We start from the raw sequence: 57,671 nt of genomic DNA, 5'->3' as shown, positions 1-57,671 counted from the left end.
TCACGTTCCGCGGCGAGCGTATCGATTCGCTGAGTTCACGTGAAATCGTCAAGCGCGGCATTGGCCGCACCTTCCAGCACGTCAAGCTGCTGCCTGGGATGACGGTGCTGGAGAACGTTGCGATCGGTGCGCATCTGCGTGGCCAGGCAGGTGTATGGCGCAGCGTTGCGCGCCTGAACAGCGCTGAAGAAGCGCGTTTGATGGCCGAGGCGGCTCGCCAGATTCGCCGAGTCGGGCTCGAGCAGCATATGTACGACGAGGCGGGCAGCCTGGCGTTGGGGCAGCAGCGGATTCTTGAAATTGCTCGGGCACTGTGCTGCGACCCGACCCTGTTGTTGCTGGACGAGCCTGCTGCCGGTCTGCGGTATCAGGAAAAACTGCAATTGGCGGACTTGCTGCGCCGCCTCAAGGCCGAAGGCATGAGTGTGTTGCTGGTCGAGCACGATATGGATTTCGTGATGAATCTCACCGATCGGCTGGTGGTAATGGAGTTCGGCACGCGGATCGCGGAAGGCTTGCCGCAGGATGTCCAGCAAGATCCGGCTGTCCTTGAGGCTTATCTGGGCGGGGTGGAGTGATGGAGAACACGATGAATGCAGCGGGTTCGATTCTTGACGTGAACGGTTTGTCGGTTCGCTATGGCAAGGTCGAAGCGCTGCACGGCGCGGCAATCAAGGTGCGGCCCGGGCAGATCGTCTCAGTGATTGGTCCGAACGGCGCGGGCAAGTCCACGTTGCTCAACGCGATCATGGGCGCCTTACCGACTACGGGCCATGCGAAAGGCTCGGTCCTTTATCAAGGTGAAGACGTCAGCGCGGTGCCGATCGAAAAGCGCGTCGCGCGCGGCATGTGCCTGGTGCCGGAAAAGCGCGAACTGTTCGCTTCGATGACTGTTGAAGACAACCTTGTCCTCGGCGCGTATCGGCGCAAGCGGGCAGGGGAGCGCAACTTTCTCGATCAACTCGAGCCGGTCTTTACGCTTTTTCCTCGCTTGAAAGAGCGCCAGAAGCAGGCGGCCGGGACTTTGTCCGGTGGCGAACGGCAGATGCTCGCAGTGGGCCGTGCGTTGATGGGCAAGCCCGATCTGTTGATGCTCGATGAGCCGAGCTTGGGTCTCGCGCCGCTGATCGTGAAGGAAATTTTTCATATCATTAGTGCGCTGCGCCAGACCGGCGTCGCGACGCTGCTGATCGAGCAGAACGCACGCGCTGCGCTGCAGATATCCGACTACGGTTACGTGCTTGAAACCGGTGAGCTGGCGCTGGAAGGGCCCGCAACTGATCTGGCGCAGAATCCGCGCGTGATCGAAACGTATCTTGGGCTGACCAAGAAAGTGGCGTAATTCTCCATTTTCGTTCAGGTCGCTGCGGTTCAGAGCGGTGTGTTTCACGTGAAACACACCGCTTTTTTCTTGTCTGGCTATTCGGCCGAAATTCGGGCCTAAACCGAACCCGTTATAATTCGCCCATACATTTTCCTTTGAAAGGCTCACGCGACGATCTGGCGTGAGATCCGCGATGCTTTTTCCCACAGAATTTGACGTAATCGTCGTTGGCGGCGGTCATGCCGGCACCGAGGCCGCTTTGGCTTCGGCACGCATGGGCAATACCACCCTCCTGCTGACGCATAACATCGAAACCCTCGGTCAGATGAGCTGCAATCCGTCCGTCGGCGGGATTGGCAAGGGCCATCTGGTGAAGGAAGTCGATGCGCTCGGCGGTGCGATGGCGGCCGCGACGGACGAGGGCGGGATCCAGTTCCGTATCCTCAATTCGTCGAAGGGGCCTGCTGTTCGCGCGACGCGCGCGCAGGCGGACCGTCTGCTGTACAAGCAGGCGATCCGGCATCGGCTGGAGAATCAGCCGAACCTGTGGCTGTTCCAGCAGGCGGTCGACGATCTGATGGTGGAAGGCGACCGGGTGGTCGGTGCCGTGACGCAGGTGGGGATTCGTTTCCGTTCGCGCGCAGTCGTGCTGACAGCGGGGACGTTCCTCGACGGCAAGATTCACGTGGGGTTGAATAACTACACCGGTGGCCGCGCCGGCGATCCGGCAGCGGTGTCGCTATCTGCCCGCCTCAAGGAATTGAAGCTACCGCAAGGCCGCCTCAAGACCGGGACGCCGCCGCGCATCGACGGTCGGACGATCGACTTTTCGAAGCTTGAAGAGCAGCCGGGCGATCTGGATCCGGTGCCGGTTTTCTCGTTTCTGGGGCGCGTCGAGCAGCATCCGCGCCAGGTGCCGTGCTGGGTTACGCATACGAATGAGCGTACGCACGACATCATCCGTGGAGGGCTGGACCGCTCGCCGATGTACACCGGCGTGATCGAAGGGGTCGGACCGCGGTATTGCCCGTCGATCGAGGACAAGATTCACCGCTTCGCGTCGAAGGAATCGCATCAGATCTTCCTCGAACCGGAAGGGCTGACAACGAACGAGTTCTATCCCAATGGGATTTCCACCAGCCTGCCGTTCGACGTGCAGCTGGAACTGGTGCGTTCGATGCGTGGTTTGGAGCACGCGCATATTCTGCGGCCGGGCTACGCGATCGAATACGACTACTTCGATCCGCGTGGGCTGAAGGCGTCGCTGGAAACCAAGGTGATCAACGGGCTGTTCTTCGCGGGCCAGATCAACGGCACAACAGGCTATGAAGAAGCTGCTGCGCAAGGTTTGCTGGCGGGGATCAACGCCGGCTTGCAGGTGCAGGGCAAGGACGCATGGTGCCCGCGCCGCGATCAGGCCTACCTGGGTGTTCTGGTCGACGATCTGGTGACGCGCGGGGTGTCCGAACCGTATCGGATGTTCACGAGCCGCGCCGAATACCGTCTGAGCCTGCGCGAAGATAACGCCGATATGCGTCTGACGGAGATCGGCCGCGAACTCGGCGTGGTCGACGACGTCCGTTGGGACGCATTCAGCCGCAAGCGCGATGCTGTTTCACGTGAAACAGAGCGCCTGCGCACGACGTGGGTCAATCCTAAGACGTTACCGGCTGAAGAAGCGACCGCATTGCTCGGCAAGCCGATCGACCACGAATACAGTTTGGCGGACCTGCTGCGCCGTCCGGGCGTGACTTACGACGGTGTCTGCGGATTGCGCGAGGGTGCATGCGCCGCGCCCGAAACGCTGGCCGAAGACGACGTTCTGCTCGCCCAGATCAAGGAGCAGATCGAGATCGGCATCAAGTATCAAGGTTATATCGACCGCCAGGCCGATGAGATCGAGCGGAATGAATCGCACGAAAGTACGCGTTTGCCGGAGGGCTTGGACTACGCCGAGGTAAGGGGGTTGTCGTTTGAAGCGCGTCAGAAGCTGACGCAATTCCGCCCCGAGACCATCGGTCAGGCGTCGCGTATCTCCGGCATTACGCCGGCCGCGATCTCCTTGCTGATGGTCCACCTGAAGCGTGGCTTGGGGCGCCGTTCGACGAAACCCGCCGAACCCGGCACCGACAGCACGCCGGTGGCGCAATGACGGTGAGTCATAAGGGAAGGGATAGCGAGGCATTGGCGCCGCTGTTAGCAAGCGGCGTTCGCGAACTCGGCCTCGATCTGAGCGACGCGCAACTCGGCAAACTGCTCGACTTTGTTGCGCTGCTGTCCAAGTGGAACGCCGTCTACAACCTGACGGCGATTCGCGATCCGCGGCAGATGCTTATCCAGCACATTCTGGATTCGCTTTCGATCGTGCCGCATCTCGCTACGCGCGGCGTTTCCTCTGTGCTGGACGTGGGTTCCGGTGGTGGTCTGCCGGGTATCGTGTTGGCTATTGTGCTGCCCGATTGGGCCGTCACCGTGAACGACATCGTTCATAAAAAGACAGCTTTTCAGGCGCAGGCTAAAGCTGAACTCGGCCTTGCGAATCTGTCGGTCGTCACGGGCCGCGTCGAGACTTTGCAGCCGGGCGCCGAAGTACCGGCAAAGTTCGACGTAATTGTGTCGCGCGCATTCGCAGAGCTCGCGGATTTCGTTACACTGGCCCGTCATCTGGTTGCGGAGCAGGGTGCGATCTGGGCGATGAAGGGAGTGCGCCCGGATGGTGAGATCGAGCGTTTGCCGGCGGGTGCCCATGTGGAGCAGATCATTCGGCTGAACGTGCCGTCGCTCGACGCGGAACGGCATTTGATCAAGGTTCTGGTGGACGCCGACAGCTGACGGCCACTGGCAGGTCCGAGGCATGCACGGCGTACTAAAAGCGTTTTCTACTTTATTCAAGCAGCTTGAAGCAGCAAAAGGGACACACCAACGATGGCAAAAATCTTCTGCGTTGCAAACCAGAAGGGCGGTGTCGGCAAGACGACGACGGCAGTCAATCTGGCCGCGAGCTTGGCAGCGCAGGGACAGCGAGTCCTTCTCATCGATCTGGACCCGCAGGGCAACGCCACGATGGGCAGCGGTGTCGACAAGGCCGCATGCGCGAACACCGTCTACGAAGTGCTCGTGGATGGTGTGTCGGTGGCAGACGCGCGAGTGCGCCCGGAAGCCGTCGGCTATGACGTGCTGCCCGCGAACCGCGAACTGGCGGGCGCCGAGGTTGAGTTGGTCAGCGTGCAGAACCGCGAGCGCCAAATGAAGATCGCCCTGGCGGCGGTCGAAAGTGAATACGAATTCGTGCTGATCGACTGCCCGCCGGCTTTGTCGCTGCTGACGCTCAACGGCTTGTGCGCCGCGCATGGCGTGGTGATCCCGATGCAGTGCGAGTACTTCGCGCTCGAGGGTCTGTCCGACCTGGTCAACACGATCAAGCAGGTGCACGCGAACCTGAATCGCGATCTGAAGGTGATCGGCCTGCTGCGCGTGATGTTCGATCCGCGCATCACATTGCAACAGCAAGTCTCGGATCAGCTGAAAGAGCACTTCGGTGACAAGGTGTTCGACGTGGTGATCCCGCGCAACGTGCGTCTTGCTGAGGCGCCTAGCTATGGGTTGCCGGGTGTCGTGTTCGATAAGGCGTCGCGCGGCGCGCAGGCGTATGTGCAGTTCGGTGCAGAGATGATTGAGCGGGTGCGCACGTTGAATGACGCGCCCCAGGCGTCCTAAGCGGATCGAGGAAGCACAATGAACGCAGTAGCAAGAAAAAAGGGATTGGGCCGCGGCCTGGAAGCATTGCTTGGTGGCAGTGCGGATATTACCGAGGCCGTGGCGATCGAGGGTGCGCCGCACGTGCTGCCGCTCAGCAAGCTGCAGGCCGGCAAGTACCAGCCGCGCACGCGCATGGACGAAGGCGCGTTGCAGGAATTGGCGGCCAGCATCCGTGCCCAGGGGCTGATGCAGCCGATCCTCGTGCGGCCGGTTTCGGCGGATAAGTACGAGATCATTGCAGGCGAGCGGCGTTTCCGCGCCGCACGCCTTGCCGGGCTCGACGAGGTACCGGTGCTGGTGAGGGACGTGCCGGACCAGGCCGCCGCGGCGATGGCGCTGATCGAAAATATCCAGCGCGAAGATCTGAATCCGCTGGAAGAGGCGCAAGGCATTCAGCGCTTGCTCGACGAGTTCAATTTCACGCACGAGCAGGCGGCTGAATCGGTGGGCCGCTCACGTAGTGCGGTATCGAATCTGCTGCGTTTGCTCAACCTGGCGGCGCCAGTGCAGACGATGTTGCTGGCCGGTGATCTCGATATGGGGCATGCACGCGCGCTACTGGCCGTCGACGCCGCGACGCAGATCACGATGGCCAACCAGGTCGTCAACAAGCGGATGTCGGTACGCGAGACCGAAAAGCTGGTGACGGCGACCACCAAGGCAGCGCCCGCAGTGAAGGCGCGGGCGAATCAGGACGGCGGCCGCGACACGCGACGACTCGAAGAGGAGTTGTCCGATCTGCTCTCCGCAACCGTGAAGATCAAGCTCGGCCGGCGCGGCCGCGGCCAGGTGCTGGTGGACTTCGGCGATCTTGACGCACTGGAAGGCATTCTTGTCCGGCTGCGCGGTAACGTTACTGTCTGATCACGGCAGGTTGAGCGTGGAGGAGTTGAACATGCTTGCGGGTGGGCTGGGTCTCACTCTTGCTCGCAAGCTGTTTGGCGTGTTTCGTGTATTTTCGGCGACGGCGACGGCGACGGCGACGGCGACGGCGACGGCGGCGCAGCGGCCGTATCTGCCGCAAGCATGGCTCGTTTGACGATCCCCCCGATTGATCGATAATCCATGTGAATTTCGGTTGGATTCCTAACTATATGTCGCGTTTAATAATAGGGATTCCGACGTATTGCTTTGCGCTGTTGCGATGGGTCGGATGCGAGGGGGCAGGGCAGGCATCGACATAAAGTGGCAGGCGCCTGACCGCACGCGGTGCCGATTGCCCGGCACGGAGCGCGACGCCCAATGTCATTTGGTCGCAATGGGCAGGGCCACGGCCCACACTCGCCGTCACGCTCCTACCCGGCGCCGTCGGTTATGTCCACCAAAGCTGGCAAAAACAGCCCTCTGTTGCATTTATGAGACGTCCGCCACAGCGTCGAAACGACGCATCCGCGCACTTCAACCTCCTCGATTCATTGCGCATGTTTTGCCGCCCCCCGACCGCCTTACATTTGCCGTGTACACGTTGCCCAAGATCACGTTCCCGCATCGTGAAGGCCGTTTTCACACTGGTTATTGAACGGCCTAAAGTCTTGAATTGCCTGCAACTATCGCTTACAATCGCCCGGATTTAATTGCACGGCAACCCCGTAAGTGCAGCGTAAGCTCGCGGGCTGGAACAAGACTTTCGGAACACTGCGATGGCGGTTAAAACGTCGAATCAAGCGCCGAAGAATGGGCGTGACGACCACCGCGCTGAACGCACCGTTTCCGATGCGTCCACCGGTCAGCACGTTACTACTGACGATGCGTGGGATGTCGAGCAACAAGATAACAATATCGTTCCGCTCACGCGGGTCGAGGCTGAAAAGCTGTTTGGCCCGAATGTGAGTCGTCCATCGCGCGTCACGCCTTTCAAGGTCGTGGTGGCGCAAATGGTTTTGTCCCTGGGTGCTACGCTGGTGTGGTGGCTGTTCTACAAGCCGCCGGGCGCTGCTGCGCTGTCCGCGTTCCTGGGGGGAGCGATTTGCTGGGTGCCGAGCGCGTTGTTCGCGGCACGTCTTAGAACGCTGAGCGGCGCCGAAACAGCGATGAGCTGGATGATCGGCGAAGCGCTCAAGATGGGGACAACGATCGCGATGTTTGTAGCCATCGCCTTCTGGTATCACGACGTACGCTGGGTGCCGCTGCTCGTGACTTACCTCATCGCGCTCAAGACTTACTGGATCGCCCTCGCGTGGCGTTAAGGTAGTAGCAGAGAGTAGCAACACAAAATTCAGGCTGGCGCGCAGCGCCGGCGTAAGGAGTGCGGATATGACACGATCCGCACCCGGCGTGTTCCCGCAATACAGAATTGTGGCGGGAACGGCCTAAGACGATTTTCGACAATTTGGGTGGCATTAACGATATGGCAGCTAGCGAAGGCACGCGCGCTCTGGATCCGTCCGAGTACATCGCGCACCACTTGCAGAACTTTTCCACCGCGCACCAGACGTCGATTTTCGACATTCACGTGTGGAATCTGGACACCCTTTTCTGGTCGATCGTTTGCGGTCTGGCCACCATCCTCATTCTGCATCTGGCAGCCCGCAAGGCAACGTCCGGTGTGCCGGGTCGTTTCCAGTGCGCGATCGAAATGCTGGTCGAGATGGTCGAAGATCAATCGAAGTCGATGATCCACGGCTCGCGCACCTTCATTGCACCGCTGGCACTGACCGTGTTCGTCTGGGTCGCGTTGATGAACTCGCTCGACTTCATCCCCGTCGACCTGCCGGGCCGCGTGATCGGCTGGCTGGGCCTCTCGGAAGTCATCCCCCATCACCGCATCGTGCCGACCGCCGACCTGAACGGCACGCTCGGCATCGCACTCGGCGTGTTCGCGCTGATGATTTACTACAACTTCAAGATCAAGGGCGCAGGCGGCTTCGTGCATGAACTGCTGTCGGCTCCGTTCGGCGCGCATCCGCTGCTGTGGATCCCGAACCTTGCATTGAACATCATCGAGTTCGTCGCAAAGACGGTTTCGCTCGGCATGCGGCTGTTCGGCAACATGTACGCGGGCGAGCTGTTGTTCCTGCTGATTGCCCTGCTCGGCAGCATGTGGGGTTTCGGCGCGGACGCGTCAGTGCTCGGCTTTATCGGCCACGTCATCGCAGGCACGGTTTGGGCGATCTTCCACATCCTGATCGTTCTGCTGCAGGCATTCATTTTCATGATGCTGACGCTGGTGTACATCGGACAGGCACACGACAGCCACTAATCGCGGCTTGTCGTACGACGAATTGTTTTTAGTTTTGTTTTATTAAATCCCAGTTCCAACCAGTTCTAAAAGACTTTTCACAAAGGAGTGATCATGCAAGCTTTCATCGCCAACATCCAGGGTCTGACCGCCATCGGTATCGGCATCATCATCGGCCTGGGTGCAATCGGCGCCTGTATCGGTATCGGCCTGATGGGCGGCAAGTACATCGAAGCATGTGCTCGTCAGCCGGAACTGATGAACCCGCTGCAAACCAAGATGTTCCTGCTGGCTGGTCTGATCGATGCGGCGTTCCTGATTGGCGTTGGTGTGGCAATGCTGTTCGCGTTCGCGAACCCGCTGCTGTCGAAGCTGGCAGGCTGAGGTTCCTCGGAAGTTTGCGCCTGAGCTATAACTGGTAAAGGCGCAGGGCGGAACGGGCACTTGGGCGCTGATCGAATACAGAATCGATGAGCGCCTTGCCGTTTCACTTTCCGAACTAGCAACGTTTAAGGAAACACCGTGAATCTCAACGCAACCCTGTTTGCGCAAATGGTCGTGTTCCTGATCCTCGCGTGGTTCACGATGAAGTTCGTGTGGCCGCCGTTGATCAACGCCCTCGACGAGCGCTCGAAGAAGATCGCTGACGGTTTGTCGGCTGCTGAAAAGGGCAAGGCGGAACTCGAAGCCGCCCACAAGCGCGTCGACCAGGAACTCGCTCAGGCACGCAATGACGGTCAGCAACGTATTGCTGACGCCGAAAAGCGCGCAGTGACAGTCGCTGACGAAATCAAGGCTCAAGCACAAGCTGAAGCCGCTCGCATCATCGCGCAAGCGAAGGCCGACGCGGACCAGCAAGTCGTGAAGGCTCGCGAAACGCTGCGCGGCGAAGTTGCTGCACTCGCCGTGAAGGGCGCTGAACAGATCCTGAAGCGCGAAGTCGACCAGGCAGCTCACGCTGACCTGCTGAATCAACTGAAAGCCGAGCTCTGATCATGGCCGAACTTGCAACCATCGCCCGTCCTTACGCAGAAGCGCTGTTTGGCGTGGCCGAAGCTGGTGACATCGCCGCCTGGTCCACGCTCGTGCAGGAGCTGGCACAGGTTGCGCGTCTGCCCGAAGTGCTGTCGATCGCCTCGAGCCCGAAAGTAAGCCGCGCCCAGGTCAGCGAATTGCTGCTGGCCGCGGTCAAGTCGCCGCTCAAGGACAACGCGCAAGCGAAGAATTTGGTGCAAATGCTGGTGGATAACCATCGCCTGCAATTGTTGCCGGAAATTGCTGTGCAGTTCGAAGAGTTGAAGAACGCCCGCGAAGGGGCGGCAGATGTGCTGATCGTCAGCGCATTCCCGCTCGAAGGCGCGCAGTTGAACGAACTCGTCGCAAGTCTCGAACGCAAATTCAAGCGCAAGCTGAAGCCGACGGTCGAAGTCGACTCGTCGCTCATCGGCGGCGTGCGCGTGACGGTCGGCGACGAAGTGCTCGATACCTCGGTCCGCGCGCGGCTTGCCAGCATGCAGACGGCTCTGACGGCCTGAAGCGCCCGAGGCGCTTTAGCGGCTGGCACGCAACAGAATTGACTATCAGGAGCGAATAATGCAACTCAATCCCTCTGAGATCAGCGAGCTGATCAAGAGCAGGATCCAGGGCCTTGAAGCGAGCGCAGACGTTCGCAACCAGGGCACCGTGATCTCCGTGACCGACGGTATCGTGCGTATCCACGGCCTGTCGGAAGTGATGCAGGGCGAAATGCTCGAATTCCCGGGCAACACCTTCGGTCTCGCACTGAACCTCGAGCGCGACTCGGTCGGCGCCGTGATTCTGGGTGAGTACGAACACATTTCGGAAGGCGACATCGTCAAGACAACGGGCCGCATTCTCGAAGTGCCGGTGGGTCCGGAACTGCTCGGACGCGTGGTCGATGCACTCGGCAACCCGATCGACGGCAAGGGCCCGATCAACGCGAAGAAAACCGACGCAATCGAAAAGATTGCTCCGGGCGTGATCTGGCGTAAGTCGGTTTCGGAACCGGTCCAAACCGGTCTGAAGTCGATCGACGCGATGGTGCCGGTTGGCCGTGGCCAGCGAGAGCTGATCATTGGCGACCGCCAGTGCGGCAAGACCGCAGTCGCAGTCGACACGATCATCAACCAGAAGGGCAAGAACCTCTTCTGTATCTACGTCGCGATCGGCCAGAAGGCTTCGTCGATCATGAACGTGGTGCGCAAGCTGGAAGAAACCGGCGCGATGGAATACACGATCGTGGTCGCCGCTTCGGCTTCGGAATCGGCGGCAATGCAATACCTCGCACCGTACGCCGGCTGCTCGATGGGCGAATACTTCCGTGACCGCGGTCAAGACGCCCTGATCGTTTATGACGATTTGACCAAGCAAGCTTGGGCATACCGTCAGATCTCGCTGCTGCTGCGCCGCCCGCCGGGCCGCGAAGCTTACCCGGGCGACGTGTTCTATCTGCACTCGCGTCTGCTGGAGCGTGCTGCTCGCGTCTCGGAAGAGTACGTCGAGAAGTTCACGAACGGCGAAGTGAAGGGCAAGAGCGGTTCGCTGACGGCACTGCCGGTCATTGAAACGCAAGCAGGCGACGTGACCGCATTCGTTCCGACGAACGTGATCTCGATTACCGACGGCCAGATCTTCCTGGAAACCGACCTCTTCAACGCAGGTATCCGCCCGGCAATTAACGCCGGTGTGTCGGTGTCGCGCGTGGGTGGTGCGGCCCAAACCAAGGTCGTGAAGAAGCTGTCGGGCGGTATCCGTACCGACCTCGCACAGTACCGTGAACTGGCTGCGTTCGCGCAGTTCGCATCGGACCTCGACGAAGCGACCCGCAAGCAACTGGAGCGCGGCCGCCGCGTGACGGAACTGCTGAAGCAGCCGCAGTATCAGCCGCTGCAAGTGTGGGAACTGGCTGTCGCGCTGTTCGCCGCGAACAACGGCTACCTCGACGATCTGGAAGTTTCGCAAGTGCTGCCGTTCGAAAAGGGCCTGCGTGACTACCTGAAGTCGAAGCACGCTGACCTGGTCAAGCGCATCGAAGATACCAAGGAACTCTCGAAGGACGACGAGGCCCTGCTGCATACGGCTCTCAAAGCCTTCAAGAAGTCCGGCGCTTATTGATCCGCGAGTGATCCGCAAGGCATAAACGGACCTTGAAGCGGCGCGGGCCGCAGGCAACTGAACCCGCGCTGCTTCGATCGCTTTGCATGGGACCCGAGTAAGCGCTGAAACGCTAACTCGGGCCGACAAGGAGCAAGCAATGGCTGGAATGAAGGAAATTCGCGGCAAGATCAAGAGCGTGCAAAACACGCGCAAGATCACGAAAGCGATGGAGATGGTGGCCGCATCGAAGATGCGCCGCGCTCAGGAGCGCATGCGCGCTGCTCGCCCGTATGCCGACAAGGTCCGCGATATCGCTGCGCACATGAGCCGTGCGAACCCGGAGTATCGTCACCCGTTCATGGTGTCGAACGAAGGCGCGAAAACGGCCGGCATCATCCTCGTCACGACCGATAAAGGTTTGTGCGGTGGTATGAACACCAACGTGCTGCGTGCGTCGGTGCAGAAGTTCAAGGAACTGGAAGCTCAGGGCAAAACGATCGAAGCAACTGCGATCGGCACCAAGGGTCTGGGTTTCCTGAACCGTCTGCGCGCCAAGGTGGTGTCGAATGTCGTGCATCTGGGCGACACGCCGCATCTGGAAAAGCTGATCGGCGCGGTGAAGGTGCAGCTCGACCTGTACTCGGAAGGCAAGGTTTCGGCGGTGTACCTCGCGTACACGCGCTTCGTCAACACGATGAAGCAGGAGCCGGTGATCGAGCAACTGCTGCCGCTGTCGGCAGACCAGTTCGAGCGCAAGGACGCAGACGGCACGACGCCGAGCACGCAGTGGGACTACATCTACGAGCCGGACGCACAGGCAGTGGTGGACGAACTGCTGGTGCGTTATGTCGAAGCGCTGGTCTATCAGGCCGTCGCGGAAAACATGGCATCGGAGCAGTCGGCACGAATGGTCGCAATGAAGGCCGCTTCGGACAACGCGAAGACGGTCATCAACGAACTGCAGCTCGTGTACAACAAGAGCCGTCAGGCCGCGATCACGAAAGAACTGTCGGAAATCGTCGGTGGCGCAGCGGCAGTCTGACCATAACGGTCAAGCACGCCGCTTTGTGTGCGCCTTCGTGGCGCACCCACCGAAACTGCGCCTTTGCGCGAGTGAAGAATTGAGTATCTAAAGGAAAAGCGATGAGTACTACTGCTTTGGTAGAAGGCAAGATCGTACAGTGCATCGGCGCGGTGATCGACGTGGAATTCCCGCGTTCGGACATGCCGAAGATTTACGACGCGCTCATTCTCGAAGGTTCGGAACTGACCCTCGAAGTCCAGCAGCAGCTGGGCGACGGCGTTGTCCGTACCATCTGTCTGGGTGCCTCGGACGGTCTGCGCCGCGGTACGACGGTGAAGAACACCGGTAAGCCGATCAGCGTGCCGGTTGGCAAGCCGACCCTCGGCCGGATCATGGACGTGCTGGGTCGCCCGATCGACGAAGCCGGCCCGATCAACTCGGACGTGGTTCGCGGTATTCACCAGAAGGCTCCGGCGTTCGACGAACTGTCGCCGTCGACGGAACTGCTCGAAACCGGCATCAAGGTTATCGACCTGATCTGCCCGTTCGCCAAGGGCGGTAAGGTTGGCCTGTTCGGTGGCGCCGGTGTGGGCAAGACCGTGAACATGATGGAACTGATCAACAACATCGCGAAGGAACACGGTGGTTACTCCGTGTTCGCCGGTGTTGGCGAGCGTACCCGCGAAGGGAACGACTTCTATCACGAAATGAAGGACTCGAACGTTCTCGACAAGGTCGCGCTGGTGTACGGCCAGATGAACGAGCCGCCGGGCAACCGTCTGCGCGTCGCGCTGACCGGTCTGACGATGGCTGAGCACTTCCGTGACGAAGGCCTCGACGTGCTGTTCTTCGTCGACAACATCTACCGTTTCACGCTGGCAGGCACGGAAGTGTCGGCACTGCTCGGCCGTATGCCGTCGGCAGTGGGCTATCAGCCGACGCTCGCTGAAGAAATGGGTAAGCTGCAAGAGCGTATTACGTCGACCAAGACTGGCTCGATCACGTCGGTGCAGGCCGTGTACGTCCCTGCGGATGACTTGACCGACCCGTCGCCGGCTACGACCTTCGGCCACCTGGACGCAACCGTCGTGTTGTCGCGTGACATCGCTTCGCTGGGTATCTATCCGGCAGTGGACCCGCTCGATTCGACCTCGCGTCAGATCGACCCGAACGTGATTGGTGAAGAGCACTACTCGATCACGCGCGGCGTGCAGCAAACGCTGCAGCGCTACAAGGAACTGCGCGACATTATCGCGATTCTGGGTATGGACGAACTGGCGCCGGAAGACAAGCTCGCCGTGGCGCGCGCTCGTAAGATCCAGCGTTTCCTGTCGCAGCCGTTCCACGTCGCTGAAGTGTTCACGGGCTCGCCGGGCAAGTACGTGCCGCTGAAAGAAACGATCCGTGGCTTCAAGATGATCGTTGAAGGCGAGTGCGACCACCTGCCGGAACAAGCGTTCTACATGGTCGGCACGATCGACGAAGCCTTCGAAAAGGCCAAGAAGATCCAGTAAAGGTCGGGTGTAACGAAGCGGGCGCCGGCCTCGCGCGAATCGATACTCAAAGCGGTATTGGAACGCAAAACCGGCGCCTCTTACTACGCTCAACCCAGCCTTGCATGGGACGAGGCGCGCTAGCGCTGCATGAGACCGAAGTAAGTGCTAAAGCGCTAACACTCGTCGACAGGAGTCGATATGGCAACCATTAAAGTAGACGTCGTCAGCGCGGAAGAGCAGATCTTCTCGGGCCAGGCGAAGTTCGTCGCGCTGCCGGGCGAAGCGGGTGAACTCGGCATTCTGCCGGGCCACACGCCGCTCATCACGCGGATTCGTCCGGGTGCGGTGCGCATCGAAATTGAAAACGGCGAAGAAGAGTTTGTGTTCGTCGCCGGCGGTATTCTCGAAGTCCAACCGGGCGCAGTGACGGTTCTGGCCGACACCGCTATCCGCGGCAAGGATCTCGACGAAGCCAAGGCCGAAGATGCACGCAAGCGCGCGGAAGAAGCGCTGCAAAACACGGGTTCGAACCTCGAATACGCCACCGCGCAAGCGGAACTGGCGTATGCGACGGCTCAACTCGCTGCGATCCAGCGTCTGCGCAAGCTGCGCGGTCAGAAATAAGCAGCACGTATCAGAGAAAAAGCAGCCCTCGCGGCTGCTTTTTTTTGACCTCTACTTGACGTTTACGGAAAGGTAAGCAAAATCATATGCTCGGATCGAGCGCTGAGCAGCTGCAACAGTAAGGCTGCCTCAGAGGGCGGGTAACACTTGATGCCGTACGGACATACGCCGGTGGCACAATCGATTTCAATCTCATTTCAATAGACTGAGCGAGCTTCCGCTCACGGAGACAACACCATGGCAACGCACATGTCAGGCGAAGGCGCACTCATCGAACCCAAAGACAATTTGTCGTACGTCCGCGGGTCAACCGAGATTCCGTTGAGTGAAGCGCCGCTCGGTCAATTTCTGCGCGACACCGCGGCGCGCTTCCCTGACCGTCCGGCCGTGGTATTCCGCGAGCAGCGTATTCGCTGGACGTGGAAGGAGTTCTCTGAAGAGGTCGACGTGTTGGCGTCCGGGCTTCTCGCACTGGGTATCGTGAAGGGCGACCGGGTGGGCATCTGGTCGCCAAACCGCGTGGAATGGCTGCTCACGCAGTTCGCCACCGCGCGCATCGGCGCGGTGCTGGTCAACATCAATCCGGCCTACCGGCTCGCGGAACTCGAGTACGCGCTGAACAAAGTCGGCTGCAAAGCGATCATTGCGGCCGAGCGTTTCAAGACGTCGATGTACCTCGAGATGCTGCAGGAGCTCGCACCGGAACTGGCGACGCAAAATCCGGGCGAACTGCGCGCCGCTCGCTTGCCAGATCTGCGCTACGTGATTCGCATGTGCGACACGGAAACGCCCGGTATGCTGACCTTCTCGGACGTGATCGAGCAGGGCCGCGCGACACTCGACGTCGCGAAGCTCGACGCCATCGGCGCGACGCTGTCCTGCCACGAACCAATCAACATTCAGTTCACCAGCGGCACGACAGGCAATCCGAAGGGCGCGACGCTGACGCATAGCAATGTCGTCAACAATGCGCGCTATATCGCGATGGCGATGCGTCTAACGGAGCAGGACGGCTTGTGCATTCCCGTCCCGCTCTATCACTGCTTCGGCATGGTGCTGGCGGTGCTGGCGTGCGTGTCGGTCGGCGCGAATATGGTGTTCCCGGGCGAGGGCTTCGACCCGGCTGCAACGCTTGCGGCCGTCGCCGAAGAGCAGTGCACCGCGCTGCACGGTGTGCCGACCATGTTCATCGCCGAACTCGATCATCCGAACTTCGCCACCTATGACTTCTCGCGCCTGCGCACGGGCATCATGGCTGGTTCGCCGTGCCCGATCGAGACGATGAAGAAGGTCGTCGCGAAGATGCATCTGAACGAGATCACCATCGCCTATGGCATGACCGAAACGAGTCCGGTGTCCTTCCAGAGTTCGACCACCGACCCGCTCGACAAGCGCACCACGACGGTCGGCCGTATTCAGCCGCATCTGGAAGTGAAGATCGTCGATCCGCTCGGCAGCATCGTGCCGGTGGGGGAAACGGGCGAACTGTGCACCAAGGGCTATTCGGTGATGCAAGGCTACTGGGGGGACGAAGAGAAGACGCGGGAAAGCATTGTCGACGGCTGGATGCATACCGGCGATCTGGCGACGCTCGATGCCGACGGCTACTGCAACATTGTCGGCCGCCTGAAGGACATGCTGATTCGCGGTGGCGAAAACATCTACCCGCGTGAGATCGAAGAGTTTCTGTTCCGCCATCCGAAAATCCAGACCGTGCAGGTGTTTGGCGTGCCCGACGCGAAATACGGTGAGGAAGTGTGCGCGTGGATCGTATTGCGCGCAGGAGAGCAGGCCACAGCCGAGGAAATCCAGCAGTTCTGCCAGGGGCAGATCGCTCACTACAAGGTGCCGAAGTACATCCGCTTCGTCGACGAATTGCCAATGACGGTGACCGGCAAAGTGCAAAAGTTCGTCATGCGTGAACGGATGATCAGTGAATTGAAGGTGCAGGAAGACAAGACGGCCTGATGGCCATGCTGGTTCGGCGCCACACGAAGATTCGCGCGGCGCCGGCCGACATTTTGTGGGAAACCGTTTGCTGTGAAAGGCGGCAGTGAGGGGGAAAACACGCGGCTGAATAACCGCGAAAGCGACCCGCCGAAACCGCCAAAAAGAACTCGCAAACGCTTGACCGGACGAAAAAAAAGCGGGCCTGGAGCCCGCTAAAAACCACACGCTACGGGGTTAGCGCGAGGAGACCAAAGAAGGAACCGACTGAGACGACGACCCTGCGCCGACTACGGCCCCAGCAGGGATGCCCCTTCACAGGGCTTCGGCATACGCCGACCGGCAAGTGCATTGTATCCGCTCACACCACGCACCCAGCCACATCCGTGTTGAAACCGTTGAGGGCATTGTGGGCGAATTAATCTACGAGCGCGGTAACAAAGTGTTTCAGGTTGTAACGCCCGCCAGATAAGGCGTTGCGGGACTTATTTCCAATCCGAAACGTTTTAAGCGTAAGTTTTACCGATGACTGTTACGCAATTTCATACGCCTGATTGATGCTATTCGCGATGCATACTGCGGCGTAATCCGTTCAGTCGATTCCGCATGAAATGGTTGCATGCGCATCTTTTTTGGGACGAGTTGGCCGTATTGCAGGCGCTTTCCATCGTCACGAAGCCCGTCTGTTCGCGGGCAAGCGCGTGCGCTGCGCTGCAACACCCGAGCATGCGTGAAAGACGCGCAAAGGGCCGGTTCGTTGGACCCCTGTTCAACCGCATTGTTCGAGTTTTGCTTAACACCTTGGGGTCTGGTTACATGATTGTGTCAGCCATGCGGACCTATTAATCGATCAAGCCGCCTGGCTTTTCCGGTTGAGCGGGCCGCAGGCCGCATCCCACAACCTTTACTTCAGCCATTTATCCGAGATCACCTGATACTCGCCAGTTGCTCGCACAAGGTGCAACCACTGATCGACGTATTGCTGGAACGTCACATCGCCGCGCGGCAGCAACCAGGCTTTCTCGCCATACTGGAAGGGCTTGTCCGGGTGCACCGAGCAGAGCCCTGGATTCAGCTTTTGCTGCAACAAGGTCTCCGACGCATCCGTCACCATCACGTCGGCCTTGCCGGCGAGGATCTGTTTGAAGATCGTCACGTTGTCCGGATAGACGGTCAGGTTCGCATGCGGGAAATACTGCTTGGCGAAACGCTCGTTGGTGCCGCCCGGATTGACGATCACGCGGGTTGCCGGCTGATCGATCTGCGCCACCGTCTGATACTTGCTCGCGTCGTCGCACCGGACGATCGGCGTTTTGCCGTCGATCATGTACGCCTGAGTGAAAAACGCGCGCTTCTGGCGCTCGAGCGTCGGCGAAACACCGCCCATGCGGATGTCGCATTTCGCGACGAAGTCGTTCATCAGGTTCGGCCACGACGTCTTGACGAATTCCGCCTTCACGCCAAGCGATTTGGCGAGCGACTCGGTCATGTCGATATCGATGCCTTCGAACTGGCCGTCTGCCTTGTAAAACGAGTACGGCTTGTAGTCGCCGGTCGTACAGGCGCGCAGCGTGCCGCGCGTAAGGATTTCGTCGAGCCGCGAGGGCGCCGCGGCGGTGGCGCTGGCCTGGGCCTGGGCCACGCCTGCGTGCATCAAAACACTGGCCAGAACGCCGAGCAGTGCGAGTGCTGCCTTGTTCATCGAGTCTCCTTCGTTGCGCGTTATTGTTTGGTAAGGCTGTCGGAGGATAGCCCGGCGATTCGCGCTTGAACATTGGCCGTTCAGCTGAGTCATGGCGCCGCACGGCGTGGCAAAAAAGTCAGCCGCAAGCCAGGTGCGTGAGCGTTATTGCCCGCATCAAGCGCGATACGGCGAGCCGGGTCCGGTAAAATGCTTCTTTGCCCTCAGTCGTACGCAACGTGGCCCATAAACTCCTGAACGACACTTTCCTGCGCGCGCTGCTGCGCCAGCCGACCGACTACACGCCGATCTGGCTGATGCGGCAGGCTGGCCGCTACCTGCCGGAATACAACGCCACGCGGGGTCGCGCGGGCAGTTTCCTCGGTCTGGCGAAGAACCCGGCGTACGCAACGGAGGTCACGCTGCAACCGCTTGAGCGCTATCCGCTCGACGCCGCGATCCTGTTCTCCGACATCCTGACGGTGCCGGACGCTATGGGCCTCGGTCTCGAGTTCGTTACCGGCGAGGGCCCGCAATTCGCCCGGCCGGTGCGCACGGAAGACGATGTGGCGCGCCTCGCGGTGCCGGATATCGACGCCACGCTGCGCTACGTGACCGACGCGGTGCGCGAAATCCGCACCGCGCTCACCGACGCGCAAGGCCGTCAGCGCGTGCCGCTGATCGGGTTTTCAGGCAGCCCGTGGACACTGGCGTGCTACATGGTCGAAGGCGGCGGGTCGGCGGACTTCCGCACCGTCAAATCCATGTTGTACGCGCGCCCGGACCTGATGCACCGCATTCTCGACGTCAACGCGAAGTCGGTTGCGGCGTATCTGAATGCGCAGATCGAAGCCGGCGCGCAAGCCGTGATGATTTTCGACACGTGGGGCGGGGCGCTCGCGGACGGCGTCTATCAACGCTTCTCGTTGCAGTACATCAAGCAGGTCGTGAGTCAGTTGAAACGCGATCACGACGGCGAAAAAGTGCCGGTGATCACCTTCACGAAGGGCGGCGGGATGTGGCTCGACGAGATCGCCGATATCGGCGTGGATGCGGTCGGTCTCGACTGGACCGTGAACCTGAGCCGAGCGCGCGAGCGCGTGGGTAGCAAGGTGGCGCTGCAAGGCAATATCGATCCTTCGGTGCTGTTTGCGCCGCCGGCTTCGATCCGCATGGAGGCGCGCGCCGTGCTCGACAGCTTCGGGAATCACCCTGGCCATGTTTTCAATCTCGGCCACGGCATTTCGCAGTTCACGCCGCCGGAGAATGTTGCCGAGCTCGTGGACGAAGTACATCGCCATAGCCGCGCGATTCGCAGCGGCGCGCATGCACCAACCTGACGCCGTAACCGTTGTCATTTTTGCTGCGACGCAGCGAACTGGGCTCTCGGTCTAAGGGAATATTTGTAGTCAGCGGGCCGTCCGATGCTGGTCCCGCAAAAGTCAAGACTTGACTTATGCACATTGATCACGCTGCGGCGCGGTAGAAGCTTTCGTCGTGCCCTAGCCCTTGCACATTACCGGCGCATTTGATCTAAGCCTTGTCTGGCAAGGGTTTCAAGGGTTCACGACAAAATGTGCGGAATCCCACAGAAGGCCGCTGCGGCGCGGTTCTCGGCCCTTCTGAACGAAGTTCTCAACAAAGTTATCCACAGGCAAGCGGGCCGATTGCAATTGTTCAGCCGAATCCAAAATTTAGCGCGGAAATTGAAGTTTTACTTTAACTTCGATGGGTTCGCCGTTTGCTCAATGTGCACCGTGACGCGGCGTTGTGCCGCATCCATCTACCTGATCCACACCGCCGCGTGAGTGACGTGTTCGTCCGCGTCGCGCTGGATCATCCGCTGCCGACTTTGTTCGACTACCGCTGCGACATGCCCGAGCGCGTCGCGCCGGGCATGCTGGTGAGCGTGCCGTTCGGCAAGCGTCACGTGGTGGGCCTCGTATGCGAAGTGACCACTCACAGTGATGTGCCCGCTGAGCGCCTGCGGGCGGTCAACCATGTCTGCACCGCCTGCCCGCCAGTGTCTGCCGAATGGCTGGCTTTGACAGCCTTCGCTGCCGACTACTATCAACGCGGCCTCGGGGAAGTGGCTTTGCCCGCTTTGCCGCAAGCCCTGCGCGACGCCTCGCGCTGGTCGCGACTGTTCGCACCGGAAGAGCGTTATAGCCTGACGGCGGAGGGTCGCGCCGCGCTGCCGCAAACATTGCCTGTGCGCGCCAGCGCGTTGCGCAAGCTTGCCGAGGCTCTCGCCGAGGCGGAATTTCTGATCGCCGCCGACGCTCGCGCGCTCCATCCCAAAGCCATTGCCACTTTGGACACATGGCAAGCCGAAGGCTGGGTTGCGCTGGAGGTGATCGAAGCCGCCGAGGTGCTCGCCACCCCCGCATCGCCGGATACGCCCGCACCCACCCTGCCTACCCTCACCGACGAACAGGCGAGCGCAGTCGAAGCGATCCGCGACGCGAACGGTTTCGCACCGTTCCTGCTGCACGGCGTGACGGGCAGCGGCAAGACCGAAGTGTATCTGCGCGCGCTCGCCGAGATTCTGGCAGCGAAGCCCGACTCGCAGGCACTCGTCCTCGTCCCTGAAATCAATCTGACGCCGCAGTTTGAGTCGGCCTTCCGTGCGCGCTTTGCCGCGCTCGAAGGCACGTCGATCGTCACGCTGCACAGCGGCCTCGCAGAAGGCGAACGGGCCCGCAACTGGTTCGCCGCGCACACGGGGCGCGCCCGCATTGTGCTCGGCACGCGGCTGGCGGTGCTAGCCTCGCTGCCAAAACTTGCGATCATCGTCGTCGACGAGGAACACGATCCGGCCTACAAGCAGCAGGAAGGCCTGCGCTATTCGGCGCGTGATCTGGCGATCTATCGCGCCAAGCAACTCGGTTTGCCGGTCGTGCTCGGCTCGGCTACGCCGTCGCTGGAAAGCTGGTGGCAGGCGGATCAGGGGCGCTATAAGCGTCTTACCCTGTCGCGCCGTGCGGTCGCCGAGGCCGTCCTGCCGACCGTCAAGCTGATCGATCTGGAAGAAGAGCGGCGGCGCGGGCGGGCCTCGGTGGAGGGTTTGTCCGGGCCGTTGATCGCGGCGTTAAAGGCCCGGCTCGAGCGCGGTGAGCAGAGTCTCGTGTTCCTCAACCGGCGTGGTTACGCGCCGCAGCTCGCCTGCGATGCCTGCGGCTGGGTGGCCGGCTGTCCGCGTTGCAGCGCCTACGTCGTGCTGCACAAACCCGAGCGCGCGCTGCGCTGTCACCACTGCGGCTGGGAATCGCGCATTCCGCGCTCGTGTCCGGACTGTGGCAATGTTGACATCGCACCGATGGGACGCGGCACGCAACGCGTCGAAGAAACGCTGGCGAGCGCAGTACCCGGCGCCCGCGTGCTGCGCATCGACGCCGACAGCACGCGCCGCAAAGGCAGCGCGCAGGCGCTGTTCTCTGATGTCCACGCAGGCGAGGTCGATATCCTCGTCGGCACGCAGATGATTGCGAAGGGCCACGACTTCCAGCGGGTGTCGCTGGTCGGCGTGCTGAACGCCGACACCGCCTTGTTTTCACACGACTTCCGCGCGAGCGAACGCCTCTTCGCGCAATTGATGCAAGTAAGTGGCCGGGCGGGCCGCGCCGGGTTGCCGGGCGAAGTGCTGGTGCAGACGCGTTACCCGCGCCATGCGCTGTATCACGCGCTGGGGCGGCATGACTACGTCGGCTTTGCCAATTCGACGCTGGCCGAGCGGCGCGACGCTCATCTGCCGCCGTTCGCCTATCAGGCTTTGCTGCGCGCCGAAGGCCGCACGCTCGAAGCCGCGGTCGCCTTCTTGCAGCAGGCCGCGGCCGCGCTGACGGAGATCCCGGCCGCCGCGCGTGTGACGGTCTACGACGCCGTGCCGCTCACCATCGTCAAGGTGATGCACGTGCATCGTGCGCAATTGCTGATCGAGAGCGCCTCGCGTGCCGCGTTGCAAGCCACCTTGCGCGCGTGGCAGCCGATGCTGCGCGGCCTGAAGGGCGTGCTGCGCTGGAATCTCGAAGTCGATCCGCTCGACATCTGACGCCTCTCGCCGCGCCTGTCATCGCGCCACTTGGGGCGTTACTCCTTTCAGTCATATTCATAGAGCGAATGGTCGTTTCGCTTTGCGCCGCCGCTCGCCTATATTTCGCCGAATCGGCGCATGCTCAGGCAAAACTCAAACAACCCCGCGTCGATGCACCTCAACTACCTCGGGGCATTGCCATGAGCGACACCAATCAAACGCTGCCGACCGGCGCCGCACCCGGCAAACACCGCAGTGGCCATAGCGCACACGGCGGCGGTCTCTTTTCCACTGAAGACTGGTGGGCCGTCTGGATCGGCCTGCTGGTGATCGTAATCGCCTGGGGGCTGTTCGCCTCGGGCGGCAGCATCAAGTGGCTGGCGGTGGCGCCGGCCAAATGGTCGACCGTGGCGCAAGCCGCGCAGGACATCGGCAAACATCTGCCGAACTATGTCGCGCTGTTCATCGTGTTCGCCGTGCTGTTCGGCGTGAGCCTCGCCGCGCTGAAACAGCGGGTCGGCGCTTTCCTGGCCGCTTTCCTGATCCTGTTCGTCGGGGCGGCGCTGATCTTCACGCTGGGCGCGTGGGTCAATGCGTCGAAGTACAACCTCGAGCCGCCGCTGGTGGCGCTGGCGTTCGGCCTGTTGATCTCAAACGTCTTCGCGCTGCCTGAGTGGTTTTCAGCGGGCTTGCGCGTGGAGTTTTACATCAAGGTCGGCATCGTGCTGCTCGGCGCGACGCTGCCGTTCACCTTGCTGGTGTGGGCGGGGCCGGTCGCGGTCGGGCAGGCGACCATCGTCTCGCTCGTGACGTTCTTCGTGATCTTCTTTGCCGGTAAGGCGTTCGGCCTCGACCGGCGGTTTGCGGCCGTGCTCGGTGTGGGCGGTGCGGTATGCGGTGTCTCGGCGGCGATTGCGATTGCCGGCGCGGTGCGGGCCAAGCGCGAACAGGTGTCGGTGGCGATCACACTGGTCGTGTTGTGGGCGATCGTGATGATCTTCGTGCTGCCGTTCGTCTCGCGTTCGTTGGGTTTATCGACAGGGGTAGCCGGCGCGTGGATCGGCACCTCTGAATTCGCCGACGCCGCGGGAATTGCCGCCGCGCAAGCCTACGGCGACTTCGCGAAGCATGCGGGCGGCGTGATTGCTGGCGCACCCGAGGCGTCGCTGCAGGCGTTCACGCTGATGAAGGTGGTTGGCCGCGACATCTGGATCGGTATCTGGGCGTTCGTGCTGGCGATTGTCGCGACGACGCGCTGGGAATCCCAGGACAGCGGTGTCAACGCGAAGGCCAATGCGGGTGAAATCTGGGCGCGCTTTCCGAAATTTGTGATCGGTTTCGTGATCGCGTCGGCGCTGGTGACGTGGATCGCCAGCCACTACTCGTTGGCCGACTACCGCAAGGTCGTCACGCCCGAATTCGTCGCGCCGATCGCCGCGCTGCGCACATGGGCGTTCACGTTCTGTTTTCTGAGCATTGGGTTGACCACGCGCTTGCGCGCGCTTTCGGCCACCGGCTTGAAGCCGTTCCTCGCGTTTACTGCGGGCGTGGTAGTCAATATCGCCATCGGCTACGCGCTGTCCGCGCACGTGTTCGCACCGTACTGGAATAGCTTGGGGCAGGGCTCGTGATGAGCGAGGCTGTCCGCATCGCCGGCACGGCCCACGCACGTGGAGAAGCGTGCGCGCCGTGCTGTGCAAACTGCCGGTATCGGGCCGAGGATCGGCATTCGCTGGAGCAGAGCATTCCGGGCCTCGCCGTGTTCAGTTCCGGGTTTGGCGCGAGCGTGGCGGACAGCCGGCTATGCCGTCTGCACGACCAACTCGTTTCGCCCGACGACGCCTGTGCTCAGTTCGAGCCGATCCCGCATCACTGACGCGGGCGTTTGCGCCGCCGCGGGTGGCGCAGATTCACTGCTCGCTGTGTCAGTTGGGACCGGCGTCGCTATGTCTAGCGCGAGTCGCCGGATTCAGCCATTCAATCGTTCACCGCTGCCCGCGCATCGCCAGCCGATGCGCGCGATGCCGGCCGCGCGCGTTCATCGGCTGCCGCGCGTTTGCTCGAACCACCCGTCGCGCCACGAATGAACAGCACGGCGCAAGTCGCGCACATGGCCCAGATGCCCAGTATTACCAACCACTTTTCCATTTCAGCCAGTCCTCTAAAACCCCGTACCGTTTTTATGTGCGTGCCTTGCGGCCGCGACCATCCATGTTCTGTATAACGGCGCGCCGATCAATCTGATAAGGGTAAATGCAAAAAGAATCACGCCAGGGAAAGTACTGATCGCAACCGCCGTCGCCATGCGCAGCGCCATTCGGCGCAAACCCCCGCTGTACCGGGCTTTCACGAAGGTGCAACCATGCACGGTGCATGGTTGCACCTTTTTATTGGGAGGCGTACGATTCGCTCAACTTTTAGTCTTTCGCCAGCGATTTAGTCTGGTATCCGAAGAAGGAAACATGGCTAGCACCACCCTCGGCGTCAAGGTCGACGACCTCCTGCGTTCCCGGCTGAAAGATGCCGCTACTCGCCTCGAACGCACTCCGCACTGGCTGATCAAGCAGGCGATCTTCGCATACCTCGAAAAGATCGAGCACGGCCAATTGCCTCCTGAATTGTCGGGCCACACCGGCTCGGCCGATCTGGCTGAGGGCGCCGCGGTGGAGCAGGAGGAAGACGGTGCGTCGCATCCGTTCCTCGAATTCGCGCAGAACGTGCAACCGCAATCGGTGCTGCGTGCGGCAATCACCGCTGCGTATCGCCGTCCCGAGCCGGAATGCGTGCCGTTCCTGCTCGGCCAGGCGCGTCTGCCGGCCAATCTCGCGGGCGACGTGCAAGCGATGGCCGGCAAGCTGGTCGAAACGCTGCGCACGAAGAGCAAGGGTGGTGGCGTCGAAGGGCTGATCCACGAATTCTCGCTGTCGAGCCAGGAAGGCGTGGCGCTGATGTGCCTCGCCGAAGCGCTGCTGCGCATTCCCGACCGCGCTACGCGTGACGCGCTGATCCGCGACAAGATCAGCAAGGGCGACTGGAAATCGCACGTTGGCCAGGCGCCGTCGCTGTTCGTCAACGCCGCGACTTGGGGCTTGATGATCACCGGCAAGCTGGTGACGACCAATAGCGAAACGGGTCTGTCGTCGGCGCTTACGCGTCTGATCGGCAAGGGCGGCGAGCCGTTGATCAGGAAGGGCGTCGATATGGCGATGCGCCTGATGGGCGAACAGTTCGTCACCGGCGAGAACATCTCCGAAGCCTTGGCCAATAGCCGCAAGTACGAAGCACGCGGCTTCCGCTATTCGTACGACATGCTCGGCGAAGCGGCCACCACCGAAGCCGATGCGCAGCGCTACTACGCGTCGTACGAACAGGCGATCCACGCGATCGGCAAAGCCGCCGGCGGCCGTGGCATCTACGAAGGCCCTGGCATCTCGATCAAGCTGTCGGCGCTGCACGCACGCTATTCGCGTTCGCAGCAGGAACGCACGATGAGCGAGCTGCTGCCGCGTGTTCGCTCTTTGGCGATCCTCGCGCGCCGCTACGACATCGGCCTGAACATCGACGCAGAAGAAGCCGACCGCCTCGAAATCTCGCTCGATCTGCTCGAAGCGCTGTGCTTCGATCCGGAGCTGGCCGGCTGGAACGGCATCGGTTTCGTGGTGCAGGCGTATCAGAAGCGCTGCCCGTTCGTGATCGATTACATCGTCGATCTGGCGCGCCGCAGCCGTCACCGCATCATGGTCCGCCTCGTGAAGGGCGCATACTGGGATAGCGAAATCAAGCGTGCGCAAGTGGATGGCCTCGAAGGCTATCCGGTCTACACGCGCAAGATCTACACGGACGTGTCGTACGTTGCCTGCGCCAAGAAGTTGCTCGGCGCGCCGGATGCCGTTTATCCGCAGTTCGCCACGCACAACGCGCACACGCTGTCGGCGATCTATCATCTCGCGGGCAATAACTACTATCCCGGCCAGTACGAGTTCCAGTGCCTGCACGGCATGGGCGAACCGCTGTACGAGGAAGTCACCGGCCGCGACAAGCTGAACCGTCCGTGCCGCGTGTACGCGCCGGTCGGCACACATGAAACGCTGCTCGCGTACCTCGTGCGCCGTCTGCTGGAAAACGGCGCGAACACGTCGTTCGTGAACCGCATCGCCGATGAAAGCGTCGCGATCAAGGACCTGATCGCCGACCCGGTCGACGAAGCCTCGAAGATCGTCCCGCTCGGCGCGCCGCACGCGAAAATTCCGCTGCCGCGCAATCTGTTTGGCGCCGAGCGTCTCAATTCTATGGGCCTCGATCTGTCGAACGAACATCGTCTGGCCTCGCTGTCGTCGGCGTTGCTGGCGAGCGCGCATCACCCGTGGCGCGCCGCGCCGATGCTGGAAGACAACGAGATCGCCGTGGGCGTCGCACGTGACGTGCGGAACCCGGCCGATCATCGCGACCTCGTCGGCACGGTCGTCGAAGCGACGTCGGAACACGTGAGCGCAGCATTGGCGCACGCGGTCGCCGCCGCACCGATCTGGCAAGCGACGCCGGTCGATGCCCGCGCCGATTGCCTCGCGCGTGCCGCCGATCTGCTCGAAGCGCAGATGCACACGCTGATGGGTCTCGTGGTGCGTGAAGCCGGCAAGTCGCTGGCGAACGCGGTCGCGGAAATCCGCGAAGCGATCGATTTCCTGCGCTACTACTCAACGCAGATCCGCAACGAATTCTCCAACGACACGCACCGCCCGCTCGGTCCGGTGGTCTGTATCAGCCCGTGGAACTTCCCGCTGGCGATTTTCATGGGTCAGGTCGCCGCGGCTTTGGCGGCCGGTAACACCGTGCTCGCGAAGCCGGCCGAACAAACGCCGCTGATCGCCGCGCAAGCCGTGCGTATCCTGCGCGAAGCCGGCGTGCCGGCGGGCGCGGTGCAACTGTTGCCGGGCGACGGCGAAACGGTCGGCGCCGCGTTGGTGGCCGATCCGCGCACCCGTGCGGTGATGTTCACGGGGTCGACCGAAGTCGCGCGTCTGATCAACAAGACGCTCTCGAACCGCCTCGACCCGGAAGGCAAGCCGATTCCGCTGATCGCCGAAACCGGCGGCCAGAATGCGATGATCGTCGATTCGTCGGCGCTCGCTGAACAGGTGGTCGCGGACGTGCTGCAGTCGTCGTTCGATTCCGCCGGTCAACGGTGTTCCGCGTTGCGCGTTCTTTGTCTACAAGAAGATGTGGCGGACCGCACGCTGGAAATGCTGACGGGCGCGATGCGCGAACTGTCGGTAGGCAATCCGGACCGCCTGTCGATCGATGTCGGCCCGGTGATCGACCTCGATGCGAAGCGCGGTATCGACGCGCACGTCGCAGCGATGCGCGAGAAAGGCCGCAAGGTCGAGCAACTGCCGATGCCGGAAGGCAGCGCACAAGGCACGTTTGTTCCGCCGACGCTGATCGAACTCGACAGCATCGACGAATTGAAGCGCGAAGTGTTCGGCCCAGTGCTGCATGTGGTGCGTTACCGCCGCAGCCAGTTGGACAAGCTGCTCGAACAGATCCGTACGACCGGCTACGGCCTGACGCTCGGCATCCACACGCGGATCGACGAAACCATCGCCCATGTGATCAGCCGCGCGCATGTCGGCAATATCTACGTGAACCGCAACGTGATCGGCGCGGTGGTGGGGGTTCAGCCGTTCGGTGGTGAAGGTTTGTCGGGCACGGGTCCGAAAGCAGGTGGCGCGCTGTATTTGCAGCGTCTGTTGGCGACGCGTCCGGCGGGTTTGCCGAAGTCGCTGGCCGATGCATTGATCGTTGATGTACCGCAAGCGGGCGCGAACGGGGATAATCCGTCCGCTGCGTTGACGGCGCTGCGCGACTGGCTGATCAGCGAACAGCAGCCAGTGTTGGCCGCACGTTGCGACGGTTATCTGTCGCATGTGCCGGCGGGCGCAACTGCGGTATTGTCTGGGCCCACGGGCGAGCGCAATACGTACACGCTGGGCGCGCGCGGCACGGTGCTGTGTATCGCCTCGACGGCGAGCGGTGCGCGCGTGCAGTTCGCCGCGGCGCTGGCTACGGGAAATCGCGCGTTGTTCGAGGGCGCGGCTGGTGAACAATTGGTGTCGCAGTTGCCTGCCGCGTTGAAGTCTTACGCAAGCGTGAAGAAGAGCGCCGATACGCCGTTCGACGCAGTGCTGTTCGAAGGCGATAGCGACGAACTGCTGGCGCTGGTGAAGGAAGTCGCGAAGCGCCCGGGGCCGATCGTCTCGGTGCAGGGCGTCGCGGCTCGCGCGCTGGAAAGCGGCGATGAGGACTATGCACTCGAGCGTCTGTTGACGGAACGCTCGGTCAGCGTGAATACGGCAGCAGCGGGCGGTAATGCGAATTTGATGACGATCGGTTGAGCGAACCTCATCGATTACTTCAATAAAACGGAAGCGGTACGGCGACCCCGAAACCGCTCCATCCACACCTGGTACCAAGGAGAAGCTATGCAACACAAGATGAAACAGCTGGCAGGCGCAGCGCTGGTTGCAGCAATGTCGCTGGCGGGGACGGCCAACGCTCAATCGACCGAAGACGTGAAGATCGGCTTTGCCGGTCCGATGACGGGCGCACAGGCGCACTACGGTAAGGACTTCCAGAACGGCATCACGCTGGCTGTGGAAGACATGAACGCAACCAAGCCGATGATCGGTGGCAAGCAGGTTCGCTTCGTGCTGGATTCGGCCGACGACCAGGCTGACCCGCGCACCGGCACGACCGTTGCACAAAAGCTGGTGGATGACGGCATCAAGGGCATGCTCGGCCACTTCAACTCGGGCACCACGATTCCGGCTTCGCGCATTTACGCGAACGCAGGCATCCCCGAAATCGCAATGGCGACGGCGCCTGAGTACACGCAACAAGGCTTCAAGACCACGTTCCGCATGATGACGTCCGACACGCAGCAAGGTTCGGTCGCCGGCACGTTCGCGGTGAAGACCCTGGGTGTGAAGAAGATCGCGATCGTCGACGACCGCACGGCTTACGGCCAAGGTCTGGCTGATCAGTTCGAAAAGGCCGCGAAGGCATCGGGCGCAACCATCGTCGATCGTGAATACACGAACGACAAGGCTGTCGACTTCAAGTCGATCCTGACCAAGCTGAAGTCGGTCCAACCGGACCTGATCTATTACGGCGGCGCGGATTCGCAAGCGGCACCGATGGTCAAGCAGATGAAGGCACTGGGCATCAAGGCGCCGCTGATGGGCGGCGAAATGGTCCACACGCCGACGTTCATCCAGATCGCGGGTGACGCAGCGAACGGTACGGTGGCATCGCTCGCCGGCCTGCCGCTGGAAGAAATGCCGGGCGGCAAGGACTACGTCGCGAAGTACAAGAAGCGCTTCAACGAAGACGTGCAAACGTACTCGCCGTACGCTTACGACGGCGCAATGGCAATGTTCGACGCCATGAAGAAGGCTAACTCGACCGATCCGGCCAAGTACCTGCCGCTGCTCGCGAAGACCTCGATGCCGGCAGTGACGGCAGCGAACCTCGCGTATGACACGAAGGGTGACCTGAAGAACGGCGGTATCACGCTGTACAAGGTCGTCGACGGCAAGTGGACGACGCTGCAAAGCGTGGGCGGGAAGTAAGCGGTTTTTTTTTGCTGCTTGCTTTGACGTCAGGAACCCCGCTTCGGCGGGGTTTTTTTATGACTCTTCGAGCTCGTGCTGCTTGCTTGAGCCCGATTAGTTAGCCTTCTCCCGAAAAAAAATTCATCGACAATTCCCGCGGGTGGCGCGAAATCAGCAAAGCGTTTTTTATATCTGACGGCTGGTACGTGAAGTTCTACTTCGTGGGCAATCCGGAAACCGTGTTTATCAGCGTGCACCAGTGAGTGAAGCCATGAAGATGAAACTCTATGAAGAAGGCGAGAAGAGCAAGGCAATTTGTCACCATTGCAAGCAGCTTGTGAACACGACCTTTGCGCGGCGTGACGTGCCTTTCAGCGACGGCAAAGGTGACGTGAAGAATATTCTCGCAGCGGTGTGCGACGTCTGCGACCACGTGGTCGCTATTCCAGCGCAATCCACGCCAGCCATCTGCAACGCAACTTCATCACTCCCCTCGTAGTTTCCTTCCCTGCTCCCGAATCTGTTCTAACGTTGCGCCCGGCGTGCTCGCCTCCTGCGGCATGCGAATCTCGATCACCGCTGCGCGCTTGGCTTCCATCGAGCGCTGCAGCGCCGGCAGAAAATCTTCCGTCCGCTCCACCGTTTCTCCATGTGCGCCGAACGACCTCGCGAACGCCGCGAAGTCCGGATTCGTAAGGCCTGTACCGTGCACGCGATTCGGATAGTGCCGCTCCTGATGCATTCGGATCGTGCCGAAGTGGCTGTTGTTCACGACGATGAAAATCACATGCAGGTCGTACTGCATTGCCGTCGCGAGTTCTTGCGCGGACATCATGAAGCAGCCATCGCCTGCTAGTGCGACCACCACGCGTTGCGGATACATCGACTTCGCCGCAATCGCCGCTGGTACGCCGTAGCCCATCGCGCCGCTGGTCGGCGCAAGTTGTGAGCGGAAATGCCGATACGAGAAATGCCGATGCAGCCACGTTGCGTAGTTGCCCGCACCGTTTGTGAGGATCGCGTCGTCCGGTAGATGCGCGCGCAACTGCTGGATCAATTCGCCCATTTGCACGTCGCCGGGAATCGGGCGTGGTTTGCGCCAGTCGAGATACGCGCGATGCGCTTCTTCTGCCGCGCCGGCCCATGCGAGCTTTTCGGCGGACGGCTTTAACGTTGCAAGCAGCGCTGCCAGTTCGGGCATACCGGAGACAATCGGCAGATCCGCCGCATAGACGCGCCCGAGTTCTTCCGCGCCTTGATGCACGTGCACCAGAGTTTGTTTAGTCTTCGGAATGTCGAGTAGCGTGTAGCCGTTCGTCGTTGCTTCGCCTAGCCGTGGGCCTAGCGTGAGTAGCAGGTCCGCATCACGGATACGTTGAGCAAGCGCCGGATTGATGCCGAGGCCGACATCACCCGCATAGTTTGGATGCTCGTTGTCGAGCGTGTCCTGGAAGCGGAACGCGAGGCCGACTGGCAATTGCCAGTTCTCCACAAAGCGCTGGAAGTCCGCGCATGCGGCGGGCGTCCAGCCACTGCCGCCGGCGATGACCATCGGCCGTTGCGCGTCTTCCAGCAATCGACGCAACTCTTCCATCTGCGCTGTGGATGGCGACGCCGCCACACGCTTATATCTCGGCGCGCCGGCAACGGCTTCACACGCATCGCTCAACACATCTTCCGGCAACGACAACACGACCGGCCCCGGACGCCCCGACGTCGCCGTGTGAAACGCATGGCTCAGATATTCGGGAATGCGCTTCGGATCGTCAATCTGCGCGACCCACTTGGCCATCTGTCCGAACATGCGCCGGTAGTCGATTTCCTGGAATGCCTCACGGTCCAGATGCTCGCGCGCGCATTGGCCGATCAGCAGGATCATCGGCGTCGAGTCCTGAAACGCGGTGTGCACGCCGATGGATGCATGCGTCGCGCCCGGTCCGCGCGTGACGATGGCGACGCCCGGGCGGCCGGTCAATTTGCCGACGGCTTCGGCCATGTTTGCAGCGGCCGCTTCGTGCCGGCAGACGATGGTCTGAATGCGCTTAGTTTCGTCGTGTAACGAATCGAGCACGGCGAGAAAGCTTTCGCCGGGGACGCAGAAAACACGTTCGACGCCATGCGTCAGCAAGGCATCGACGACTAGACGCGCGCCGGTGGTTTTGGCGACAGGGGAATCAGAAGCGGGAGCATTCGGCAGCGACATTGCGATGAAGCCTCCAGACAGAGCGTGGGTGCGGTCGAATAGTGCCGTATCGGCTTGAATCACGCCGACGGGCGCCTCAACAGCTTACGCCGAGAGCGCAGCCGCTGTCACGGAGCAGCGCAACCGCATCGCCTGCCGACCACGAGCGCGGAAACGAAAACGCGGGCCGAAGCCCGCGTCGTTAATCGCACAACTCGCCGGACAAATCCGGCGTTCTCAACACTCCACAATATTCACCGCCAACCCACCGCGCGACGTTTCCTTGTACTTCGTCTTCATATCGGCGCCGGTCTGCATCATCGTTTTGATCACCGAATCCAGCGACACGTAATGTGTGCCGTCACCGCGCAGCGCCATTCGTGCGGCATTCACGGCTTTCACCGAGCCCATCGCATTGCGCTCGATACACGGAATCTGCACCATCCCGCCGACCGGATCGCACGTCAGCCCGAGGTTATGCTCCATGCCGATTTCGGCCGCATTTTCGACCTGCTCAGGCGTGCCACCCATCACCGCCGCGAGTGCACCCGCGGCCATCGAGCAGGCCACGCCCACTTCACCCTGGCACCCCACTTCCGCGCCTGAAATCGACGCGTTCAATTTGTACAGAATGCCGATTGCCGCCGCCGTCATCAGGAAGTCAATCACACCCTGCTCGTTCGAGCCCGGCATGAAACGCGTGTAGTAATGCAGCACTGCGGGAATGATGCCGGCCGCGCCATTGGTCGGCGCGGTGACCACGCGCCCGCCCGCAGCGTTTTCTTCGTTGACGGCGATCGCGTACAGGTTGATCCAGTCGACCATCGACAGCGGATCGCGCAGTGCCAGTTCAGGATTGCTCGACAGCGCTCGATACAACTGCGGCGCGCGGCGCTTTACATGGAACGGACCGGGCAAGTTACCGTCCGCATCCGGATTGTTGATGCCGCAGCCGCGCGACACGCACGACTGCATCACATTCCAGATCTTCAGCAGGCCCGTACGCGTCTCTTCTTCCGTGTGCCAGACGCGCTCGTTTTCCCACATCAATTGCGCGATGCTCTTGCCGGTCGATTTGCACAGCGCGAGCAATTCGTTGCCGCTGCGGAACGAATGCGGCAATTGTTCGACGGCGCTCAACACCTTTGTGTTCGCGGCGCCGGCCGTCACCACAAAACCGCCGCCCACCGATAGATAGGTCGACTCACGCAGCGTCTCGCCCTGCGCGTCGAACGCACGCAGCTTCAGGCCATTCGGATGCTCGGAGAGCGCCTGGCGATAAAACGAAATGTGATCTTTTTGCACGAACGGCACGTCGTGCGTGCCAAGCAAGGCGAGCTTGCGCGAGGCCTTCACCGCTTCCAGCCGTTGCGCGATCGTGTCCGGATCGACCGTGTCGGGCGCATCGCCCATCAAACCGAGCATCACGCCGCGATCGGTGCCGTGCCCCTTGCCGGTCGCGCCGAGCGAACCGTACAGATCCACTTTCACCGATGCCGTCGCCCCAAGCAGCCCGTCGCGTTCGAGCCCTTGCGCGAACATCAGCGCCGCGCGCATCGGCCCGACCGTATGCGAACTGGACGGACCAATGCCGATTTTGAAGAGGTCGAACACACTGACTGCCATTTACTGCTCCCTGCTGATAAAAGTTAGTTTAACGCGCCGGCAGCGGTAAGCAAACGGCGAGCCACGCGGGCGGCGTCGGTGCGAGCTGTAGCGCGATCGGCGTATAGCGTCCGTCGAGACGCGCCGCCAGGTGAAACAGTTCCGTCGCGTTTTTCGGGTCCCATTGACCCGAATAGCCAGGCAAACCGGCCTCGCGACGTTTGGCATCGAACGGAACGTTCGAATGCACGAATTCTTCATGCGTCCTGCTGCCGTCCGCGTACGGCGTGAGCCAGTTCAGCGCGGCTGCCAGCGACGCGCCGTTCGCACCCTTTTCCGGCAACCAGTTGCGGTTGTGGCGGCGCGCGGCGAGCGCGGCGGTCACGAGCGGTTGCAGGTCGTAGGTGACATAGTGCAGTGCGTCGCGTTCGGCGAAATCCACGGTCGAGCCATCCGGCGCGATGTTGTCGCCGATATGCTCGTCGAACAGGCGCTGCGCCGCGTTGATCATCTTGCGGTTATCCAGCGTGAACGCGGCCATCGAGATCAGCTTGATCCGATGGCTTTGCCAGTTGTTCCGAAACGTACCGGTGAGCGGCCGCGGCTGCGCGTCAATCTGCGCGATATAGCCGTTCGCGAACTTCGTCAGAAACGCCATCGTTGCGTTGCGGGTTTTCACCGGCAACGCGCTCGCAGTCATGTCGTAGGCGAGGATCAGGCCTTCGAAATGGGTTTCGTCGATCGGATTGAAACTGGGTTGATAAGTCGTGACCCACGCATATAGCAGGCGGTCGACCAGCTTCAGATAGCGGTCCTCGCTGGTTGCGCGCCAGGCGAGCGCGGCGTCGCGCAGCAGATCGAGATCCTTCTCCGCCTCGACGCTTTGATCGTAGATGCCCTCGTGCGGCAGCGTGCCTTCGGTATGCAGTTTTGCAAGCGCTCGCGGCGGGTCGTTCAGATGCGCCTGCACGTTGCTGACCAGTGCTTTGACGCCTGGATCGGCATTCGTGCGCTCACTGGTTTGCAGTGCGGGCGCTGCACAAAAATTCATAGCGGCCTGCGCCTGCCGCAGCGGCAGCAGCAGCACGGCCGCGCCTGCCAACAGCAGTGTGCAAGCCTGCTGCCACGTCTGGGCTCGCCTTGCTTCGGTCCGGCTTTGCATCAATCGCACCTTTCGCGCCATGCGAAACTCCTCGTTAGGCTGATTCGGTGTGTGATGTTAGCCGTTTGCGGACACAAGCGACAGAACCGCGCAACGCCTGCTTACAACCTTCAGGCAATGCGCGGTTTGCGGCCACGCTTACTCGTAATCGGCGATCGGCACGCAGGAGCAGAACAGATTGCGGTCGCCGTACACGTTGTCCGCACGGCCGACCGGCGGCCAGTACTTCTTCGCGATCAGCGTCGGCAGCGGATACGCGGCAGTTTCGCGCGCATACGCATGCTTCCATTCGTTCGCGATGACTACCGCCGCCGTATGCGGCGCATGCTTGAGCGGATTGTCTTCGCGGTCCGAGCGGCCTTCTTCGACGGCGCGAATTTCCTCGCGGATCGCGATCATCGCTTCGATGAAGCGGTCGAGTTCTTCCTTCGATTCCGATTCGGTCGGCTCGACCATCAGCGTGCCCGGCACCGGGAAGCTCATGGTCGGTGCGTGGAAGCCGTAGTCGGCGAGGCGCTTGGCGACGTCGTCGACGGTGATGCCACTGGTTTCCTTGATCGGACGCAGGTCGAGAATGCACTCGTGCGCGACCAATCCGCCCGGGCCCGAATACAGCACCGGATAATGCGGCGCGAGTTTGTTCGCGACGTAGTTCGCGTTGAGGATCGCGGTTTCGGTGGCAGCAGTGAGGTTCTTCGCGCCCATCATCGCGATGTACATCCAAGAAATCGGCAGGATCGACGCGGAACCGTACGGTGCGCCCGACACGGCGCCGATACCGTTCGGCGCGCGCTCATAGCCCGACGCAATCTGATTCGGCAGGAATTGCGCGAGATGCGCGCCGACCGCGACCGGACCGACGCCCGGTCCGCCGCCGCCATGCGGAATGCAGAAGGTCTTGTGCAGATTCAGGTGCGAGACGTCGCCGCCGAACTGGCCCGGCGCGCACAGGCCGACCATGGCGTTCATGTTCGCGCCGTCCACGTACACCTGGCCGCCGTGCGCATGCACGATCTCGCAGATTTCGCGGACGTTCGCCTCGAACACGCCATGCGTCGACGGGTAGGTGATCATGATCGCCGCGAGCTTGTCGGCGTGCTGATCGGCCTTCTTCTTCAGGTCTTCGATATCGACGTTGCCTTGCGCGTCGCAAGCCACCACGACCACTTGCATGCCGGCCATTTGCGCCGACGCCGGGTTCGTGCCGTGCGCCGAAGCGGGAATCAGGCAGACGTTGCGATGCGCTTCGCCGCGTGACGCGTGGTAAGCGTGGATGATCAACAGACCCGCGTACTCGCCTTGCGACCCGGCGTTCGGTTGCAGCGACACGGCTGCGTAGCCGGTGGCCGCGACCAGCATCTGTTCGAGCTGATCGATCATTTCGCGGTAGCCGACCGTTTGCTCGGCCGGTGCGAACGGGTGAATCTGACCGAATTCGGGCCACGTGACCGGCAGCATTTCCGAGGTCGCGTTCAGCTTCATCGTGCATGAGCCGAGCGGGATCATCGAGCGGTCGAGCGCGAGGTCCTTGTCCGACAGGCTGCGCAGATAGCGCAGCATTTCGGTTTCAGAATGATGACGGTTGAACACGTGGTGCGTGAGGTACGCGCTGGTGCGTTCGAGCGCGGCGGGCACCGTGCTTTCTGCGGGGAGCGCTGCGTCGAGCGCGTCGATTTGCGGGACTTCATCGACAAATGCCGCCTGCGCGAACGCTGCGAGCAGATCGGCCAGATCGCTGCGCGTGGTGGTTTCGTCGATCGAGATGCCGACGCGCGTGTCGCTCACGCGGCGCAGATTGATCCGCTTGGCCGTTGCCGCATCATGCAGTGCCTGGGTGCGTGCACCGGTTTCGAACGTCAGCGTATCGAAGAAGGTTTCGTTGACGAGCGTGTAGCCCAGTTGCTTCGCGCCTTCGGCGAGCAACGCCGCGATACGGTTCACACGCAGCGCGATCGTCTTCAGGCCGTGCGGGCCGTGATACACCGCGTACATGCTGGCCATGATCGCGAGCAGCGCTTGCGCGGTGCACACGTTCGAGGTGGCCTTCTCGCGGCGGATGTGTTGTTCGCGCGTTTGCAGAGCCAGACGCAGCGCCGGATTGCCTTGCGCATCGACGGTCACGCCGACGAGACGCCCCGGCATCTGACGCTTAAATTCGTCGCGCACGGCGAGGTAAGCCGCGTGCGGGCCGCCGAAACCAACCGGCACGCCGAAACGCTGCGTGTTGCCGACGGCCACGTCCGCACCCCATTCGCCCGGCGGCGTGAGCACGGTCAGCGCGAGCAGATCGGCGGCGACCACGACGTGGCCGCCCGCTTCGTGAATCGCATCAGCGAGCGCGCGGTAGTCGCGCACGTCGCCGTTCACGCCCGGGTATTGCAGCAGCACGCCGAACGCATTCGCGTTCGCGGCATCCGCAGCCGGGCCCACTTTCACTTCGATGCCGACCGGTGTGGCGCGCGTCTTCACCACTTCGATGGTTTGCGGCAGCACGTCGTCGGCGACGTAAAACACGTTCGACTTCGGCTTGCCGATGCGTTGCAGCAGCGTCATCGCTTCGGCGGCAGCGGTGGCTTCGTCGAGCAGCGAGGCGTTCGAAATCGCCAGACCCGTCAGGTCGACGATCATCTGCTGGAAGTTCAGTAGCGCTTCCAGACGGCCCTGCGAGATTTCCGGCTGATACGGCGTGTACGCGGTGTACCACGCCGGATTTTCGAGCACGTTACGCAGGATCACCGCCGGCGTGTGCGCGTTGTAATAGCCCTGTCCGATGTACGAGCGGAACACCTGATTCTTGTCCGCCAGCTCACGCAGCGCGGCGAGCGCTTCCGCTTCGCTCTTCGGCTGCACGAAGGGGCCGAGCGGCAGTGTTTCGCTGCGGCGGATCGTCTTCGGAATGACGGCGTCGATCAGCGCGGCGCGCGACGCGAAGCCGAGGGCTTCGAGCATCGCATGCTGGTCGGCCGAATCCGGGCCGATGTGCCGTTCAGCGAAGGCGTCATGCACTTCGAGCGCGGCAAGCGAGAGAGGAGTGCGGTTCATCAGACGATCCGGGTGTTCGAGCTTCATGAGGTGTTCCTGGCGGTGCGGGCGTCCGTTCGACGATTGAATCGGACGCGCCGCGCCTGTCGGGTTTAAACGTAATGGTGCAACGTGCAGTGAATCAGGCGCCGATCGCCTTCGAGTACGCGTCCGCGTCGATCAGGCGATCCAGCGATGCGTCCGCAGCCGGCTTGATCTTGAAGAGCCAGTTGTCGTACGGCGCGCTGTTGACGCCATCCGGCGTATCGGCGACGGCCGGGTTCGCTTCGATGATTTCGCCCGAAACCGGCGCGTAGATATCGGAGGCGGCTTTCACCGACTCGATCACGGCGACGGTGTCGCCAGCGTTGACGGTTTTGCCCAGTTCCTGGACTTCGAAGAAGACGATGTCGCCGAGCGCTTCCTGCGCGTGGTCGGTGATGCCGACGGTCAGCGTGCCGTCCGCTTCGGTGCGGACCCACTCGTGCGATTCGGTGTATTTCAGATCGGCCGGGATGCTCATCGGATGCTCCTATGCGGTGTTATTCGGTATGGACTTAAAAAAGGTGACGCACGCGCCGGCTGCTTAAACTGCAAGCACCTTGCCGTTGCGCACGAACGGCAGTTTTACCACGCTTGCGGGTACGTTTTTGTCGCGAATCTGGACGTGAACGGTGTCGCCCGGCTGCACGCCTTTCGGCACGCGCGCAAAGGCGATCGATTCCTGCATCGTCGGGGAAAAAGTGCCGCTGGTGATTTCGCCTTCGCCGTGCGGCGTGACGACTTTCTGGTGAGCACGCAGCACGCCTGCCGCCTTGCCGTTTTCCTTTAGCAGGATCAGACCGACGAACGCAGCCTGCGAGCCGCCGGCTTCGAGCTTGCTCTTGCCGACGAAGTCGCGCGGCGAGGTCAGATCGACGGTCCAAGCGAGGCCGGCGTCGAGCGGCGAGACGTTGTCGTCCATATCCTGGCCGTACAGGTTCATGCCGGCTTCGAGGCGCAGCGTGTCGCGCGCGCCAAGACCCGCAGGGCGCACGCCTTGTGCATGAAGCGCGTTCCACAGCGCTTCGACGTGATCCGCCGGGACGATGATTTCGAAGCCGTCTTCGCCGGTGTAGCCGGTGCGAGCGACGGTGAGTTCGCCGAACAGCGTGTCTTCGATGCGCGCGGCGTTGAACGGCTTCAATGCTTCAGTGGCGGCGCGCGCGGCCGGCACGGTTTGCCAGACTTTTTCGCGGGCGTTCGGGCCTTGTACGGCGACGATCGCATAATCGCGGCGCGGCGTGATGGTCAGGCCGAAGCTGCCTTCGGTGTTGAGCTCGCCGAACCAGGCGATGTCTTTGTCGGCGGTGCCGGCGTTGACGACCACGCGGAAGTGATCTTCGCCGAAGTAATAGACGATCAGATCGTCGATCACGCCACCATTCGGGTTCAGCAGACAGGAGTAGAGCGCGCGGCCCGGCGTTTGCAGCTTGCCGACGTTGTTGGCCAGCGCATATTCGAAGAAGGCGCGCACGCGCTCGCCGGTGAAATCGACGACGCACATGTGCGAGACGTCGAACATGCCGGCGTCGGTGCGCACGGCGCGGTGTTCGTCGATCTGCGAGCCGTAGTTGACGGGCATGTCCCAGCCGCCAAAATCGACCATGCGGGCGTTGAGCGCACGATGGGTGGCGTTGAGCGGGGTGTGTTTGAGTTCGGTCATGGGGCCTCAGGCGTCTCGCGAAACAAAAAAGGCCATGCGGCGCTACGCCTCGCGGCCTGCTGGCTGCGAGAGATTGCGTTGCATGACCCCTCTGTCCTCGATACCTGAGAGATTGCGCTGCCGTGCGATGTTGAAGCCGTGATCGCTGCGGTGAAACGCGCGCCCCTTCGGTGGGCAGCCTGCCAGAGTCTGCTCGATGTACTCGACGCAGACGGCTACTGCCGCTCTCCAGAGTGCGAAAAACCGATGCCGTGAGGCGGGTTTTTCGACGCGGTCGGTCCTTTTGCCTGAGAGTTTGCGGGTGTGCCCCTTCGGCGGCGCGGCCTGCGATTTTCTGCGGCCAGCACGCTCTCCCGACGCGTGCGGCGAATGTACGCGAGGGCCGGGGGCTTGTCAAATAAAGGCCCGCAAAGGGCATGGGGGACGGCGCTGCGGGTTCGCGACTGTCAAAAAAAAGCGCGGGACGTGATGCTCGCGCTTCTTTGCTGCAGTGCCTGAACCGGCGCGATTATTCGCCGATGGCGTGCGCCGCGTTGTCCAGTTCCTGGTTCAGCACGTGCTGTTCGTCGCCGGACAGGCCGCCACCGTGTTGCGCTGCCATGTCGTGAGCCTCCTGACGGATCACGTCGAGGCGATGGTGCAGTGCGCCGCCTTGCGGGGGCGGGTAGTAGCCTTGGTTGACGCGAGCGTCGATGCGGTGGCTCAGGTTGTCGATACGGCCGTTAACTTGGTTGAAGCGCTGATCCGCGATCTGCTGCGGGTTAGGGCGCGGCGCCGGTGCGGGTTGCTGGGGAGTCACCACGCAGGCGGCGAGGGAGCTGAGCAATGCGCATGCTGCTACTGCGCGGACGATACGGGGCATGGACTCTCCGGAAGTCGTTGTCGTTTTCTGATGCTACTGGGGTAGCAACGGATTGCTGGGGATCCGCGCTGACCGCGACGACGGCGTTATTTGTAACGTTATGTTCCTTTCGGGGTTGTCAGGCTTTTTGCCTGTGGCGACGGCATGGTTCGCATGCCACCGCCAAATAGCCAGAAAGCGCCCCGTAGGCAAAAAGTCAGCGAATACGCTCAAACGGCAGCCGGGCGCCTTCTTCCGAACTCCGGGCGGCGAGCTCGATGATCGTCATCACGTCGACCGCATCCAGAGCGCTGACAGGAAATTTCACGCCGTTCTGAATGGCGTCCGCCAAGGCAATATAAAAGCCGACATATTCCCCATTGCGCGTAGGCACCGCCCGTTCCACTTCCTGATCGCCTTCGAGCACACGCAGCACCCCCGCCGCATTGCCTGCGCCGAACCCCTCGTCGCCCGGCCGCAAGCCGGCTTTCAACTGATCTTCCTGCGTATCGAGCCCGTATTTCACATAGCTCCCCTGCGTGCCGTGAATCGCAAACCTCGGCGCCACCAGCGCAGTCAACGCGCTTGCATGCAATACCACTTCGAACTCGCCGTACCCCAGTTGAATATGCACATAGTCCGGCGCGCTGGCTTGGTCGCGATGCGTCCGAACCGTCGCGGACACGGTCTGCGGCGCGCCGAACAATGCCAACGCCTGATCGACCAGGTGCGGTCCAAGATCGAATAGCAAACCGCCGCCGCGCGAAGCCTCCTCGCGCCAACGCTGCCGAACCTCCGGCCGGAAACGGTCGAAATGCGATTCGTATTGCGTGATGCGCCCCAACTCTCTGCTGGCAAGCAGATCCCGCACGGTCAGAAAATCACCGTCCCAGCGGCGATTGTGAAAGGGCACGAAGAGCTTGCCCCGGGCGAGTGCAATGTTGGCGAGCGTGTGGGCATCCGCGGCGGTCAGCGTGACCGGCTTGTCGACCACGACGTGTTTGCCCGCCTCCAGCGTGCGGCGCGCCAGGTCGAAGTGCGTGTCATTGGGCGTCGCGATCACGACGCAGTCGATTTCTTCGAGCGCCAGCAGGGCGTCGAGATCGGCCACCACCTTTGCGTGCGGGTAATCGGCCAGCGCGTGCTCGGGCTGACTCGTCGCGATGGCCGCGATGCTCGCTCGCCCGCAGTGCTCGATCACCGGCGCATGAAAGGTCGCGCCAGCAAAACCGTAACCCATCAATCCAATCTTCAGCGATACGGACATGCGTTTCTTCCTGCAAAAACGGCGCGCCGCTTTGCCACCGCGGCGTCGGCGCGCAACAGCGTAATTGTGGCATGTCCCGAAGGCGGACTGTCAGCGTTGTCGCGGGCGGTGGTTCGCGATATCCGTGTTAACATCGCTCCTCTCGCGCGGGAACGCAGTGAGCCGGAACGCCCTCGCTGCCACGCGAGGTGCCTGATCCAGCCGCCGGCACCGCGCAGCATGCCCCCGGGCCTTCGGTCTCGCGATTTCGCACCCAAGCGCCCTCAACCGCATTACCCATCCACAGACGATGTCCGCAGGCCTGAACCCCGCTCAAAATGAAGCGGTCCGTTATCTTGACGGTCCGTGTCTCGTGCTCGCCGGCGCAGGCAGTGGCAAGACGCGCGTGATCACGCAGAAAATCGCGCACCTGATCGAGGCCAAAGGCTTCGAGCCGCGCCACATCGCCGCCGTTACGTTCACGAACAAGGCCGCGTTGGAAATGCGTGAGCGCGTCGGTAAGCTGCTCGAAGGCAAGACGCTCACCACGCCGGGCAAGGAAGGTCGCAAAGTGCCCGTCAATCAGTTGACGGTCTGCACCTTCCACTCGCTCGGTGTGCAGATACTGCGTCAGGAGGCGGAACACGTCGGCCTCAAGCCGCAGTTCTCGATCATGGATTCGGACGACTGCTTCGGCATGATCCAGGAGCAGGTCGGCTCGACGGACAAGGGCTTCATCCGCAAGATCCAGTCGATCATCTCGCTGTGGAAAAACGGCATGATCATGCCCGAACAGGCGATCGCGATCGCCGCGAACGAGGACGAGCATCAGGCCGCGATCGTCTACCGCAACTATGTGGCGACGCTGCACGCGTATCAGGCGGTCGACTTCGACGATCTGATCCGCCTGCCCGCCGAGCTCTTCGAGAAGAACGAGCAGGTGCGCGACCGCTGGCAAAACAAGCTGCGCTATTTGCTGATCGACGAGTATCAGGACACCAACGCGTGCCAGTACGAACTGGTGAAACTGCTGGCCGGCAAGCGCGCTGCGTTCACGGCGGTCGGCGACGACGATCAGGCAATCTATGGCTGGCGCGGCGCGACGCTCGAAAATCTCGGGCAGCTCAGCAAGGATTTTCCGAAGCTGCATCTGATCAAGCTCGAGCAGAACTACCGTTCGACGGTGCGCATTCTCACCGCCGCGAACAACGTGATCGCGAACAATCCGAAGCTGTTCGAAAAGAAGCTGTGGTCCGAACACGGCATGGGCGACACGATCACCGTCACGCCTTGCAACGACGAAGAGCACGAGGCCGAATCCGTCGTGTTCCGCCTGTCCGCGCACAAGTTCGAGCGGCGCGCGAATTTTCGCGACTACGCGATCCTGTATCGCGGCAACTTCCAGGCGCGCATCTTCGAACAGGTGCTGCGTCGCGAGCGGATCCCGTACGTGCTGTCGGGCGGCCAGTCATTCTTCGACAAAGCCGAGATTAAGGATATCTGCGCGTATCTGCGGCTGATCGCGAACGCCAACGATGACCCCGCGTTCATCCGCGCGATCACCACGCCGCGCCGCGGCGTCGGCAATACGACGCTCGAAGCGCTCGGCTCGTTTGCGGGTCAGGCGAAGGTGTCGTTATTCGAAGCGGTGTATATGGGCGGCATCGAGGCGCGCTTGTCGCCGCGTCAGATCGAACCGATGCGCGTGTTCTGCGACTTCATGCAGCGTCTCACCGATCGCGCCGAGAAGGACGCTGCCGGCACGCTGCTCGACGAACTGATGGACGCTATCCACTACGAAGCCTATCTGTACGACGCGTTCGACGAACGTCAGGCGCAGGCCAAGTGGCAGAACGTGCTCGAGTTCATGGAATGGTTGAAGCGCAAAGGCACCAAGGCTGAGCCCGAGGGTTCGGAGAAGAGCGAGACAACCGGCTATGACACCGCCGACGGCCTCGGCGACACCGGCAAGAGTCTGCTCGGCCTGATCCAGACCGTCGCGCTGATGTCGATGCTCGAAGGGCGCGAAGAAGATCCTGACGCGGTGCGGCTCTCGACGGTGCACGCATCGAAGGGGCTGGAGTATCCGCACGTGTTTCTGGTGGGCGTTGAAGAAGGCATCATGCCGCACCGTGGCGGCCCCGACGACGAGCCGATCGACGACGCGCGCATCGAGGAAGAGCGGCGTCTGATGTACGTCGCGATCACGCGGGCGCAGCGCAGCCTGCATTTGAACTGGTGCAAGAAGCGCAAGCGCGCGCGCGAAACCGTGGTGTGCGAGCCGTCGCGCTTCATCCCCGAGATGCTGCTCGACGACGCGCCGCCGCCGACGCCCGAAGAAGCGCCGATGTCGCCGAAGGACCGGCTCGCGAGTTTGAAGGCGCTGTTGCAGAAGCCTTGAGCGTTGGGGTGAACGTGTGGGCGCGTCCCGCATGAAAAAATCCCTGCCCGTGTCGCCACGGAGCAGGGATTTTTTTGTTCTGCGACAACCGCAGAAAGCGCCTTACTTCGCCGCGCTGATCATGTAGTCGACGGCAGCCTTTACGTCCGCATCGGAGGCAGTCGAGCCGCCTTTGGGCGGCATCGCGCCCTTGCCGTGCAGTGCGTAGTTGTAGACCGTGTCGATCGGGTCTTTCAGGCGCGCCGCCCACGCTTCCTTGTCGCCGAACTTTGGTGCGTTCAGCACGCCGGCCGCGTGACACGCCTGACAAACCTGCTGATACAGCGCCTTGCCGGCTTGCGAGGCGTCCGCGCTTTGCGCCCCGCCTGCTGCCGGTGCAGCCGCTTGCGGCACGCTTGCCATGGCCGCGATTGCGGCAGCGGCTTGTGCTGCCCCGGTGTCCGAAGCACCCGCCGGCGCCGCGGCGGCAGCGCCCGAGGCGGCGGCCGCCGCACCCGCTGCCGGTTGCGCCGGTTCAGGGAAGCTCGCGCCGGAATTGTTCGCCATGTAAGCCACTGCGCGGGCGATTTCGAAGTCGCTGTAGTCGTCCGGGCTGGTGCCGCCGCGCGCGGGCATCGCGCCCTTGCCGGCTAGCGCCGTGTGCCACAGCGTGTCGAAGCCCTGCGCAATGCGCGGCGCCCAGTCGGCGGTATTGGTGAATTTCGGCGCGCCTGCTGTACCCGCCGCGTGACAGGCGGAGCACACGGCCTTGTAGACCTCTTCGCCGGTCTTGTAGACGCGCGGCGCATTGGCGTCGCGAATGTCGACTTGTGCGAGCGGCTTGATGCGCGCGCTGACCTCAGCTTCGGAAAGACTGTCGGTGCCGGCGCCCGTGCGCGTCGAGTTATCGACGTAGATCACTAGCAGAACGATGATGACGATCGGTACCACAAAACTGGCAATGATCGCGGCAATGAGCTGCCCGGGGGTTTTGATTGGGGCTCCGTGTGGTGCTTCGCTCATGCTTGTCTCGTCTCCGTGGGTATGTGAGCGGTACAGCGTGACGGCAACTTCTTGTTCTTTAATCAGGCACGGACGATTATAGACGGAACATTTCGGCGGCGGCGAGGGGCGCGGCGAGGTGTTCAGCAGGCGTTTACCCGCATCGCGGGGCGCGGCCGGCGCCGCCTGGATGGGGGGCAGGAGGCGCCCAATCCCGCCATATAGGCCGTCCGGTGGACGGTTCGGCCGAAACCGGGTATCCTTTCGGTCTCGCTTTGGCGTCGCTCCTGCTCAGGTTGCCGCGCTTTCGTGTTGAAGCGCCCGTAGCTCAATGGATAGAGTACTGCCCTCCGAAGGCAGGGGTTGCTGGTTCGATCCCAGCCGGGCGCACCAACCCTGACAAGGGTTACAACGAATCCACCCGTTTTCTCCCCCTCCGAACTACAGCTAAATTGCAGCTAACTGCGGTATAGCTGGCACCATCATCGGCTGCACCCACTGAGCCAGGTGATCAGCCGACAGGTGCGCGTACCTCTGCACCATCTCTAGCGTTTCCCATCCCCCCAGCTCCTTGAGTACCTGTAACGGCGTGCCGCGCTGCACATGCCAGCTTGCCCACGTGTGGCGCAGATCGTGCCAGCGGAAATCGCGGATGCCGGCGCGTTTGAGCGCTTTTGTCCATGCGGCGGTTACCGTCTGGTAGACCGGCTTGCCGTGGTACACGAACACGCTTTCGACGTGCTCGGGCTTGTGCTTCTTCCCGCGCTGCCGCAGCAGCACAGCGATTGCCGTGTCCGACAGCGGCACCGTGATCGCCTTGCGGGCTTTCGCCTGGTCCGGATGAATCCACGCGACGCGCCGTACGATATCGACTTGCGACCACAGCAGGCCGGTCACGTTGGCCCGGCGCAGCCCGGTTTCGAGGCTGAACTGCGCCATGTCGGCCATGTGCGTTGGCAGCTCGGCCAGCAGACGCCCAGCTTCCGCTGGGGTCAGCCAGCGTATCCGGCGCGACACCACTTTCGTCTTTTTCGTCTTTGGCGCCCGGTCGATCCACTCCCATTCGACCGCGGCGTTCAGCACGGCCTTGAGTACGCCGATGACGCGATTAACCGTTCCTGCACTGACGTTACGCCCGAGCTTCTTTGGACCTTTGCGCGTCTGCACGACTCGCGGCTCCATCCGCTTTATGTGCGCAATTGCGTCAATACGGTTGCGGTCGATATCCACCAATTGCACGCCGGACAGGTGCTGATCGAGCCAGCGCAGGTGCGTCTTGCTGGTTTCGAGACTCGACAGGCCTTCGCGGTCGGCGACATAGCGGACGACCGCATCGTTCCAGGTGTAACGCGGCTTGTGGCCGAGCTTCACCTGATCCCATAAATCGGCTTTCAACCGGTCATGGAATTCCTGCGCCTTGGCTTTGTCCTGGGTGCCAGTGCTGCCTTGTAATGCTTGTCCGCCTCCCGGCGGGTACAGCTTGTAATACCAGTTGGGACTTGAACTACGTTTAAAGAGCGACATGGTTGTGTTTCCTTAGCCTGATCGCCCTGCACAACTCGCGGGATCCATTCTCCCGCCAGATAGCGCTGAAGGGCAACCAGCGAGAAGATCCAGCGTTTTCCGACTTTCCGGCCCGGCAGGTCGCCGGCCTTCGCTTTCAGTCGCACCGTTTCTGGGTGGGCGCGCAGCAGGGCGGCGGCGTCAGTCAGCGCCAGCGTTTTCGACCAGGCGTCCATCAGCCTGCCCTCCGGCGCGCACCGCAGCGGACCACACGCAGCGCAACACGTGGACGCGTGGGTGGCATCTGGTCGATCACTAAGTGCCTGATTTCAAAGGGAACTGACACCATCAGTTGCCACGAGTCACCCTTGGCGGACTCGTGGGACGCGTGGCCCGAAAAATAGGCACCCCGTCCAATTGATGGCAAATCGGGGTCAACCCATGGCACGCCGATTTCTTCAGATGCCTTCCTTTCCGAGCCTTCTTTCTTCTTTTCTTTCAATAATTTAGAGAGAAGAGAGAAATACGGGACGCAGCGACGACCCGAAAACGGACTCATGGCAAAACGGCGGCGACTCGTGGCAAACGACCGGTGACTCGTGGCGGTACTCTTCTCGATAATCAAAGACTTACGTGCGGTCGGTGGAAAAAACCATGTCTCGCGTGCGCTGCCTGTGCCTCGCCCGGTGCGTAATCGGCCCGCCGGGCTTGGTTGTGCCGGCCTTCGCGCTTCTGGCCGGTCCGGACGAACGAGCGAGGCGGGCCGGCGGCCCATCTGGCGGTGTGGTTTCATAAGGGGTACGAAATTCATCAGCACATGTCCTCCCGCACGGACACATGCAGGCCGAACGCCTCAAGGCGGCGCAGCGAGATAGCCGTCAGATATGGCACGCGACGCATGAAGATGCGACGCTCGACCTCTTTCGCGCCGACCACGACGCCGGCCTGCTGGAGCTGCTTCTTGAACACGCGGTCGGACTTGACCGGCAGGCCGTTCCATTTGTCGCGCAGGCTGCCGGTGTGGGCGATGTGATCCATCACGTGACCGGTGCGCAGCAGGATGCAGAACTCGCCGTCGACCATGTCGAACGTGTACGGGTGCTTGTAGTTGCCGCCGTCGATCTCGGACAGCACGGTTTCCAGAATCCAGACCCACGGCTCGCGGTCGGCGCTCGTTTCGGCGATGTGGCCGTTCATTTCCGCGAGCAGGTCGTGTAAAAAATCGCCTTCGCCGTCATCCATCCCGGCAAACTCGCAGAGGTAGCGCCACGCCAGCGCGACGGCCGCGTAATTGCCGGCCATCCGCAGCGCACCGTCATCGGCGCCGCTCGCGCGGCTGTTCGTCAGGCACTGTTCGCGCAACGCGCGATACTGGTCGAGCACGGCGCGCCTGTTCAGACCGGCGAGAAATTCCAGCCATTCGCGTACAGGAAAGCGCGGCAGGTCGTCGGGCAGCAGCGGGCCGCGCTTGCCGGTCAGGGTGGTGCGAACGAGCTTGCCGAGCAGGCTGCGCACGGGCACGTCTTCACCGGCCAGCATGACCGGGGCGCACAGCAGGTATTCGGTCATCTCGGCGCCGCGTCGCGTCACCGTGTACTGGTAGTTTTCCTGGAGCAGTCCGACCGCCTTGTCGATCACTTCCTGCCGGCGTGCGGACAGTTCTTCTCAGCCGACCGGGTGGCTCGTGTGGCTGATGCTCGTCAGGAGCCGGAATTCGGTCTGCAGGCTCTGCACGGAAAACATCGTGAAGGCGATCGTGCGCTCAAGCCGCTTGATCAGCGTCGACTTGCCGGCACCCTTGTCGGCCTGCACGGTGATATGCGGCCAGAATCCGAGCATCGCTTTCAGGTGCCGAGGTCGCCATTACTGCGCGGCGCCATCGCCGGCAGCGTGCAAGCCGTTACCGGCGCGCATTCCTGTGTCGACGGCTACTTCAAACGCAACGTGTTATCGGCGACGTTCATTCCGCACAGGTTGCTCACGCGCGAGGTGTTCGATAAGTGGGCGCTCGATTTCCTCACGTTCGGCAATGGGTATCTTGAGCTGCGAAAGAACCGGCTAGGCGGGCCGCTCGCGTTCGAGCGTGCGCCGGCCAAGTACATGCGCCGCGCGACGGACCTTCAGCGCTTCTACCAGGTCAATGGGTGGCAAGCGTCGCACGAGTTCGCGGCCGGGACCGTTCATCACTTGATGGAACCGGACATTAACCAGGAGGTGTACGGCTTGCCCGAATATCTCGGCGCCCTGCACGCGGCATGGTTGAACGAGTCGGCGACGCTATTTCGCCGGCGGTATTACGAGAATGGTTCGCATGCGGGTTTTATCCTGTACATGACGGATGCGGCGCAGAGTCAAACCGATGTCGACAACATGCGCGAGGCGTTGAAAAACAGCAAGGGGCCAGGCAATTTCCGCAATCTGTTCATGTACGCGCCGAACGGCAAGAAAGACGGTATCCAGCTCATTCCCGTTTCAGAGGTCACGGCGAAAGATGAGTTTTTCAATATCAAGAATGTCACGCGCGACGACTTGCTCGCGGCGCATCGCATCCCGCCGCAGCTCATGGGGATCGTGCCGAGCAATACAGGGGGCTTTGGCGCAGCCGACACGGCGGCCGAAGTATTTGGACGTAACGAAATCGAACCCCTGCAACGGCGGTTCGCGCAGCTCAATGAGTGGCTCGGCGACGAGGTTGTGCGCTTTAATCCGTATTCGATCAAGACGTCGAAGGCTGCTTAGGTTTGCCTTTGCCGCTCTTTCAGCGCCCCCGAACCTTTGTGAGAAAAAACTTAAGGATTTCGTCTGACGCCGCCTTGCTTGTGATGGGTTCGCCGCGACCTTGAGTCGGTTTCCAACCGGCAGTTTCGTCCTCTAATTCATTTAATGCTTGGTCGTGCGTTGGCGATGGCAACATAACTTGGAACATTTCGTTGCCGTAGATAAGAACGAAATATAAATATGGAATGTTTGAATATTCGGCACGCCGACGCAACACCCGCGTCGTAATTTTGTCATTCGGCATTGCGCCGGGAGCGACCGTATAGATGACGGATAGGTTCCTTATGAAACCATTGCTGTTGTCCGCCTCTCGAATCCACGCAATACATTCTGAGAAATACTCTATTTCAGATTCCGGCATTAGAGAAAGTCCCATTTTGACGAAGGCCTTCAGGACCTCTATGGGCGTGTACGGATCCCGTTTTAGCCGCAGGGTGATTTGTTTGATGTCAGGATCGACGGCGAAGACCGGATCTCCTTCGCGATGATCAATGTTAAAGCTGTTTTTGTCGTCGTCGTATTCGATACGCCATCCCGCCGCTTCACTTTTTAGCGTAGGTACACCATTTTTCCCTCTAATACGTGCAAATGTCCGCATTGGCATTGACCAATTTGCGAAATCGTTTTCGATTGTGCGACCGAAAAGAGCATTGCACTCGTCGCATTCGTACGCGGAAAAGAGGCTGTTGTTGCCTAATGATTGGGGGATTGCGTGCGCTAACTTTCTGAATGTGGCGACGGGAGGCCGTTCACCGCAAAATCGGCAATGTCGATTCGTCGGGTCGCCGAGAACTGGAAGTTTCTTTCCCGGTACAAGTAGCCATGTTCCGCTCACCTCATAGCGCTCAGCATAGAATGCCAAGGATTCATCTAAGGGGTCGATGGTTGTTCTCCGAGTCAGATTTTTCTTTAAGGATTAGAGGTAGATGTACGCCGATGAACAGAAGAAAAGAAAATGCTTTGAGGCTGTTAATTTCATTGCCGTAGTCCCAAGATTCACCATGCATGACTTGGTGGCGGTTTAGTGCTGTGAACGCTTGCCCCGAAGCCCCGGCAGCGATCTTTCTTTCGGCGGCACTTTTTAAAAAATCCAGCTCGCCTAGAATGAGAAGGGGATATAACAGATCTGCATATTCGAGGTCACCTTCGAGCGACGCGCGAAGCGCTTTCAATCCTTTGGCGCTAAGAGGTGATTGGAGATCACTAATTTCGCTAAGCAAACCGTCCGCTTGAGCAATGAAGATGGGTATTGAAAGGAAATAACCATCAGTAGTTGACGTCTTGTGCGCCTGTACGGCGGCAGTAATGACCGCCGCCCTTTTTGGGTGCCCCTCAATCAAGTCTCGCACCGAAGACTCAAAGTTTTCGCGATGATACTTGACTAGGATGCCGTCAACGTCATTAGAGCCGGCAACATCAAGCTTCTCCACGAGAGTGAGGACGCCCTCTAGTGAATCATTCCAGCCGAAAAACCAACCGCTTGATGCCGCCAAAATCATCGCACTTTTCGACTTCTCGGGGAGGCTGTCCAAGCGTCGTTTGACGTCGGCCCAATCGACTTTACTTAAGGCGACAAGTGGGCCTTGAAGGCTTGCTGCTGCGTTTTCGGCGGCTGCGTGGATCTGCTTAGACAATTCTTCCAAAAAGACCGCGCCTTTCGCGATGGCATCAGCGTGGGGCTCGAGTTGTTCTGAAAGCCATTTTGCTATGTAGTCGGCGACCGTCACTGGCTTACCCGTTGGCATCGTTCCCTCGGACGCGGATATAGTCTGATGTGATAGTACACGTCCCCACGGCGATATATCGACGGGAATGGTCGCGAACGCCTCGAAATCTCGACTTAGGCCGCTGGCGATTCAGTCTGGTAGACGAGCGGCACCGTCATGTCGCTTTTTACAGTCCCCTCCCCGCCTGCCCGTCCCTTCGGTGTCTAGTTTTGATGCAGTTGCCGGCATGCGGTCTCGGCGCATGGCTGCAAGCTGTCGCGATTGAATTAAGGACGCAAAAGGGATGCATTTTGATGCAGGCGATGTGATTGCCTGGAGGTATGGGCTCAGGCGCATTGCGGCGAGCGCACCTCACTTAGTCGTGTTGAACGCGACTATGTTTGACGCCTACAAATTTTGCACAGGGGACAATAGATCCGCCGTTCCCAGATAGCTCTGGTTACATCCCACGGCGGATTGCGACTGCGTCACATAAGTTTTATGGAACGAAGCATAGACGCTGTCCCGCCAATGGCAGTGACCGGACAAGCGGGTACAGGTGTCAAAGATACAAACGGGACCGGACCCGCTGTCGAGAATCTTCGGTTGCCGATGATTCTGGAGTCGGTTCGAGAGGGTGCTCCAACTGAAAGATTACCCCTTCAGCCGATCTGATTGCCAGTTGAACGTCGCGGTCACCGCTCTGGTCGAGCTTGCGCAAACGCGCCAAGTAACTAGTCCATTCCTGAACATCTGCATAGAAACTTGGCCGATCGGGAAATTTAATAGCCATCTTTCACCTCACCAGCGCAGGTCCGTCAACTGGTTGACGGTCTCGTTCACCATGTCCGCGAAGAGCTTGGCGTGTAACGCCATGCCGCTCATACGCGTCGTCGGTAAGTTACTTTGATAACCCAAAACTCCTACTTGTGCAAGCGCGGTGCAAATTATGTGCGCGAACTCCAACGCAAGGAAAGTTGCCGGTTGCTGCTTTTTCGGAAATCCATTGCGTTGCAATGCCCTCAGGTAGGCTTGTTCACTACGGGTGACAAAAAAATTCGCAGCGCCAAAGTTTTGCGGAAGAGCTTCGATTTGACCCCAAAATATTGATCCGTCAGGGCCTATGGCCTCCAGTTCAGCAAATCCTGGGTTGGCTAGCATCACGAGAATGTCCGTCGAGCTGAAGGAGACGGACTTCGGGTGTACATGAATCACCTTGATCTTTCGGGTGGCGTCCGCCCCCGCCGAAGTCACCGCTTGTGGAATCGGCACAGTGTTTGCTGACCCTATGCTTTCCCCAATCGTCTTGCCATCGACTAGGTCGTACGCCAACAAATACTCGACGTTCAGGTTCCGCACCTTCTGTAAGCAATACAGCCGATTCTTGTTGTCGATATGTTTTTTGACTTGGCTGCTTAGCATAAGACGCGCTATCAATTATAAAAAACGATAGATCTTTCTTATAAAACTCGATCCTATCGAACCAATCAGTGCATAAGATAAGGTTTTTTTGGGATATCAGCTATGAAGCACCGTACGTCTCACGGATTGTCGCATAGCGGCTCCGGTCGGAAGCGAGTGGACGATGCGCACGTGCAAATTCGTTACTGATCACTGCAGCTAAATTGCAGCTGGAGCTCGGTTTCTCTGCTTCATCGTTTCTCCCCAGTACAGTGAAAATACAGTCAGCCGGCGACCGTCTGCAGGCCGGCGACCTGTGTGTGGGGCTGTACCCAGCGTGCTAGGTGATCGGCCGACAGGTGCGCGTAGCGTTGCACCATCTCCAGCGTTTCCCATCCTCCCAGCTCCTTTAGCACCTCATGCGTGGTGTGTCTTGAGCCAGTCGCGCAGCGCGTCATTCATGCGCGTTTGCCAGCCTTCGCCGCTTGCTCTGAAACGCTCGACTATCTCAGCGTCGTATCGAACCGTTACCGCGACTTTCGGGTGCGCGAGCTTCGGCCGGCCGCCGCGCGGCTTCATCTGTGCGAACTGTTCATCGGTCGGCTCGAACGTGTCAGGGTCGGCCGCGATGCCGCGAGCAATCGCGGCTTCTTCTTCGGGCGTGTTACGGATCAATTTGGGTTGCTTTTTCATAGCGGTCTATCTCCCGGTTGTTCGCCTTGCGCAGACTGATAACCCGAAAGGTTTCGTCGCGCTGCGTGAACACGACGCAATAGAGGCGGGCGTCGATCACGGCATAGCCAATTTCGCGCAACTCGCCGTAATCCTTGCGGTCGTCGGGTGCGCACCATACGGACGACCAATCAATCGCTTCGGCGATTGACAGAGATGCGCCGTGCTTCTGTTCGTTGGCGTTGCTCTTGGTTTGGTCGTGAGTCGTTTTCATATGGTTATTGTAGTTACAAGAACTAAGGGCCGCAACAGGTTTTTGTAACTACGTTTACTTGCCTGACTTGCAAAAGTGGTTTCGGTGTCGGCCGCTCGTCGGGGCGTCGCGCGTTTCCAGTTCGAGCGCGGTCGTATATCCGCCGTCTTGCGCCTGACACGTCACGATCATGTCGACGCGGGCCGAGCAGTCGCGCCACGCAGCGCGCGCCACGTCGAGCGCGTCGGCGACTCTATTTCGCCGGTGGTATTACGAGAATGGTTCGCACGCGGGTTTCATCCTGTACATGACGGATACGGCGCAGTCGCAAACCGATGTCGACGACATGCGCGCAGCATTGAAAAACAGCAAGGGGCCAGGCAATTTCCGAAACCTGTTCATGTACGCGCCGAACGGCAAGAAAGACGGCATTCAGCTCATTCCCGTTTCCGAGGTCACGGCGAAAGACGAGTTTTCCAATATCAAGAATGTGACGCGCGACGACTTGCTTGCGGCGCATCGCATCCCCCCGCAGCTCATGTGGATCGTGCCGAGCAATACCGGCGGATTTGGCGCGGCCGACACGGCCGCCGAGGTATTCGGGCGTAACGTAATCGAACCGTTGCAACGGCGGTTCGCGCAGCTCAATGAGTGGATCGGCGACGAGGTTGTGCGCTTCAATCCGTATTCGATCAAAACGCCGAAGGCCGCCGCGTGAGCGACAGGGGTTTCGTCCGAAGCGGGCATGTCACGAACGGCAATTGGGCGCGCCAAGCGCGCCCAATGTATGCGGTCGAATGGCTCTGATCGACCCGTTGCCGACGGTGGCGTAGGCGCGACGGGTGGCGGTTCTGCCGGTCAAATCCGACGCCCGGCGGCCGAGCCCGGATGCAGGGTTTTCAACCGGAGCGCACGTTCGAGGACCGTGTGAACTATCCGTTCCTGGTCACAACGATTCGATCGCAGTTGCTTGACCCTCCCATCGTTGGAATGTCTACGCTGCACAGAACCGTAAGCGAAAGGAACAATCAATGTTGATATCTCGCCGCAAATTCCTGCTGACGTCCGTCGCCGCCGCATCGGCGGCGCTTGCTGCATGTGCGCCATCGGCGATCAGCGGTTTCAAGTCAGTCACCAACGGAAATAATGGCAATACGCCGCGCCGTCTAGTTGCCGAGACCCGTTCGATCGAAGTCAACGGCCGCGCCGCGACGGTGTTCGGACTGCGTCAGCCAAACGGCACGCGCGGCCTGTTCCTTGACCCGGGCGAGCGCATCGCGGTCGAACTGGAGAACCGCTTAAACGAGCCAACCATTGTTCACTGGCATGGGCAGGAGCCGCCGCCCGACCAAGACGGCGTAAGCCAGTTCGGGGTGCCGGAACTTCAGCCGGGCGAGCGCCGTGCCTACGATTTCGCTGCGCGTCCCGGCACTTACTGGATGCACTCGCATCACGGCTTTCAAGAGCAGCAGTTGCTCGCCGCTCCGTTGATCGTGCGCACTGCCGACGACGTTCGGGCCGACATTCACGAGGTGACGATTTTTCTGGAGGATTTCCTTTTTCGCGACCCTGCCGAAGTCATGTCGGAACTCCGACGCGGGAACGCAAACCGGATGGATGCCATGGCAGCATCGAGCCGGCACGAAAACCCTCCCGGCATTGGTGACATGCCGGGCATGAGCAGAGTGGCTGGCGTCGACATCCGCGACATACCAAATCCGATGCCGATGAAAATGGACCTCAACGACGTAGACTTCGATGCCTATCTCGCCAACGATCGAACACTGGAGGATCCGGAAATCATTCGGGTAGAGCGAGGCGCAAGAGTTCGCCTACGCATTATCAACGGAGCGTCATCCACGAATTTCCACGTTCACCTGGGACGATTGCAGGGTACGGTCGCCGCTGTGGATGGCGACGCCACCTGGCCTTTGAGTGCGAACCGCTTCAATCTGGCAATGGCCCAACGCATCGATATTCTTCTTGAACTTCCCAGTGAAGCCGGAGTGTGGCCTGTGCTTGCCGTGCGCGAAGGTGATCGACAGCAAACGGGCGTCATTTTCGCCACTTATGGCGCCAACGTCGGCAAGTTCGCCTCTGTAGCAATCGAAAAATCTGCAGCGCTGGACTTCGATCAGGAGGTTCAACTGTCAGCGGCCAAGCCTCTGGCGTTACGCTCCGCCGATGCGCATTTTATGCTGATGCTAACCGGCTCAATGCACCCCTATGTGTGGAGATTCAATGACAGGGGATGGGACAATCGCGCCATCGTGAAAATTCGGCCCGGACAGCGAGTGACGATGACCTTTCACAACGTGACGATGATGTCCCACCCCATCCATCTGCATGGTCATCACTTTCAGGTCGTTGCGCTCAACGGCAACGCGTTCTCCGGCGCGTTGCGGGACACAGTGCATGTGCCCCCAATGGCAAAGGTCACCGTGGCGTTCGATGCGGACAACTCAGGTCGCTGGCTAATGCATTGCCACAATCTCTATCACATGCTGGCCGGTATGATTACCGAAGTGGCCTACGCCTGACGTGAGGCGGCCAGCCTCACGTCAGGATTGCGGCGCTTGTGGCACCACCGCTGTCGGCGCGCTAGTGCTTGGCAGTTGTGGCTGCTTCGGTCTACGAGTCTGCGACCATTGTCTTCGAGACAAGGGGCAGCTTTAGCTCAACAACGGACGTTCGCGAGCTGACGACGAAAGACCGTAGACGGCCGGACTGAGACCTAGCCGCCTCGCGCTCGCGACGCACGGCCGCGCAGTCAGTCGAGCCGAGGTGGACGCCCCGCGCTGGCCGGAGTCACTCCCACCGGCTTTCCATCGCCCGGTGACACGTTTAATTTGCGCCTGCAAACGCTTGTCTGCCAAGGTCGAGCGGATGTCAGCACGCGTCGACGCAGCGGGTGACACATTTATTGACGCAACGCAAAGAACCGATCGCCAGTTATGACCTTCGCATGTACCTTTCGGGGCTGCACAGCTACGGCAAGCAGTAGGAAGAATGATTACGCGCTTCGATGACTCGAGGCGGAGTTGGCAGCAGCCGTGGCCGAAAACGTTTGCGGGTCTTTACCCATCCTTTTCCGCGAGCCTTCCTACTTCGAGGCTGTGTCGAAGTGTACAAGAATGAAATCACGGGCTTCGATGCCCGCTGGCCACGACCGGAAAAGCGATCATGAGACGCATCTATCTCATGCTGCCGATCCGCTATGCGCGCAGACGAACATATGAGCTTCTGTTGCGGCGAGTGGAGTGGCGGCGCCCATGTAGTGGCCAACCGTAACCTGGCGCTCGACGGTTTGCCGGAGGCTACGCTTGCGAAGCGCAACGACCTGCTATCCGCGCTCGCTCGAGGGACGGCGGTGGGGAGTGTAGCGAGAGGATCGTGTGGAAGAAATCCAGCAGATAGTCAGGCTTCACCACGCCGACGCAGGAACGGACCCGACCATTCCCACGTTTCCGTCGGCTCGGAGAGAACGGACGGGGCCCACCTATAGACGAGGACGCCATCGACAAAAAGCTCTGCGGGGCATGCCCACCCACATACGCTCGTGCACAGTTTTGCAATCACACAAAATTGGGGGAAGCGATGGAATTCTTGCTTGGCCTGGCAATAGGGACGTCTTTGGGCGCCAGTTTCGGCGTGCTCGTCGTGGCGTGGCTTCGGGCATGCAAAGACGAGGGCACGACGTTTCTTCCACATCCGCCGTTTCATGAATGAGCGACGCCCGAAGCTACAAGGTCAAGGATGTGGGCTGCGCATGCCCTCGGAAAAACCTTGACTGACCGCCTCAGGGCGTGAAGCGGACTGCCGGCATATCGAAGCATCAACGGCTCGTCGTGTTAAGGGTTGTGCGATGCCTGCCCTGAAGCCGCATGCATGTGAGCGCGCCGGTGAGCCAGCGGGCAGGCGTCGCACAAGCCTCGATGGAGGAAACCGCGGAGTGCTCCGATGCGGTGGGAACCTTACCCGACTATGGCGATTGAAGAGATCGCACTGTCAATCGGGCGATGGGGAACTGAGGCAAACCAGACGTTAGATGGGCGCAGGCGCGGTTGCGAAGCTGCCACAGGCGATGATCGTGACGACGGGGCGAGCGCGGAAGGACCTGGCTGAAACGACCAGCGCAACTGTCTCCTGTTGGCTCTCGTTGCCGAAGAGCTGACAGTCGGGTTGAATACCTTGATCCACTTGCGCTCATGCTGCGTCTCGCTGCGCGGGCGGTGCCCGGATCGGCTGGCTGCGGTGGAGGATGTCGATGATGATCATCGGCGAGCCGCAGTGCCGGCACACGAAGGTGGGCTGTGCAGTGTCTGGCGAGGTGTTGTCGCTAACGGGCGCGATATCGACGGTTGGTACGTGCAACAGCTCGCGTATCTTCGCGAGATTGTCCCGCCGCACCGGGTTGGCAA

46 protein-coding genes, 1 tRNA gene, 4 pseudogenes and 2 riboswitches (1 of these 53 running past the window's edge) are annotated in these 57,671 nt (G+C 61.0%); of the genes and pseudogenes, 29 read left to right on the top strand and 22 right to left on the bottom strand.

Annotated features, from left to right (window positions below):
• From GNZ13_RS07655 to GNZ13_RS07575, 17 genes are all read left to right on the top strand, one after another.
• Positions 1-578, top strand: partial view of a branched-chain amino acid ABC transporter ATP-binding protein/permease gene (locus GNZ13_RS07655; protein WP_172161993.1) — the 3' end only. The gene continues 1,207 nt to the left of window position 1, outside the view; 578 of the gene's 1,785 nt are visible here — the last part of the coding sequence; its start codon lies beyond the left edge, outside the window; the stop codon is at positions 576-578.
• Positions 579-589: 11 nt separating this feature from the next.
• Positions 590-1,342 carry an ABC transporter ATP-binding protein gene (locus GNZ13_RS07650; protein ID WP_172161980.1) on the top strand — a complete coding sequence of 251 codons (753 nt, stop codon included), beginning with the start codon at positions 590-592 and terminating at the stop codon, positions 1,340-1,342.
• A gap of 175 nt (positions 1,343-1,517) precedes the next feature.
• Positions 1,518-3,476 (top strand): tRNA uridine-5-carboxymethylaminomethyl(34) synthesis enzyme MnmG, encoded by a 1,959-nt coding sequence (mnmG, locus tag GNZ13_RS07645; RefSeq protein ID WP_172161978.1) that lies wholly within the window; start codon positions 1,518-1,520, stop codon positions 3,474-3,476.
• Positions 3,473-4,156: a 16S rRNA (guanine(527)-N(7))-methyltransferase RsmG gene (gene rsmG, locus GNZ13_RS07640; RefSeq protein ID WP_172161976.1), complete on the top strand. Its 684-nt coding sequence runs from the start codon at positions 3,473-3,475 to the stop codon at positions 4,154-4,156. The genes mnmG and rsmG overlap by 4 nt, the downstream gene beginning before the upstream one ends.
• 93 nt (positions 4,157-4,249) lie before the next feature.
• Complete coding sequence (locus GNZ13_RS07635; protein WP_172161974.1) at positions 4,250-5,041, top strand: ParA family protein; 792 nt, start codon at positions 4,250-4,252, stop codon at positions 5,039-5,041.
• A gap of 18 nt (positions 5,042-5,059) precedes the next feature.
• Entirely contained in the window at positions 5,060-5,947 is an 888-nt protein-coding gene (locus GNZ13_RS07630; protein WP_172161972.1) for a ParB/RepB/Spo0J family partition protein, read from the top strand.
• 31 nt (positions 5,948-5,978) lie between these two features.
• Positions 5,979-6,122, top strand: coding sequence for a hypothetical protein (locus GNZ13_RS07625; protein WP_172161970.1), 144 nt, complete (start codon positions 5,979-5,981; stop codon positions 6,120-6,122).
• Between the two features lie 601 nt (positions 6,123-6,723).
• The gene (locus GNZ13_RS07620; protein ID WP_154558725.1) at positions 6,724-7,269 is read left to right on the top strand and encodes an ATP synthase subunit I; all 546 of its coding nucleotides are present in this window, start codon (positions 6,724-6,726) and stop codon (positions 7,267-7,269) included.
• A gap of 161 nt (positions 7,270-7,430) precedes the next feature.
• On the top strand, positions 7,431-8,282 hold the full coding sequence (gene atpB / locus GNZ13_RS07615; protein WP_172161968.1) for a F0F1 ATP synthase subunit A: 852 nt from the start codon (positions 7,431-7,433) through the stop codon (positions 8,280-8,282).
• 93 nt (positions 8,283-8,375) lie between these two features.
• Positions 8,376-8,645, top strand: coding sequence for a F0F1 ATP synthase subunit C (atpE, locus tag GNZ13_RS07610; RefSeq protein WP_007180033.1), 270 nt, complete (start codon positions 8,376-8,378; stop codon positions 8,643-8,645).
• A gap of 138 nt (positions 8,646-8,783) precedes the next feature.
• Complete coding sequence (locus GNZ13_RS07605; protein ID WP_074281809.1) at positions 8,784-9,254, top strand: F0F1 ATP synthase subunit B; 471 nt, start codon at positions 8,784-8,786, stop codon at positions 9,252-9,254.
• 2 nt (positions 9,255-9,256) lie between these two features.
• The gene (locus tag GNZ13_RS07600) at positions 9,257-9,796 is read left to right on the top strand and encodes a F0F1 ATP synthase subunit delta (RefSeq protein WP_120346434.1); all 540 of its coding nucleotides are present in this window, start codon (positions 9,257-9,259) and stop codon (positions 9,794-9,796) included.
• Between the two features lie 58 nt (positions 9,797-9,854).
• Positions 9,855-11,396, top strand: a complete 1,542-nt coding sequence (atpA, locus tag GNZ13_RS07595) for a F0F1 ATP synthase subunit alpha (protein WP_172161966.1) — start codon at positions 9,855-9,857, stop codon at positions 11,394-11,396.
• Between the two features lie 139 nt (positions 11,397-11,535).
• Entirely contained in the window at positions 11,536-12,420 is an 885-nt protein-coding gene (gene atpG / locus GNZ13_RS07590; protein WP_172161964.1) for a F0F1 ATP synthase subunit gamma, read from the top strand.
• Positions 12,421-12,521: 101 nt separating this feature from the next.
• Positions 12,522-13,916 carry a F0F1 ATP synthase subunit beta gene (gene atpD / locus GNZ13_RS07585; protein ID WP_172161962.1) on the top strand — a complete coding sequence of 465 codons (1,395 nt, stop codon included), beginning with the start codon at positions 12,522-12,524 and terminating at the stop codon, positions 13,914-13,916.
• 180 nt (positions 13,917-14,096) lie between these two features.
• Positions 14,097-14,522: a F0F1 ATP synthase subunit epsilon gene (locus GNZ13_RS07580; protein WP_169490579.1), complete on the top strand. Its 426-nt coding sequence runs from the start codon at positions 14,097-14,099 to the stop codon at positions 14,520-14,522.
• A 237-nt stretch (positions 14,523-14,759) separates the two neighbouring features.
• On the top strand, positions 14,760-16,490 hold the full coding sequence (locus GNZ13_RS07575) for an AMP-binding protein (protein WP_172161960.1): 1,731 nt from the start codon (positions 14,760-14,762) through the stop codon (positions 16,488-16,490).
• Positions 16,491-17,373: 883 nt separating this feature from the next.
• On the opposite strand, the gene GNZ13_RS07570 is transcribed toward GNZ13_RS07575, so the two are convergent.
• Positions 17,374-18,171, bottom strand: coding sequence for a transporter substrate-binding domain-containing protein (locus GNZ13_RS07570; RefSeq protein WP_172161958.1), 798 nt, complete (start codon positions 18,169-18,171; stop codon positions 17,374-17,376).
• A 218-nt stretch (positions 18,172-18,389) separates the two neighbouring features.
• On the opposite strand from GNZ13_RS07570, the gene hemE reads away from it, so the two are divergent.
• The 4 genes from hemE to GNZ13_RS07550 all read left to right on the top strand — a co-directional run bounded on the left by hemE (position 18,390) and on the right by GNZ13_RS07550 (position 24,059).
• Positions 18,390-19,490 carry a uroporphyrinogen decarboxylase gene (gene hemE / locus GNZ13_RS07565; RefSeq protein ID WP_172161956.1) on the top strand — a complete coding sequence of 367 codons (1,101 nt, stop codon included), beginning with the start codon at positions 18,390-18,392 and terminating at the stop codon, positions 19,488-19,490.
• Positions 19,491-19,954: 464 nt separating this feature from the next.
• Positions 19,955-22,201: a primosomal protein N' gene (locus GNZ13_RS07560; protein ID WP_172162149.1), complete on the top strand. Its 2,247-nt coding sequence runs from the start codon at positions 19,955-19,957 to the stop codon at positions 22,199-22,201.
• Positions 22,202-22,383: 182 nt separating this feature from the next.
• Positions 22,384-23,814, top strand: a complete 1,431-nt coding sequence (locus GNZ13_RS07555; protein ID WP_172161954.1) for a YeiH family protein — start codon at positions 22,384-22,386, stop codon at positions 23,812-23,814.
• Positions 23,814-24,059 carry a hypothetical protein gene (locus GNZ13_RS07550; protein WP_172161952.1) on the top strand — a complete coding sequence of 82 codons (246 nt, stop codon included), beginning with the start codon at positions 23,814-23,816 and terminating at the stop codon, positions 24,057-24,059. Before GNZ13_RS07555 ends, GNZ13_RS07550 begins: the two co-directional genes overlap by 1 nt.
• Positions 24,060-24,160: 101 nt before the next feature.
• On the opposite strand, the gene GNZ13_RS07545 is transcribed toward GNZ13_RS07550, so the two are convergent.
• Positions 24,161-24,331 (bottom strand): hypothetical protein, encoded by a 171-nt coding sequence (locus GNZ13_RS07545; RefSeq protein WP_172161950.1) that lies wholly within the window; start codon positions 24,329-24,331, stop codon positions 24,161-24,163.
• Between the two features lie 314 nt (positions 24,332-24,645).
• On the opposite strand from GNZ13_RS07545, the gene putA reads away from it, so the two are divergent.
• From putA to GNZ13_RS07530, 3 genes are all read left to right on the top strand, one after another.
• A complete protein-coding gene (gene putA / locus GNZ13_RS07540; protein ID WP_172161948.1) occupies positions 24,646-28,575 on the top strand; it encodes a trifunctional transcriptional regulator/proline dehydrogenase/L-glutamate gamma-semialdehyde dehydrogenase in 3,930 nt (1,309 codons plus the stop codon).
• Positions 28,576-28,662: 87 nt separating this feature from the next.
• Positions 28,663-29,811, top strand: coding sequence for a branched-chain amino acid ABC transporter substrate-binding protein (locus tag GNZ13_RS07535; RefSeq protein WP_172161946.1), 1,149 nt, complete (start codon positions 28,663-28,665; stop codon positions 29,809-29,811).
• Positions 29,812-30,064: 253 nt separating this feature from the next.
• Complete coding sequence (locus tag GNZ13_RS07530; RefSeq protein WP_172161944.1) at positions 30,065-30,292, top strand: hypothetical protein; 228 nt, start codon at positions 30,065-30,067, stop codon at positions 30,290-30,292.
• Here GNZ13_RS07530 and GNZ13_RS07525 read toward each other — a convergent pair.
• The 8 genes from GNZ13_RS07525 to GNZ13_RS07490 all read right to left on the bottom strand — a co-directional run bounded on the left by GNZ13_RS07525 (position 30,278) and on the right by GNZ13_RS07490 (position 41,576).
• A complete protein-coding gene (locus GNZ13_RS07525; RefSeq protein ID WP_172162148.1) occupies positions 30,278-31,996 on the bottom strand; it encodes a thiamine pyrophosphate-binding protein in 1,719 nt (572 codons plus the stop codon). The two genes, GNZ13_RS07530 and GNZ13_RS07525, sit on opposite strands and share 15 nt — an antisense overlap.
• A 216-nt stretch (positions 31,997-32,212) precedes the next feature.
• Positions 32,213-33,601, bottom strand: coding sequence for an L-serine ammonia-lyase (locus GNZ13_RS07520; protein WP_172161942.1), 1,389 nt, complete (start codon positions 33,599-33,601; stop codon positions 32,213-32,215).
• A 28-nt stretch (positions 33,602-33,629) separates the two neighbouring features.
• Positions 33,630-34,763: an alginate lyase family protein gene (locus GNZ13_RS07515; RefSeq protein WP_172161940.1), complete on the bottom strand. Its 1,134-nt coding sequence runs from the start codon at positions 34,761-34,763 to the stop codon at positions 33,630-33,632.
• Between the two features lie 117 nt (positions 34,764-34,880).
• On the bottom strand, positions 34,881-37,811 hold the full coding sequence (gcvP, locus tag GNZ13_RS07510) for an aminomethyl-transferring glycine dehydrogenase (protein ID WP_172161938.1): 2,931 nt from the start codon (positions 37,809-37,811) through the stop codon (positions 34,881-34,883).
• Positions 37,812-37,905: 94 nt separating this feature from the next.
• Positions 37,906-38,286, bottom strand: coding sequence for a glycine cleavage system protein GcvH (gene gcvH / locus GNZ13_RS07505; RefSeq protein ID WP_172161936.1), 381 nt, complete (start codon positions 38,284-38,286; stop codon positions 37,906-37,908).
• Between the two features lie 63 nt (positions 38,287-38,349).
• Entirely contained in the window at positions 38,350-39,468 is a 1,119-nt protein-coding gene (gene gcvT / locus GNZ13_RS07500; RefSeq protein WP_172161934.1) for a glycine cleavage system aminomethyltransferase GcvT, read from the bottom strand.
• Between the two features lie 81 nt (positions 39,469-39,549).
• Positions 39,550-39,710, bottom strand: a riboswitch (glycine riboswitch).
• A 23-nt stretch (positions 39,711-39,733) separates the two neighbouring features.
• A riboswitch (glycine riboswitch) is annotated at positions 39,734-39,834 on the bottom strand.
• Positions 39,835-39,976: 142 nt separating this feature from the next.
• Positions 39,977-40,330: a hypothetical protein gene (locus tag GNZ13_RS07495; protein ID WP_172161932.1), complete on the bottom strand. Its 354-nt coding sequence runs from the start codon at positions 40,328-40,330 to the stop codon at positions 39,977-39,979.
• 196 nt (positions 40,331-40,526) lie between these two features.
• Complete coding sequence (locus GNZ13_RS07490) at positions 40,527-41,576, bottom strand: oxidoreductase (RefSeq protein WP_172161930.1); 1,050 nt, start codon at positions 41,574-41,576, stop codon at positions 40,527-40,529.
• 289 nt (positions 41,577-41,865) lie between these two features.
• Here GNZ13_RS07490 and GNZ13_RS07485 point away from each other — a divergent pair, with 289 nt between their 5' ends.
• Positions 41,866-43,956, top strand: a complete 2,091-nt coding sequence (locus GNZ13_RS07485) for a UvrD-helicase domain-containing protein (protein WP_172161928.1) — start codon at positions 41,866-41,868, stop codon at positions 43,954-43,956.
• Between the two features lie 102 nt (positions 43,957-44,058).
• Here GNZ13_RS07485 and GNZ13_RS07480 read toward each other — a convergent pair whose 3' ends face one another.
• Positions 44,059-44,958 (bottom strand): c-type cytochrome, encoded by a 900-nt coding sequence (locus tag GNZ13_RS07480; protein WP_172161926.1) that lies wholly within the window; start codon positions 44,956-44,958, stop codon positions 44,059-44,061.
• A 296-nt stretch (positions 44,959-45,254) separates the two neighbouring features.
• On the opposite strand from GNZ13_RS07480, the gene GNZ13_RS07475 reads away from it, so the two are divergent.
• Positions 45,255-45,330 (top strand) — tRNA-Arg (locus GNZ13_RS07475).
• A 54-nt stretch (positions 45,331-45,384) separates the two neighbouring features.
• Here the strand turns inward: GNZ13_RS07475 and GNZ13_RS07470 are convergent.
• The 4 genes and pseudogenes from GNZ13_RS07470 to GNZ13_RS07455 form a co-directional block, all read right to left on the bottom strand.
• Positions 45,385-46,416: a tyrosine-type recombinase/integrase gene (locus GNZ13_RS07470; RefSeq protein WP_268959141.1), complete on the bottom strand. Its 1,032-nt coding sequence runs from the start codon at positions 46,414-46,416 to the stop codon at positions 45,385-45,387.
• Positions 46,329-46,676 (bottom strand): helix-turn-helix domain-containing protein, encoded by a 348-nt coding sequence (locus tag GNZ13_RS52105; protein WP_236001855.1) that lies wholly within the window; start codon positions 46,674-46,676, stop codon positions 46,329-46,331. The genes GNZ13_RS07470 and GNZ13_RS52105 overlap by 88 nt, the downstream gene beginning before the upstream one ends.
• Positions 46,676-46,999, bottom strand: coding sequence for a hypothetical protein (locus GNZ13_RS07460; RefSeq protein ID WP_172161922.1), 324 nt, complete (start codon positions 46,997-46,999; stop codon positions 46,676-46,678). Before GNZ13_RS07460 ends, GNZ13_RS52105 begins: the two co-directional genes overlap by 1 nt.
• A gap of 251 nt (positions 47,000-47,250) precedes the next feature.
• A pseudogene (locus GNZ13_RS07455) lies at positions 47,251-48,291 on the bottom strand (toprim domain-containing protein); the annotation flags it as partial.
• On the opposite strand from GNZ13_RS07455, the gene GNZ13_RS07450 reads away from it, so the two are divergent.
• A complete protein-coding gene (locus tag GNZ13_RS07450) occupies positions 48,259-49,179 on the top strand; it encodes a phage portal protein (RefSeq protein WP_172161920.1) in 921 nt (306 codons plus the stop codon). The pseudogene GNZ13_RS07455 and the gene GNZ13_RS07450 sit on opposite strands and share 33 nt — an antisense overlap.
• Positions 49,180-49,198: 19 nt before the next feature.
• Here the strand turns inward: GNZ13_RS07450 and GNZ13_RS07445 are convergent, their stop codons facing one another.
• The 6 genes and pseudogenes from GNZ13_RS07445 to GNZ13_RS07425 all read right to left on the bottom strand — a co-directional run bounded on the left by GNZ13_RS07445 (position 49,199) and on the right by GNZ13_RS07425 (position 53,271).
• Positions 49,199-50,080 carry an HNH endonuclease gene (locus GNZ13_RS07445; protein WP_172161918.1) on the bottom strand — a complete coding sequence of 294 codons (882 nt, stop codon included), beginning with the start codon at positions 50,078-50,080 and terminating at the stop codon, positions 49,199-49,201.
• A 4-nt stretch (positions 50,081-50,084) separates the two neighbouring features.
• Positions 50,085-50,963: a hypothetical protein gene (locus GNZ13_RS07440; protein ID WP_172161916.1), complete on the bottom strand. Its 879-nt coding sequence runs from the start codon at positions 50,961-50,963 to the stop codon at positions 50,085-50,087.
• A 762-nt stretch (positions 50,964-51,725) separates the two neighbouring features.
• The gene (locus GNZ13_RS07435; protein ID WP_172161914.1) at positions 51,726-52,346 is read right to left on the bottom strand and encodes a hypothetical protein; all 621 of its coding nucleotides are present in this window, start codon (positions 52,344-52,346) and stop codon (positions 51,726-51,728) included.
• A 263-nt stretch (positions 52,347-52,609) separates the two neighbouring features.
• Positions 52,610-52,759: pseudogene (locus GNZ13_RS52100) on the bottom strand (tyrosine-type recombinase/integrase); the annotation flags it as partial.
• A complete protein-coding gene (locus tag GNZ13_RS07430) occupies positions 52,743-53,018 on the bottom strand; it encodes a BrnA antitoxin family protein (RefSeq protein WP_115781380.1) in 276 nt (91 codons plus the stop codon). The pseudogene GNZ13_RS52100 and the gene GNZ13_RS07430, both read right to left, overlap by 17 nt.
• Complete coding sequence (locus GNZ13_RS07425) at positions 52,990-53,271, bottom strand: BrnT family toxin (RefSeq protein ID WP_172161912.1); 282 nt, start codon at positions 53,269-53,271, stop codon at positions 52,990-52,992. Before GNZ13_RS07425 ends, GNZ13_RS07430 begins: the two co-directional genes overlap by 29 nt.
• Positions 53,272-53,494: 223 nt before the next feature.
• On the opposite strand from GNZ13_RS07425, the pseudogene GNZ13_RS07420 reads away from it, so the two are divergent.
• Both GNZ13_RS07420 and GNZ13_RS07415 read left to right on the top strand, forming a co-directional pair.
• A pseudogene (locus GNZ13_RS07420) lies at positions 53,495-53,968 on the top strand (phage portal protein); the annotation flags it as partial.
• A gap of 313 nt (positions 53,969-54,281) precedes the next feature.
• Positions 54,282-55,790 (top strand): multicopper oxidase family protein, encoded by a 1,509-nt coding sequence (locus GNZ13_RS07415; protein ID WP_172161910.1) that lies wholly within the window; start codon positions 54,282-54,284, stop codon positions 55,788-55,790.
• A 1,666-nt stretch (positions 55,791-57,456) separates the two neighbouring features.
• Here the strand turns inward: GNZ13_RS07415 and GNZ13_RS07410 are convergent.
• Positions 57,457-57,671 (bottom strand): annotated as a pseudogene (locus tag GNZ13_RS07410) (IS91 family transposase); the annotation flags it as partial.

This window comes from Paraburkholderia elongata (genome assembly GCF_013177735.1).
GTDB lineage: Bacteria > Pseudomonadota > Gammaproteobacteria > Burkholderiales > Burkholderiaceae > Paraburkholderia > Paraburkholderia elongata.
Note: the sequence above shows the minus strand (reverse complement) of the source record. Positions and strands in the feature narration are given on the sequence as shown.

What these genes read in the sequence shown, in the direction of transcription:
- GNZ13_RS07485 (WP_172161928.1), top strand. Translation starts at nt 41,866, where the DNA reads ATGTCCGCAGGCCTGAACCCCGCTCAAAATGAAGCGGTCCGTTATCTT.
- GNZ13_RS07495 (WP_172161932.1), bottom strand. Translation starts at nt 40,330, where the DNA reads ATGCCCCGTATCGTCCGCGCAGTAGCAGCATGCGCATTGCTCAGCTCC.
- GNZ13_RS07620 (WP_154558725.1), top strand. Translation starts at nt 6,724, where the DNA reads ATGGCGGTTAAAACGTCGAATCAAGCGCCGAAGAATGGGCGTGACGAC.
- atpE (WP_007180033.1), top strand. Translation starts at nt 8,376, where the DNA reads ATGCAAGCTTTCATCGCCAACATCCAGGGTCTGACCGCCATCGGTATC.
- GNZ13_RS07550 (WP_172161952.1), top strand. Translation starts at nt 23,814, where the DNA reads ATGAGCGAGGCTGTCCGCATCGCCGGCACGGCCCACGCACGTGGAGAA.
- rsmG (WP_172161976.1), top strand. Translation starts at nt 3,473, where the DNA reads ATGACGGTGAGTCATAAGGGAAGGGATAGCGAGGCATTGGCGCCGCTG.
- GNZ13_RS07525 (WP_172162148.1), bottom strand. Translation starts at nt 31,996, where the DNA reads ATGTCGCTGCCGAATGCTCCCGCTTCTGATTCCCCTGTCGCCAAAACC.
- GNZ13_RS07630 (WP_172161972.1), top strand. Translation starts at nt 5,060, where the DNA reads ATGAACGCAGTAGCAAGAAAAAAGGGATTGGGCCGCGGCCTGGAAGCA.
- GNZ13_RS07520 (WP_172161942.1), bottom strand. Translation starts at nt 33,601, where the DNA reads ATGGCAGTCAGTGTGTTCGACCTCTTCAAAATCGGCATTGGTCCGTCC.
- GNZ13_RS07460 (WP_172161922.1), bottom strand. Translation starts at nt 46,999, where the DNA reads ATGAGTCCGTTTTCGGGTCGTCGCTGCGTCCCGTATTTCTCTCTTCTC.
- atpB (WP_172161968.1), top strand. Translation starts at nt 7,431, where the DNA reads ATGGCAGCTAGCGAAGGCACGCGCGCTCTGGATCCGTCCGAGTACATC.
- GNZ13_RS07450 (WP_172161920.1), top strand. Translation starts at nt 48,259, where the DNA reads ATGCGGCCAGAATCCGAGCATCGCTTTCAGGTGCCGAGGTCGCCATTA.
- GNZ13_RS07535 (WP_172161946.1), top strand. Translation starts at nt 28,663, where the DNA reads ATGCAACACAAGATGAAACAGCTGGCAGGCGCAGCGCTGGTTGCAGCA.
- GNZ13_RS52105 (WP_236001855.1), bottom strand. Translation starts at nt 46,676, where the DNA reads ATGGACGCCTGGTCGAAAACGCTGGCGCTGACTGACGCCGCCGCCCTG.
- atpG (WP_172161964.1), top strand. Translation starts at nt 11,536, where the DNA reads ATGGCTGGAATGAAGGAAATTCGCGGCAAGATCAAGAGCGTGCAAAAC.
- GNZ13_RS07435 (WP_172161914.1), bottom strand. Translation starts at nt 52,346, where the DNA reads ATGCTAAGCAGCCAAGTCAAAAAACATATCGACAACAAGAATCGGCTG.
- GNZ13_RS07425 (WP_172161912.1), bottom strand. Translation starts at nt 53,271, where the DNA reads ATGAAAACGACTCACGACCAAACCAAGAGCAACGCCAACGAACAGAAG.
- gcvT (WP_172161934.1), bottom strand. Translation starts at nt 39,468, where the DNA reads ATGACCGAACTCAAACACACCCCGCTCAACGCCACCCATCGTGCGCTC.
- mnmG (WP_172161978.1), top strand. Translation starts at nt 1,518, where the DNA reads ATGCTTTTTCCCACAGAATTTGACGTAATCGTCGTTGGCGGCGGTCAT.
- GNZ13_RS07515 (WP_172161940.1), bottom strand. Translation starts at nt 34,763, where the DNA reads ATGGCGCGAAAGGTGCGATTGATGCAAAGCCGGACCGAAGCAAGGCGA.
- GNZ13_RS07650 (WP_172161980.1), top strand. Translation starts at nt 590, where the DNA reads ATGAATGCAGCGGGTTCGATTCTTGACGTGAACGGTTTGTCGGTTCGC.
- atpA (WP_172161966.1), top strand. Translation starts at nt 9,855, where the DNA reads ATGCAACTCAATCCCTCTGAGATCAGCGAGCTGATCAAGAGCAGGATC.
- GNZ13_RS07625 (WP_172161970.1), top strand. Translation starts at nt 5,979, where the DNA reads ATGCTTGCGGGTGGGCTGGGTCTCACTCTTGCTCGCAAGCTGTTTGGC.
- GNZ13_RS07490 (WP_172161930.1), bottom strand. Translation starts at nt 41,576, where the DNA reads ATGTCCGTATCGCTGAAGATTGGATTGATGGGTTACGGTTTTGCTGGC.
- GNZ13_RS07530 (WP_172161944.1), top strand. Translation starts at nt 30,065, where the DNA reads ATGAAGATGAAACTCTATGAAGAAGGCGAGAAGAGCAAGGCAATTTGT.
- GNZ13_RS07480 (WP_172161926.1), bottom strand. Translation starts at nt 44,958, where the DNA reads ATGAGCGAAGCACCACACGGAGCCCCAATCAAAACCCCCGGGCAGCTC.
- GNZ13_RS07570 (WP_172161958.1), bottom strand. Translation starts at nt 18,171, where the DNA reads ATGAACAAGGCAGCACTCGCACTGCTCGGCGTTCTGGCCAGTGTTTTG.
- GNZ13_RS07430 (WP_115781380.1), bottom strand. Translation starts at nt 53,018, where the DNA reads ATGAAAAAGCAACCCAAATTGATCCGTAACACGCCCGAAGAAGAAGCC.
- GNZ13_RS07555 (WP_172161954.1), top strand. Translation starts at nt 22,384, where the DNA reads ATGAGCGACACCAATCAAACGCTGCCGACCGGCGCCGCACCCGGCAAA.
- atpD (WP_172161962.1), top strand. Translation starts at nt 12,522, where the DNA reads ATGAGTACTACTGCTTTGGTAGAAGGCAAGATCGTACAGTGCATCGGC.
- gcvH (WP_172161936.1), bottom strand. Translation starts at nt 38,286, where the DNA reads ATGAGCATCCCGGCCGATCTGAAATACACCGAATCGCACGAGTGGGTC.
- GNZ13_RS07440 (WP_172161916.1), bottom strand. Translation starts at nt 50,963, where the DNA reads ATGCCAACGGGTAAGCCAGTGACGGTCGCCGACTACATAGCAAAATGG.
- GNZ13_RS07580 (WP_169490579.1), top strand. Translation starts at nt 14,097, where the DNA reads ATGGCAACCATTAAAGTAGACGTCGTCAGCGCGGAAGAGCAGATCTTC.
- GNZ13_RS07635 (WP_172161974.1), top strand. Translation starts at nt 4,250, where the DNA reads ATGGCAAAAATCTTCTGCGTTGCAAACCAGAAGGGCGGTGTCGGCAAG.
- GNZ13_RS07545 (WP_172161950.1), bottom strand. Translation starts at nt 24,331, where the DNA reads ATGGAAAAGTGGTTGGTAATACTGGGCATCTGGGCCATGTGCGCGACT.
- gcvP (WP_172161938.1), bottom strand. Translation starts at nt 37,811, where the DNA reads ATGAAGCTCGAACACCCGGATCGTCTGATGAACCGCACTCCTCTCTCG.
- GNZ13_RS07415 (WP_172161910.1), top strand. Translation starts at nt 54,282, where the DNA reads ATGTTGATATCTCGCCGCAAATTCCTGCTGACGTCCGTCGCCGCCGCA.
- putA (WP_172161948.1), top strand. Translation starts at nt 24,646, where the DNA reads ATGGCTAGCACCACCCTCGGCGTCAAGGTCGACGACCTCCTGCGTTCC.
- GNZ13_RS07575 (WP_172161960.1), top strand. Translation starts at nt 14,760, where the DNA reads ATGGCAACGCACATGTCAGGCGAAGGCGCACTCATCGAACCCAAAGAC.
- GNZ13_RS07600 (WP_120346434.1), top strand. Translation starts at nt 9,257, where the DNA reads ATGGCCGAACTTGCAACCATCGCCCGTCCTTACGCAGAAGCGCTGTTT.